Origin of the sequence: Bordetella genomosp. 11, from assembly GCF_002261215.1 — a bacterium.
Taxonomy (GTDB): domain Bacteria; phylum Pseudomonadota; class Gammaproteobacteria; order Burkholderiales; family Burkholderiaceae_B; genus Bordetella_C.
Genome location: NZ_NEVS01000004.1, coordinates 4,737,523 through 4,795,193, shown reverse-complemented (window position 1 = coordinate 4,795,193; position 57,671 = coordinate 4,737,523). Strand labels below are relative to the sequence as shown.

The following is a 57,671-nucleotide window of genomic DNA, read 5'->3' as shown; positions in this document are numbered from 1 at the left end:
TCACGCCGCGCGCCCCGCCGCCGGCGTCTCGTCCTTTTCCTTCCGGCGCGACCGTGTCGGCCTGGTCGTGCCGCTCGGCCACCCGCTGACCGCGCGCGCATCCCTGCGCCTGGAAGACGCGCTGGATTACGACCTGCTCGGCTATTTTCCACGCCACTCGCTGGACCAGTTCCTGGACTACGTCGGGACGAGCCTGTCGCGTCCGCCCAAGGTCAAACTGCAGGTGGCGAATTTCGAGACGCGTTGCCGCATGATCCGCGAGGGGTTGGGAATCGCCGTCGTGCCCGAAGGCATCGCGCGCAACTACCTGGCCGACATGGGACTGGCGCTGATCCACCTGGAAGACCCCTGGGCCGAGCGGCATTTCCACATTTGCGTACGCGACGCCGCGGACATGCGCCCCCTGGTGGCGGACCTGCTGGCCGCGCTGCGCTTGCCGGATCGGTGATCGGTGGTTTGCCTTTTTTTCAAACCGCGCGGGGGCATGGCGGGCTAGAGTGAAGGCTACAAGAGCGGCGCGCAACCGCGCCGCGATATGCCGGAGACGCCCATGCTGCTCGAATCGCTGTCCGCCTATGGCGCGCGCGACACCCTCGCCAGCCTTCCCGACGAAGTCCTGCACTACGCCAAGCGCGCCGTTCTGGATTGGCTGTCCGCGCTGTATCCCGGAACCCGCATTTCGCCGTGCCGGGAGCTGGTGGCCGCGCATGCGGAGGAACTAGGCGTGGGCCGGTCCAGCCTGCCGGGCAACGGCACCACCGCCTTTCCGGCCACCGCCGCCTGGATCAACGGCAGCGCCTCGCACGCCCCGGAATTCGATGACATCTTCCGTGACGGCGCCTACCACCCCGGATGCCCGGTGATCGCCGCGGCGCTGGCCATGGCCGAACACCAACGCGCCAGCGGGCGCGAACTGCTGAATGCGGTGGTGGTGGGGTATGAGATCTCCACGCGCATCGCCGCCGCGATGCAACCGTCCCACTACCGCTACTTCCACACCACCGGCACGGTCGGATCCCTGGGCGCGGCGGCCGCGGCGGCCGCGCTGGCGGCCCCCGGCAAAAGCGCCGTCATGGGCCACGCCATCGCGACATCGGCCACCATGGCCGCGGCCCTGCAACAGGCTTTTCGTTCCGATGCCATGAGCAAGGCATTGCACGCCGGGCATGCGGCGGAGGTCGGCGTACGGGCCGGGCAGGGCGCCGCGCACGGTGTGACCGGCGTGGCGGACATCCTGGAAGGGGAAGTCGGCTTCGGCGCCGCCCTGGCCACGGACGTCCGCTGGGACAGCGTGCTGGACGGACTGGGCGAGCGCTACAACATCACCCGCATGACGCAGAAGAACCACGGATGCTGCGGCCACACCTTCGCCGCCATCGACGCCGCGCTCGCGCTGCGCGAGAAGGGCGTGCGCCCCGAGCGCGTGCAGGCCATCGAGGTAAAAACCTATCGCGCCGCCCTGGACGTGGCCGGCTATCCCGACCCCTCCAGCGCATTCGAGGCACGCTTCAGCCTGGCGTATGTACTGGCGCACGCGATGCGCCAGGGCTCCGTGCGGCTGGCCGCGTTCGAGCCGCACGCGCTGGCCGACGCCGATACACGCGCCCTGATGCGCAAGGTGACCATCATCGAGGATCCCCAGCTGACCGCCGGCTTCCCGTCGATGCGCGCGGCACGCGTGGCCATCGTGACCGACGACGGCGCGCGCCACGAGCACTTCGCGCCCTATCGCAAGGGCGATCCGGAAGAGCCGCTATCGGATGCGGACCTGAACGACAAGTTCGACGAGCTGGCCGGGCCCGTGCTGGGTGCATCCCGCGCGCGCGAATTGCGCGAGGCCGTCTGGCGCCTGGATACCCGCGACGTCAGCGATCTGGCACTGGCGTCGGATCGCCCCGCCGGCTGAACGCGCCGCCGCCTGTCGCGCCCTGTCGCCGAAGTATTGCCCCGGATCGCCGAGGCACTGGATCACCCAAGCACTGGATCAGCTCATGCCACCGAACGCTTTATCCTCCCTGGGGCAGGCGCTGCTCGCCCCACGCGCCATCGCGCTGGTCGGCGCCTCCGGCGATGCCCGCAAGAACACCGCGCGGCCACTGCGGTTCATGCGCAAGCATGCCTACGCCGGCCGCATCTATCCGATCAACGCCGGCCGCGCCGAGATCATGGGCGAGCGCGCCTATCCGACCCTGGCGGACCTGCCCGAGCCGGTGGACCATGTCTTCGTCATGATCCCGGGCGACCAGGTGCTGCCCGTGCTGGAACAATGTCCCGCCGTGGGCGCGCGCGTGGTCACGATTTATTCCGACGGTTTCGCGGAAGCCGGCCCGCAAGGCATGGCGCGGCAGCAGGCCCTGGTGGCGCGCGCCCATGAATTGGGTGTGCGGCTGCTGGGCCCCAACAGCATAGGCAGCGCCAATCTCCATACGGGCGGAATCATTTCCGTAAACGCCGCCTTCGAGGCGGATGACCTGGTGGCCGGCGACATCAGCATGGTCTCGCAAAGCGGATCCATGATGGGGTCGCTGCTGTCGCGCGCCGCCGCGCGCGGCTTCGGCTTCGCCAGCTCGGTTTCGGTCGGCAACGAAAGCGACATTACCGTGGGCGAAGTCGTCGATGCCCTGGTGGACGATGCGAATACGCGCGTCATCCTGCTGTTCCTCGAAACGCTGCGCCAGTCAGCGGTGCTGGCGGCGGCGCTGCGCCGCGCGCGCGAGGCCGGCAAGCCCGTCGTGGCCTACAAGCTGGGCCGTTCCGAACAAGGCGATGCCCTGTCGCAATCGCATACCGGCGCCATGGCGGGCAACGATGCCGCGGTGGATGCCTTCTTCCGCGCGCACGGCGTGCTTCGGGTACATCACCTGGAGACGCTGTTCGAGATCGTGCCGTTGGCCGCGCGCTATCGCGACGCGCGCGTCGCTTCGGGCAGCCCCGCGCCACGCGTGGCCGTCATCACCACCACCGGTGGCGGTGCCGCCACCGTGGTCGATAACCTCGGCATGCGCGGGCTGGTCGCCGCCGCGCCACCGCCCGCATTCGTCGCTCATATGGCGGGCCGCGGATTGCGCATCCGCGAGACCCCCGTCATCGACCTGACGCTGGCGGCCACCCCCGCCCAATACAAGGACTTGCTGGAACAGCTGCTGATGGCCGACTGGTGCGACGCGGTGCTTAGCGTGATCGGTTCCTCGGCGCAGTTCCATCCCGATTTCGCGGTCAATCCGCTGGTCCAGGCCGATAAGCCGGACACCAAGCCGATGGCGGCGTTCCTGGCGCCGGAAGCGCCCGCATCGCTGGCGCTGCTGCGGCAACACGGTATCGCGGCGTTTCGCACGCCGGAAGCCTGCGCCGATGCACTGGCGGTACTGTTCCAGCGCCGGCCCGCGACCGCGCCGGACGCCGCGCGCCAGCCCTTCGATTGGCCGGCCGGCATCCCCCGCTCGGGCGCCCTCACGGAGTTCGAAGCCGGCCAGGTGTTCCAGGCATTGGGCGTTCCGGTCGCACCGTGCCGCCTCGTGCAGCCCGATACGCCCGCGCACGGCATCGCGTATCCCGTGGTGGCCAAGGTCTCGTCGCGCGACGTGCCTCACAAGACCGATGCGGGCGCCGTGCGCGTGGGTATCGGCGACGATGCGCAACTGCGCGAGGCGGTCGCCGCCATGCTGGCCAACGTGCGCATGCACATGCCGGACGCCGCCATCGATGGCATCCTCGTACAAGCCATGGAAGGCCGGCTGCTGGAGCTGATCCTGGGCTATCGCCTGGACCCGCTGGTGGGGCCGACGGTGGTACTGGGCGCGGGCGGCATTGCCGCCGAACTCAACCCCGACTTCGCGATCCGGCTGGCACCGGTCGGCGAACACGAGGCGCACGCCATGATCGAGGAGGTCCGCGCGACGCGGCTGGTACGCGGCTTTCGCGGCCTGCCGCGCGGCGACTGCGACGCCCTGGCGCGCGCCATCGCGGCGTTCTCGCGACTGGCGCTGGTACGCGACGTGACGGTATCCGAGGCAGAGATCAACCCGCTGTTCGTCCGCGCCGACGGCGTCGTGGCGGTGGACGGCCTGCTGCGCATCGAAGAGGACGCCCGCAAGTAGCGAAGCGTAGGGCAACGGCTTGCGCGGCGCGTATGCGCGAATCCGCAAATGCGCGCGTGACCGATCGGACACATCGAGGCGGGCGCGCCATCCGCGCGCCCGCCGCATCATAAGGACACATAAACATGGACTTCCACCTGACTCCCGAACAACGCGATTTCCAGGACGCCGTGCGCCGCTATGCGGAAAAGGAGCTGCGCGACGGCGCGCGCGAACGTGCGCACTCCAACGACTATCCCTGGGACGTCGCGCGTTCGATGGCCGCGCAGGGTTTGCTTGGCATCACCATCAGCGAAGAGAACGGCGGCGTGGGCGGCTCCTTGATGGATGCCGTCATCGCCATCGAAACCGTGGCTTCCGTCTGCCCGCGCAGCGCGGACGTCGTGCAGGCCGGCAACTTCGGCCCGATCCGCGTCCTGGCCGAATACGGCAACGCCATCCAGCGGGAAAAATACCTGCGCCCGCTGCTTGCCGGCGACATGCTGATCTCGGTCGGCATGACGGAACCGGAGGCCGGCTCGGCCGTCACCGAATTGAAAACCAGCGCCACGCGCGACGGCGAAGGCTGGCGCATCAATGGCTCGAAAATATTCACCACCCACGGTCCGCATGCAAGCGTCATCCTGGCCTACGTCCGCTTCGGTCCCGGCACGCAGGGCATAGGCTCCGTCCTCATCGACACCAAGTCGCCGGGCGTGCGCCTGGGCAAGCGCTCGTCCTTCATGTCGGGCGAGGAATGGGCCGAGATCTTCTTCGACAACGTCTTCGTGCCGAACGATATGGTCGTGCTGGGCGAGGGCGGCTTCAAGAAGCAGATCGCCGGCTTCAACGTCGAACGCATCGGCAACACCGCGCGCTCGCTCGCGCTGGGCCGCTACGCGTATGAAGAGGCGCGCGGCTGGGCCCTGCAGCGCAAGCAGTTCGGCCGCCTGCTGTGCGAATTCCAGGGACTGCAATGGAAATTCGCGGACATGCGCATCAAGCTGGATGCCGGCCAGCTGCTGCTGTACCGTGCCGCCTCCAACGCCGACACCGGCTTCCCTTCGGCGACGGAAACGGCCATCGCCAAGGCCTATTGCAACCAGGCGGGCTTCGACGTGGCCAACGAGGCACTGCAAGTGCTGGGCGGCATGGGTTACAGCCGGGAATCGCTTGTCGAATACTGCGTGCGGCGCTGCCGTGGCTGGATGATCGCGGGCGGCTCGATCGAGATCCTGAAGAACCGCATCGCCGAAGGCGTGTTCGAGCGCGCGTTCCCGCAACGACCCGCCCGCGATTGATTAGGCCAGGGCCTGGGCGATCACGGCATCCAGGGGAGTCGTGGGACGCCCGATCAATCGCGACAGTTCGCGGCCATCGTCGAACAGGACATCGCGCGACGCGGCGGCATCCCAGCTGGCGATTGCCTGGGCGATGGGAGCCGGCACACCCGCGTCGGCCAGGGCTTGCGCATACTCGGCCTGCGGCACGTCCTTGTAGGCCACCGGCTTGCCGGTCTGGCGCGACACCTCGGCGGCGAACTGCGCATGCGTATACGAGGTGTCCGCGGCAAGTTCGTATGTCCTGTTCTCGTGGCCATCGCCGGTCAGCACGGCGGCGGCCGCCGCCGCGTAATCGGCGCGCGCCGCGGCCGAGAACCTGCCGTCTCCGGCGCTGCCCAGAAGCAGGCCGGTGGATAGTGCTCCTGGAATCGCGCCGGTATGGTTCTCGACGTACCAGCCGTTGCGCAGCAGCGTGTAAGCCATCCCGGATGCCTTGATGGCGTGCTCGGTTTCCAGGTGCTCCGGCGCCAGGCTCAGCGGCGATGTGTCGGCGTGCAGCAGGCTCGTATAGACGATGCGCTTGACGCCCGCATGCCGGGCGGCCTCCACCACGTTGCGGTGCTGTGTGACGCGCTGTCCGATTTCATTGGACGAGATCAGCAGCAGGGTATGCACACCCGCCAAGGCGGCCTGCAAGGTCCCGGGTTGGCCGTAATCGGCCTGGCGCGCGGCGATGCCCATATCGCCGGCTTTTTCCGGAGAGCGCGCAAGCGCCAGCAGATCCCCCGCGGGGACGGTACGCAGCAGCTCCCGGACGACCAGCCGGCCCAGTTGGCCGGTGGCGCCGGTAATGGCGATGGTCATGATGGACTCCGTTCGAATTGACGACGGAGCCAATCTACAGGTATTACTTACTTTTCGTAAGTACGCACACGGACGTAAGTATGGACACTCCCACGCCCCGCACCGCCTCTCTTTCCGACCGCCTCGCCCGCGGCGACCTGATGGTCGCGGATTGCCCATCGCGCGAGGTGCTGAAGCACGTCACCAGCCGCTGGGGCGTCCTGGTCCTTATCGCGCTCGAACAACGCATGCACCGCTTCAGCGAACTCCGGCGCGCGATCGGCGGCGTCAGCGAACGCATGCTGGCGCAGACCTTGCAATGGCTGGAAGCGGACGGCCTCGTCGCCCGCAAGGCGTTCGAGGTCGTGCCGCCGCACGTCGAATACCGCCTGACCCCTCTGGGCCGCGAATGCGCGGAAAAAGTCCGCCTGCTCGCCGACTGGATCGAAATCAACCTCCCCCGCATCCAGGAAGCCGCGTCCAGCCAATAGGGAATCCGTGCCGCAACCCCTGAAAAAAGGGGTGAAGCCAACCGGACAAGTCTGAATCACTTAAGAGATGAATCCTTCAATCCCCAACGTCCCGCGCAAAAAACAGATGCGCTCCAACCGGGACGCCGCGGATCCGGCTTCGCCGGTCCGCCAGCGTCGCCCCCTCGAAGGGGGTAGCGCGAAGCGCTTGGGGGTGGGCTTTCCTTCCGGTCCGCCGGCGTCGCCCCCTTGAGGGGGAAGCGCGGCAGCGCTTCGGGGGTGGGCCTAACCCATAAAGGCCTGCACCATCTTCACCCAATACGTTGCGCCCACGGGCAGCAGCGCATCGTTGAAGTCGTAGTTCGGATTGTGCAGGGTGCACGGGCCCATGCCGTGGTACGACTCCAGGCGGTGCTCGCCTTCGCCGTTGCCCAGGAAGATATAGCAGCCGGGCACCTTCTGCAGGAAGAACGAAAAGTCCTCCGCGCCCATGAAGGGCGGCACGGCGCGATTCACGCTGTCCTTGCCGAACGTCGCTTCCGCGACCTGGGCGGCGAACTCCGTTTCCTTTTCCCAGTTCACCAGCGGCGGGTACGCGCGCACGAAGTCCAGTTCGCCGGATCCGCCATAGACCTGCGGCAGCGTCGTGGCGATGCGGCGGATGGCGTCTTCGATCAGGTCCAGCGTTTCCGTCGTGTAGGTGCGTACGGTCCCGCGAATGACGGCTTCGGCGGGAATGACGTTGAACGAATCGCCCGCGTGGATCTGGGTGACGGTCAGCACCGCGGTGTCCAGCGGATTCTTGTTGCGCGACACCACGCTCTGCAATACGCCGACCATTTCGGAGGCGATGACGATGGTATCCACTGTCTTGTGCGGCTGCGCCGCATGGCCGCCCACACCCTTGATGGTGATCGTGAAGCGGTTGCTCGACGCCATGGTCGGACCGGACCGGATGCCGAACTCGTTGGCCGGCATGCCCGGCATATTGTGGATACCGAAGACCGCGTCGCAGGGGAATTTGTCGAACAGCCCGTCCTGCATCATCGCCCGCGCACCGGCATTGCCGTTCTCTTCCGCCGGCTGGAAGATGAATACGACGGTGCCCTTGAAGTCGCGGTGCTTGGAGAGGTATTGCGCGGCGCCCAGCAGCATGGTCGTATGGCCGTCATGGCCGCAGCCGTGCATGCGGCCGGAGATCGTCGACTTATGCGCGAAGCGGTTGTTTTCCGGCATGGGCAGGGCGTCCATATCGGCACGCAGGCCGATGGTCCTGCCTTTGCCGCCGGTGCCGTGCAGCACGCCGACGATGCCGGTCTTGCCGAAGCCGGTATGGACTTCGATGCCCCAGCCGCGCAGTTTCTCCGCGACCAGCGCGGACGTACGGGTTTCCTCGAAAGCCAGTTCCGGATGTGCATGGATATCCCGGCGTATCGCCGTGAGCTCGCCATGCGCGCGCTCGATTTCGTCCAGGGTTTTCATAGTTGCCTTTGAATATATAGCGCGACGTCGTGCGCCGCCTTGGTCAGTGCGGCCTGCATGGCCGGAAACTTCTCGTTCTTTTCGAACGTCCGTTCATTCATGTACTGCCCGCGATGGATCTCGATCTGCAGGCTATGGCGGCGCTGCGCGGGCCTGCCCAGCCGGGCGATCAGCGCAACCCCCTTGAAGGGGTCGTTGCGCGCCACCGTATAACCGCTCTCGCGCAGCGAGTTCTCCACCACATCGACGAATTCCGGTTCGCACGTGGTGCCGTCGCGATCGCCCAGCACGAAGTCGGCCAGGCCGTGTTCGCTCTCGATCTGCAGCACCTCGTAGGAATCCGAGGGCATGGAGTGCAGGTTCAGGTGCCATACCGCGCCGAACTGCTTGTATGCGGCTTCGATGTCGCGATTCAGGACCGCGTGATAGGGCTGGTGATAGGCCTCGATGCGGTGGCGCACCTCTTCGACCGTCAGCTTGCGATCATAGATGGGACGGCCGCCCGCCTTGCTCCAGATCAGCCCGTGGCCGATGCGGCTTTTCTCCGATGGGTTGATGGCCCCGGGCCAGGGGCCGGCCAACAGGTGCGGATCGATATCGTCGGGTTCGCGATTGGGATCGATATAGGTGCGCGGAAACTCGGCCAGGATCAGTGTTCCGCCGACATCGGGAATGCCGCGCCACAGTTCGTCCACATGGGTATCCTCGCCGGTGCGCAGGACATCGGGCTCGATGGCATAGCGAAAATCCGCCGGGTAGGTCACCCCGCTGTGCGGCGAATCGCAGATCAGCGGCAGCGGCGCCGCGCGCGGCGCGATGCGGGTGCAAGGCGCGAAGGACGTGTCGGTGCTTCGCATGGTTTTCAACCTGTCGCCGCGACGGAACTCGCATGGAAGGTGACCGGGCGCGGCGCGGCGTCGGCCTGGTCGTTCAGATGGCAGGCGCTCAACTGGCCCGGCGCGATTTCGCGCAGCAGCGGGCGTTCCTGCCGGCAGCGGTCCATTGCGTGCGGGCAGCGTGGATGGAAGGCGCAGCCCGGGGGCGGTGCCAGCGGCGACGGTAGTTCCCCCTGGATGGGACGGAAATCGCGGCGGTGCGGGTCCAGCGTGGGCAGTTCCTTGAGCAGCGCCTGCGTATACGGATGATTGGCGCGTTCGAAAACCTGTTCGGTCGACGCAAGCTCGACGATGCGTCCCAGGTACATGATGGCGACGCGATCCGATATATGGCTGACCACGCCCAGGTTGTGGCTGATGAACAGATAGGTCAGGTCCAGCTCGCGACGCAGATGCGCGAACAGGTTCAGCACTTGTGCCTGGATGGAAACGTCCAGCGCGGCCACGGCCTCGTCGCATACGATCACCCTGGGCTTCAGGCCCAGGGCGCGCGCGATGCCGATACGCTGGCGCTGGCCGCCGGAAAACTGATGGGGATAGCGCTCCGAGTACGCCGGGTCCAGCCCCACCTGGCGCATCAATTCCGCCACGTATTCCTTGCGATTGCGACGGCTGACCAGCCCATGCACCATGGGCGCCTCGCCGATGATTTCCTCCACGCGCATGCGCGGATTGAGCGACGCATAGGGATCCTGGAAGATCATCTGGACGCCCAATTCGTAGGCGCGCCGCTGCTTGTCCTCCATGGATGCCACCGGCTTGCCGTCATAGGCAATGCTGCCCGCCGTCGGCGGCAGGATGCCGCTGATCATCCGGCCCAGCGTCGATTTTCCGCAGCCGGATTCGCCGACCACGCCGATGACTTCGCCGGGCATCACGTCCAGGTCGACGCCGGCGACCGCATGGACCACCGTCTTGCGCAGGCCGGCACCGAACAGATTGGCGATGCGTCCGGCCAGGTCGACGGGTTGCACGAAGCGCATTTCGGCGCCGCGCAGGGAAAGTATCGGAGTCGTTTGGCCCTTCATCGCGCCCCCGCTTCGCCGGCATGCCAGCAACGCGCCCAATGCCCGGGACGCCATTCGACCGACTCGGGCTCGCGCAGACAGGCATCCGTCGCGCGCGAACAGCGCGTGCGGAAAGCGCAGCCCTGCGGCAGTTTCAACAAGGAAGGCGTCATGCCGGGTATCGAGGCCAGATCGTGGCCCCGCGTTTCCGGCGTCGGAATCGACATCATCAGGCCCAGGGTATAAGGATGCAGCGGATGTCCGATGACGTCAGCCGTCGTGCCGGTTTCGACGACACGGCCCGCGTACATCACCGCGATCCGATCGGCCAGGCCCGACACCACGGCCAGGTCATGGGTGATCCACAGCAGCGCGGTGCCAGTTTCGCGGCATAGCTTCTGCACTTCATACAGGATCTGGCCCTGGATCGTCACATCCAGGGCCGTGGTGGGTTCGTCGGCAATGATCACGCGCGGCGCGTTCAGCAGCGCAATGGCGATCGCCACACGCTGGCGCATGCCGCCGGACAGTTGGTGCGGATACGCGCGCAGCCGTTCGTCGGGCGACGGGATGCCCACCATCGCCAGGACGTCGCGGGCGCGTTTGCGGGCCGCCGTCTTGTCCATCTTGCGGTGCGCCTGAATGGCCTCGATCATCTGCGTGTCCACGCGCAGGACCGGATTCAGCGTCATCATCGGATCCTGGAAGATCATCGCGATGTCGTTGCCGCGCAGCGCGCGCATCCGCGCCGCCGACGCGCCGCGCAATTCCGCGCCATCGAAGCGGATGGAGCCGTCCACCACACGGCCCGGTTCATCGATCAGCCCGATCAGGGAAAAACCCGTGATGCTCTTGCCGGAACCCGATTCTCCCACCAGGCCCAGGATTTCACCCTGCGCCAGCCGCAGGTCCACGCCGTCCACGGCTTTCACCACACCGGCGCGCGTGAAGAAATGCGTGCGCAATCCGGCCACTTCCAGCACCGGTGCCGTCACGTCCCCTACGCCGGTGGAGGCGTTCATCGTCGTCGTCATCGAGGCCCCCATTACGTCGCGTTGCGCGGATTCAGCACATCGCGCAAATGGTCGCCCACCAGGTTGATGGAGACGATCGCGATGGCCAGGGCCACACCGGGAAAGAACGATATCCAGTAGCGTCCGGACATCAGGAATTCAAAGCCGTTGGAAATCAGCATGCCCAGCGACGGCTCGGTCACCGGCACGCCCACGCCCAGGAAAGACAGCGTCGCCTCCAGCGCGATGGCATGGGCCAGGTCGATGGTGGCGACCACGATCAACGGCGGCATGCAATTGGGCAGCAAGTGGCGGCGCAGGATGCGCCACGAGCCCAGCGACATGCAGCGTGCCGCCTCGACATACTCTTTGCCGCGCTCCACCAGCGCCGCGCCCCGCGCCGTGCGCGCGAAGTAGGCCCACTGCACGACGATCAGCGCGATGATCACCTTGTCCACGCCCGCTCCCAGGATGGACAGCAGGATCAACGCCACCAGTATGGAAGGAAAGGACAACTGGATGTCGGCGATGCGCATCAGCAGCGCGTCGACGCGGCCGCCGAAATACGCCGCCACCAGCCCCACCGTGGCGCCGATGACGAAGGCGAAGAACACCGAAATACAGCCCACCATCATGCTGGTGCGCAAGCCGTACAGGATGGCCGACAGCATGTCGCGCGCCTGCCCGTCGGTGCCCAGCCAGTACGTCATATCGCCGGCGGCGTTCTGGCTGAAGGGCGGCAGCTTGGAATCCATGATGTCCAGATTGCCGATGTCATAGGGATTCTGCGGCGCGATCCAGGGCGCCAGCAGCACGGCCAGTATCAGCAGGACCAGGACGACCAGGCCCATGGTGGCGAGCTTGCTGGCGAAAAAGTCCTCGAAAAAGCGGCGCCACGGGCCCGCTTCCTTCACGGCGGTGGCGACCGGCTCGGCGGCGGCCGGCGTGGAAGTGGTTGTCGTCATCGTCGTCCGTCCAATCGTACGCGGGGGTCCAGAACGGTGTAGATGATGTCCACCACCAGGTTCAGCATGACCAGGAAAAACACGATAAGCAGCAAATACGCGACCACCACGGGGCGGTCCAGGTTGATGATGGAATCGATCAGGAGCTTGCCCATGCCGGGCCACGAGAACACCGATTCCGTCACTACCGCGAAAGCGACCACCTGGCCGAATTCCAGTCCGGCCACCGTCACGATGGGAATCAGAATGTTCTTCAACAGATGCACCCGCAGCACGCGCGATTCCGACAGGCCCTTGGCGCGCGCGAACTTGATGTAGTCCATGGGCAGCGCTTCGCGCGTGGCAGCGCGCGTGATCCGGATGATGGTCGCGCACTTGGCCAGGGCAATCGTCGCGGCGGGCAGGATCAGATGGGCCCAGCCGCCCGGCGTCAGCGCGCTCAGGCGCAAACCGCCCAGCGATACCGTCGGGCCGCGCCCGCTGGCGGGCAGCCATCCCAGGCTTACCGCGAAGATCATGATCAGCATCAGCCCCACCCAGAAATTGGGCAGGGAAAAACCCAGCACGGACCCGGTCATGATGACCCGCGATCCGGCCGCCTTGGGCTTCAGGCCGGCGCGGATACCCAGCGGAATGCCGATCAGCAGCGACAGCAGCATTGCCACCACCGCCAGTTCCATCGTCGCCGGCATGCGATCCAGGATCAGCCGCATGGCCGGTTCGCCGGTCAGGAAGCTATTGCCGAAGTCGCCGTGGATCGCCTTGCCGATGAAGATCAGGTACTGGTGCCACAGGGGCTGGTCCAGTCCCAGGGATTGCCGGATGGCTGCGCGTTCGATTTCGGTGGCGTCCGGACTGGCCATCATGGAAACCGGATCGCCGACCAGGTAGATACCGCCGAAGACCAGTGCCGACATGACGAGCATGACTACGACGGTCTGCAGCAACCTGCGGATAATGGTGGCTAACAATCAACTCTCCTGTCGCTGCGCGACGCCTCCCCGCGGGAGGGCGGCGCGCCCGCCAGGGGGCGCGCCGAGGGTACTACCCCTGCTACTGCTTCAGCGTAACGTCCTGTGCTTCCGTCATCTGGTCGGAACGGCCCGCATAGCGGATGTCCTTCTTCATCGCCCATACGGATAGCTCGAAATGGATGGGCAGGATGCCGTAGTCGGCGATCAGTAGATCGGCGGCCTTGGACAGCAGTTCCGCGCGCTTGGCATCGTCCATGGTCGTGGCGGCCTGCATGTACAGCTTGTCCATCTCCGGATTCGAATACCGGCCGCGGTTGGTCGTGCCCAATCCCTTGGAGGGATCCGACGTCACCGCCAGCGAGCCCAAGGCGTTGGACATTTCGCCGCTGGTCACCGACCAGCCTGCCAGGTAGGCGCTGTACTTGTACGAATCCCGGTTCTTGAAGAACACCGGCGGGGCCGAGGCCTCCACGGCGGTCTTCACGCCGATGCGGCTCCACATCGACGCGATCGCCTGCGCCACCTTGGAGTCGTTGATATACCGGCCGGAGGGCGCGCCCAGCGTAATAGCGAAACCCTGGGCATAGCCGGCATCGGCCAGCAGCTTCTTGGCCTTGGCCACATCGGCCTTGGGCGCCTCCGCATAAGTCTTGGACGCGCCCATCATGGGATAGGGCAGCAGGTTGCCGGCCGGCTTGGACACGCCGCCCATGACGCGGTCCTCGATGGCCTTGCGGTCGATGGCCAGCGACAGCGCTTCGCGCACGCGCTTGTCCTTCAGCGGATTCTTGGCCAGCGGCTTGCCGTCGGCATCCGTGATGCCCGGGCTGACATCGCTGAACTGGTCCATGGCCACGTACATGACGCGCACCGAAGGCGTCTGCTGGATGTAGAGATTCTTGTTGGCCTTCAGCTTGGGCAGGTCGTCGGTCGGAGGATCCTCGATCATGTCGACGTCGCCCGCCAGCAAGGCCGCGACGCGGCTGGCGGCGTTGGTCATGGGCTTGTAGATAACCTTGTCCCAGACGGGCTTCTTGCCCCAGTAATTGTCGTTACGCGCCAGCACCAGCTCGGCGCCGCGCTTCCACGATACGAATTTGTAGGGACCGGTGCCGACCAGGCCGTCGCCGGCGTTCAGCTCGGTCGTCGTCTTGCCTTCGGGCGCCGCGCCCGAAGCGGCCTTCTTCGACATGATGGGCAACTGACCCAAATTGGGCAGCAGCAGCGGCGACGGGCCCTTGGTCGTGATCCGCACCGTCAGGGGATCGACGGCTTCGGTCTTCGCCACGTCCTTCAGATAAAGCGTGAACGGCGAGGGGCTGTTGGGCACTTTGGGCACGCGATCGAACGTGAAGACCACGTCGTCGGCCGTAAACGGCGTGCCGTCGGAGAACTTCACATTGGGCCGCAGCTTGAACGTCCACACATTGCCGTCGACGGTCCAGGACTCGGCCAGCGCGGGCCGTGGCTTGAGCTGGTCGTCCGCGGCCACCAGCGGATCGAAAATGGTTAACGCAATCTGCGTATTCGGGGTCAGGGAATGATATTGGGGATCGAGCGAGCTGGGCTCGGTCTTCAGACCGACCACCAGGTCCCTGGCCACGGCATTGCCGTGCGCGCCGAAAGCGATCGCCATGGCGGTAAAACCGCCAGCGACGACTCGGGTAAACCAGCTAGACATAAATAGCTCCTGAGCGAGTAGCACTTGAACTCCACGGCGCAACATACCCAGCAAAGATGCCTCGCGCAACGGTTATATTCCCTTATTGCCTAGTCGATCCGCTTATATGTCCCCCTTAGTGCCCGTACCTATCGCGGCGATCGCCACAGCGCCCGGACGAGGCGGCGTGGGTATCGTGCGCGTTTCCGGTGCATCGCTGTCCATTCTGGTGCGCCGCCTCTTCCAGCGCGAATTGACGCCCCGTCACGCGCACCTGCTGCCATTCGAAACCGAGGAAGGCGAACTGCTGGACGAAGGGATCGTGCTGTACTTCGCGGCGCCGCATTCCTATACCGGCGAAGACGTTCTCGAGCTGCAAGGGCATGGCGGGCCGGCCGTGCTGCGGCGCGTGCTGCAGCGATGCCTGGATGCCGGAAGCGATATGGGTTTACGCATCGCGGAACCGGGCGAATTCACGCAGCGCGCCTTCCTGAATGGACGGATCGATCTGGCGCAGGCCGAAGCCGTCGCCGACCTGATCGAGGCCACGTCGGAAGCCGCGGCGCGCGGCGCCATGGCATCGCTATCCGGCGTCTTCTCGCAGAAGGTGAACGCGCTGGCCGACCGCATCGTGCATCTGCGCATGCTGGTCGAGGCCACGCTGGATTTCCCGGAAGAAGAAATCGATTTCCTGGAAAAGTACCAGGCCAGGCCGATGCTGGAAGCCTTGTCCGGCGAGCTGCGCGGCATCATCGCGCAAACCCGCCAGGGTGTGATCCTGCGCGAAGGCCTGCACGTGGTGCTGGCCGGCAGGCCCAACGTCGGCAAATCCAGTTTATTGAATGCGCTGGCGGGCGAGGACATCGCCATCGTCACGCCCATCGCCGGCACCACGCGCGACAAAGTGGTGCAGGAAATCCATCTGGACGGCGTCCCGCTTCATATCGTCGATACGGCCGGCCTGCGGGAAACGGACGACCCGGTCGAGCGCATCGGCATCGCGCGCACGTGGAAGGAAATCGAGCGGGCCGATGTTATTTTGCATCTGCAGGATGCCACCGCCGCCGGCGAAGAAACCCTGGACGCCGGCATCGCCGCCCGGCTGCCACCCAACACGCCGGTCCTGAAAGTCATCAACAAGATCGACCTGGTGGATAACAGCGTGGCGGACGCACCGCCGCCTACGGATGATTCCAATGACGCCGTGCTGCGCATCTCCGCGCGCACGGGGGCAGGGCTGGATGCGCTGCGCAAGGCGCTGCTGGATATCGCCGGCTGGAACCCAGGCGCGGAATCTCCCTGGCTGGCCCGCGAACGCCACCTGCGCGCCCTGCAACAGGCCGAAGAACACCTGGCCGTCGCCACCGCGCATGCCGCGCAGGACGACCGTGTATTGGATCTGTTCGCCGAAGAACTCAGGCTCGCGCATGAAAGCCTGTCGTCGATCACCGGCGAGTTCACCAGCGACGATTTGCTGGGGGAAATTTTCTCTCGCTTCTGCATCGGCAAATAAGGCACCGCCGCCCGCTGCGTCACCCAGGCAGGTCGCCGCCTTGCGATGCCCCATCATCGATGGCGTGGACCTCGTCGACATCCGGCATGCGCAACACGACGCCGGTCCTCAGGTCGTTCATATTCCCCCGGCTGAAGGCGTCCGCATTGGCTTTGGCGATAGCGACCAATTTCTGATGCTGTGTGGCTCCGGGAATCTGCAAGCGCTTGGCGATCTGCCCCAGCGTATCGCCGAAGTACACCAGTTCCCGATCGCCCGCCTGCAGATCACGCTGCTCTTCGAAGCTTTGCCGGATCGTCATGCCTTCTGTGCCTTTACGCTGCTGCCCGGAGGGATCGATATGCGCGCCGCAAGTCCTGCGCGCCGCTTCGGGATCGATCGCGCGTATCGTTGCGCCGTCCGGCAGTTCGACCTCGCTTCCCCGCTTCAGCAGGTTCATGTCGTTGCGCTCGAATGCATGCGGATTGGCTTGCCATAACGCCACCGCGATCTGGCAGATGTCCGCCCCTGTCGCCTGGCGGTACCGTTGGGCGATACCGAATGTCGTGTCGCTTGCCGCTACCTTGATAAGCATGCGCCCGCACGACCCCGCGGCCCCGGGATGGGCCTCGGTAAAGTCGGCGGGGCATTGCATGGCGGATTGCCGTGCGGAGGAAACGGCAGTCGTTGGATGAAAGGGACTCAGCGACGCTGAGTCCGGGCGAGGCCTTTGCATGGCTACGGTTCCATAGAGTCCGGGAATAATGCGCAGGCTCAGTACCGCCTCCGTGTCCCGGGGTTTCCGGTATTCGTCCGCGAATTGGAAACCTCACTGCAAGGCCCGCACCGCCCCCGGCGTATGGCCAACCACGCGTTTGAATGCGCGGCTGAATGCCGCTTGGGAGCCATAACCCAATTCGTACGCCGCCCCTTCGATCGACTTGCGCCCATCGCGGATCCACTGCGCCGCCAACCGCATGCGCAATTCCGTCAGGTAGCGCAGCGGCGTCATGCCGGTAACGGCCAGGAAACGCTCGGCGAACACCGACCGCGAGCTGCCCATCTGCGCCGCCAGTTCCGCCACCGTCCAGTCGCGGCCCGGATCGCGATGCATCGCGACGATGGCTCGACCCAGGCGCGGATCGCGCAACGCCTGCACCCAACCGGTGGCGTCGCCGCAGCCGCATTCCGCCCAGCCGCGCACGATGAAAGCCGACACCACATCCGCCAGCCGCGCCAGGATCCCGGCGTAGCCGGCCCGCTCCTCGCGCGATTCGCGCGCCATCGCCTCAAGCATGGGCAGGATTTCCGGATACCGCCCCAGCAGCGTATCGACCCGCATTACCTCCGGCATCCATGACACCAGCGGATGCATGCCCCCCAGGTCGAATTCCATGCAGCCGCTGAAAATCAGCGTGTCCTGCGCATGGTCGCAGGCATCGCCCGCCGCCACCACCGCGCAGACGGTTTCGCACAGCTTCAGCGTGTCGAAGGTAGCGATATCGCGCGTCGCCAGGTCCGGCTCGGACAGCAACTCGTGCGGGCGGCCATGAGGCAACAGCACCGCATCGCCTGGCTGCAGTCGGTGCGGGCTACCGCCCGCGATGCGCAGGAATACCGACCCGCGCGCGACGAAGTGGAACTGAGCACGCCCGGCCGCGGCCGCGAAGCCGATGCCGAAGGGCGGCGAGAACTGGATGCGCCTGTACTGGATGCCATACAGGCGCATGCCCAGCAACAGTTCGCTGACCAGGTCGCCAGGAATCCTCGGAGTGGTTTCTCCGCCGAGTACTTCGGACTTTTGATCAAACATTTCGGATTCAATGGGATGGATCGTCCGGAAACTCTAGCTTATTCTGGCGCACATTGAAAGTTTCCCCAGAGAGCGGAATGCAGACGAGCGAAGCAAGCACCACACCCCCCGAATCCGGAAGGACCACCCCACCACCCGCCTGGCAGGCGGTGTTTTCGATGTCCCTGGGCGTATTCGGCCTGGTGACGGCGGAGTTCCTGCCCGCCAGCCTGCTGACACCCATGGCGGCGGACCTGAAGGTAACCGAAGGCGTCGCGGGACAGGCCGTCACCGCCACCGCGGCCGTCGCGCTGGTCACCAGCCTGCTGATCGCGACCGCCACGCGGCGCGTCGATCGCCGGCATGTGCTGCTGGCGTTTTCCGTGCTGCTGATCGCGTCCAACCTGCTGGTTGCCTTCGCGCCGCACCTGTCCGCGCTGCTTCTGGGCCGCGTCCTGCTGGGCGTTGCCATCGGCGGGTTCTGGACCATGTCGGCGGCCACCGCCATGCGCCTGGTACCGGAGCCCATGATCCCGCGCGCGTTGTCCATCATGTTCAGCGGCGTGGCGGCGGCGACCATCGTCGCGGCGCCGCTGGGCAGCTACTTGGGCGGCGTCATCGGCTGGCGTAACGTATTCCTGGTCGCCACCGGGCTGGGCGTGCTGGCCTTGGCGTGGCAGTGGCTCACGCTGCCGCGCATGGCGCCCAGCGGCCATACGCGCCTGGGCACACTGGTGGACGTACTCCGGCGTCCCGGCATCGCCCTGGGCATGCTGGCCGTCATTCTGGTCTTCACGGGTCACTTCGCATTTTTCACCTACCTGCGCCCTTTCCTTGAAACCGTGACGGGCGTCGGTGTCAACGGCCTATCGGCGATCCTGCTGGGCTTTGGCGTTGCCAACTTCATCGGCACCTCGGCGGCCGGCTTCATGCTGGAGCGCAACCTGCGCCTTACCCTGGCGCTAATGCCCTTGCTGATGGGTACGCTCGGGCTGGCGCTGGCCGGCGCGGGCTCCGCCCCGTTCGCGGACGCCGTGATGGTGGCGTTGTGGGGCTTCGCCTTCGGGACGGTACCCGTGGGATGGTCGACCTGGATTACCCGCAGGGTGCCGGACGAAGCGGAAAGCGCGGGCGGCCTTATCGTCGCGGCGGTCCAATTGGCCATTACGCTCGGCGCGGCCGCAGGCGGGGCGGTCTTCGACATGCGCGGCGCGCTCGGCGTCTTTACCGGCAGCGGATTGGCGCTATTGCTGGCGACCTTGCTGGTGCTGTGGGGATTGCGGGGGCGGCCCGCCACCGCGGCGGCCTGATCGCCTCAATCGTGATAGGTCACGAACTCTTCCACGCCGATACGCGGCGGCCGGAAGCGGTTCGCCACACAGTCCGGATCTTCGTACCCCAACGACAGGCCGCAGACCAGGGTCTGGTCGGGCCCGATACCGAGCAAAGGCTTGACGATATCCGGGTAATTCGCCAGCGCGGCCTGCGGACAGCTATGCAGTCCGCGCCCGCGCGCCGCCACCATGATGTTCTGCAGGAACATGCCGAAATCCAGCCAGCTGCCTTTTTCCAGGTCGTTGTCGATGCAGAAGATAAAGGCGACGGGCGCACCGAAGAACGCGTAGTTGCGTCCATGCTGCCGCGCCGATCCTTCCCGGTCGCCCTTGGCGATGCCGACGGTCGAGTAAAGCCCCCATCCCGTCTGCCGCCGCCGTTCGATATACGGGCTGCGCCATTTCGTCGGGTAGTACGCATATTCGCGCGTTTCCGGCTGGCGGTTCGCATGCGCGTCGAGCAAGGCGGCGGACAAGGTGTCGCGGGTCCGGCCTGTGATCACATGCACCTTCCATGGCTGGATATTGCTGCCGCTGGGGGCGTACGAGGCAACCGTCAGGATTTCCCGGATCGTCGCCATGGGCACGGGAGTCGGCAGAAACCCGCGCACGCTGCGGCGCGAGCGGATAGCTTCATCGACGATCTCATGCGGTGCATTCATTGCGCAGGCTCTCCGGAAAAACATATCCGGACCAAGCTAACACCGAATCCGCGAATCCGCCACGGCGGCGCATCGCGGTAGTGTCGCGACGCGGTTCCGTGTCAGGCAAGCGTGCCGACGGGCTTGCGAAACCACCTGCCCGAGGCAACCGACCAGACGATGACCGATCCATAGGCCGCCATGGCGATGGCCCCCAGGGCATAGAACAGCGTCAAGGAATGGAAGAGCGCGAGCAGCGCCCCGCCGACGCCTACATACAGCGCCAGGCGCAGCGCACCGGCCGTCAACGGCCACTTCAGTTTTCCGGCGCCCTGCGAGGCGAAGTACAGGGAAAAGCCCAGGGCAAAGAAGCCGTAGAAGGGGCCGACTATCCGCAGATAGGCGGCTCCCGCTTCCAGCATATGCGTGTCGCTGCCGAACAGTCGCAGCCACGCGTACGGGAACACCGCCGCGAGTACGCCCACCGCCTCCGCCAGCACAAAAGCCATCGCCCCGCCTACCAGGCCGATACGCAAGGCCCTATCGTTCTGGCCGGCACCGATGTTCGACCCCACCATCGCAACCATGGGCGCGCCCAGGCCGAAAGCCAGCGGCATCAGTAGATATTCCAGGCGCGCGGCGGTCGCGTAGCCGGCCAGCGCGGCGGTCCCGCCATAGGCGCCGACCAGCGCGCCTGTGACGGCGATGATGGTATTCGTCAACAGCGGATTCAGACAGGCATAGCCGCCCACGGTCAGGATGCCGCGCATCATTGCCCACTGCAGGCTGCCGCGCACCAGCCGCGCCGCATTGCGTCCGTTCAGGCAGTAGGCGCCCAGCACCAGCGTCCCGCCGATGTAGTAGAGCAGCAAGGCCCACGCGCCGCCCACAACCCCCAGCGGCGGCAAGGGTCCAAGCCCGAATATCAGGCATGGCGAAAGCGGGATCAGAAGTACGGCGCCACCGCAGATGACCGCGCCCGGAACCAGCATATTGCCCGTTCCGCGGATCACGCTGGCCAGCGCGTTCATCGTCCACATCAGTGGCAGGCCGGCGAATACCACGTGGCCGTAGGCAGTGGCGGCATCCAGCGCGGGCCCCTCCGCACCGAGCAATCCAAAAAGCGTCCGGCCGAAAATCAGGACCAGCACCGTGAAGACGGCGCCAATGCCGGCGTTCAATGCCACCGCATGGCGCACCAGGTGATTGGCATCCTCGCTGCGACCCGCACCCAGCGCGCGGGCGATCGCGGAGGAAATGCCGCCGCCCATGGCGCCCTGCGACATGTTCTGCATCAACATCAGGACCGGTACGACCACGGCCACCCCGGCCAGCACATCGGTGCCGAGCTTGGCCAGGAACCAGGTTTCGATCAAGCCGGTGGAGGATTGCGCCAGCATCATCAACATGTTGGGCCAGCTCAGGCGGATGAGCGTCGCCGCCACCGGCGCGTGCAGCATGGCGTGCAATCTGGAGTTCGCGGCCGGGATAGTGGCGCTGGAGGCGAGCGATGTCATGGTATGGAATGGAGCGACGGCAGCCGCGCATGTATTGGCATATGCAAGTATCTCGGCAATTTACTTGCATGTGCAAATAACGTCAATGCGGAAAGGCAGAATAGAATGATGGCGAGCAGGCATCGGCCGGGCAACGGGCCGGCCACTGCCGCCTGACCTCAACGGCCATGCATAAATCAGACTTGAAAGATCCGGGCGTATGTAACGGCGCCGCCTTGCGCAAGGCAACGCGGCGCGTCACGCAGCTCTATGACAGCGTGCTGGCTCCCAGCGGACTGAAGGTATCCCAGCGGTCCATCCTGCTGCACGTCGACCGGGCCGGTACGCCGACCATGACGGAACTTGCCCATGCGATGGTGCTGGATCGTTCCGCGCTGGCGCATAACCTTAAGCCACTGGAACGGGACGGTTATTTGGTGCAGGTCCGCGATCCGCACGACGGTCGAAGCCGTCGGGTACAACTCACGCCCGAAGGCTGCCAGAAGTTGGCAGAGGCCACCCGCTTATGGCGCCAGGCCCAAAGCCGCTTCGAACGCGCCTACGGGGCTGAACGCGCCGCGGCGCTGCGGCTGGCATTGGCCGATATTTTTTCGGACGAGTTCGCCGACGCCTTTCACCGGGCCTGACCGGGTCAGGCCAAGTCGGCCGACCCGCCATCGGCGAGCATCGTTTGCCCTGCGTCGTCCGACCCGCCACCATCGGCGAGCATCGTTTGCCCTGTGTCGTCCGACCCGCCGCCATCGGCGAGCATTGTTTGCCCGGTGTCGTCCGATCCGCCACCATCCGCGAGCATCGTTTGGCCCGCCTTGTCCGATCCACCACCGGTGGCGACCGAGACGCTCCCAGCGTCGTCGAAACGGGTGTGGGTCGCCACGGCGAGATGACCAGCCAGGTCGACTCCGGTCGCGCGCGGCCCGGTTGTCCACAGGCTGCCCACTGACTGTGCATACACACCTTGATAAGGATTGCTGTCGGCCTTCCCAGCGGATAGGGAAGCGGCATGCGCCACGCCGCCCGTCAGGGCCAGCGCGGCGACCAGTGCTGTCGTTGCGATTCTCATAACGCTCTCCAAAGAACAAAAGCACACCAGCCTTGCGGCTTGTGCTGTCTTGGGCGTTATTGTTGCGCTGCGAGAACCTAGGGTAAACCCTTGTACATGGAAACTAAATTCCATTTCAGCGGGCAATTCTTCCGCCGCCCTCTAGAGGGCCTGCTCGATGGGGATGGGCGGGCGTCTCCGCCTTGGTGGGTACGCCGGTATGTCCCTAATAACCGCTTGATATTCGGCGCTTCACCCCTGTGGACATCCTCTAGGCAAGGTACGTGTGCACACCATGTGGACGAGATGGGCACAAGCACCGCCATCTTTGCCTGCCCGGAAAGTTGCTCATGTATTTCCGCATGGCGAAACAGAACTCCTGCACAGCCGGAAATCGCGGCAACGCGTTGACGCAGCAGGGTTTTCCACCAGTTGTGCAGTTATCCACAGACACCCATTACCATTAGTCTCTATATATAGAAGAGAAGATATAAAAACATCTTTTCTCCCCCACGCAGCCACCGCCGTTCACGAAGAACGGGACTTGCCGCACTGTGCAATCGCTTTGCCGTCGTTCGGACAACCTTCGAACTCCGTGGACCGCCCGCCCGTCACTCTGGAAGGCCCGCCTTGCGTCGCATCCGGTCTTGGCAGGTCCAGATGACTCGTCCTCCAGAAATCGGCGCTGGCGCGCCTGCAACCGGTCAGGCGACCGGCAAGTAAATGGGCGACTCGCGCATCCATGGCACTCCGTGCAGACCGAGTCATCCACCGGCATGCTGTAGCCCCGGGGTGTAGGCCGGATCCCGTTGCCGGCAGTCGAGCCGCATCCAAGGGCTGAATACCGCCAAACACCTGTGTAAACGGGCCGACTGCTGTCGTCGTACGCGGTGCCGCCACGTCCGTATGCCCGCCACGGCCGCCTGTATGCGAAGGAGGCTGTGCATAACTACTGCTACGCCGCCCTGTGCAAACCTTGTGGACGGCGCGAGAACAAACGGCGCTCTGGATCGAGGACGAAAAGTTGTCCAGTTTTATGTTCACGCGCACACATGGCTATCGCACATGACGAAGTTGGCGTAACCATCTGACTCTGTTGGAGAATCCGAAGTTGTTCAGTTATCCACAGACACCCATTACCACCATTCTTTTTATATACAGAGAAAGATATAAAACACTAAGCAGCACCCCACCGGCCCCCGCACCGCAGGGCTGATCACCCTGCTTCGCTCCGATGAAGGCCCATCATGGAACGCCGCATCCGACCATGCCGAAGGTTCGGCAATCGCAGCCAAGGCCCTTGCGTAGCTCGAGGCGGACGGCAAAAAAAAAGGGCAGCCCATGGCTGCCCTGGCGATTCGGCGCGCTTGTGCGGGCTATACGGCGCTCAGGCGATCCAAGGCCTCGTCCAATGTGCCGTCACGTTTGGCGAAGCAAAAGCGAATGAGCTTATGGTTGGATTCCGGCGCATCGGGGGTTTGGTAGAAGGCGGATATCGGTATGACGGCGACGCCGTGGTGGGTAGTCAGCCATCGGGCAAAGTCGGCCTCGGGCTGTTGCGATATCGCGCTGTAGTCCGCCATCATGAAAAATGTGCCGGGACTGGGCAGGGGACGGAAGCGGGTGTTGGCAAGTCCGGCGCGCAGGCGGTCGCGTTTTGCCTGATAGAATGCGGGCAGCTCCAGGTAGGGCGCGGGATTTTTCATGTACTCGGCATAGGCGTATTGCATCGGCGACGGCACGGTAAAGACCATGAACTGATGGACTTTGCGCAATTCGGCGGTCAGGTGGCGCGGCGCGCAGCAATATCCCAACTTCCAGCCGGTCGTGTGGTACGTCTTGCCGAAAGAGGAAATGACGAACGCGTGTTCGGCCAATAGGGGACGGCGCGATAGGCTGGCGTGTTCGCGGCCGTCGAAAACGATATGTTCGTAGACCTCGTCCGACACCAGCAGTATCCCCGTATCCCGCACGATGGATTCCAGCGCGTCCAGATCTGACTCCTCCAGGATCGCCCCGGTTGGGTTGTGCGGGAAGTTCAACATCAGCAACCGCGTCCTGGCCGTGATCGCGTCGCGGACGCGCTGCCAATCAATGCGGTAGTAAGGGTCGTCGGACGTCGGAGCACGCAAAGCTACCGGTACCGCGGTACCGCCGGCTAATCGGATGCCGGGCAGGTAGGAGTCGTAACACGGCTCGATCACGACGACCTCGTCGCCGGTATTCACGGCTGCCAGGATGGTCGCCATCAAGGCTTCCGTCGCGCCGCTGGTGACCGTGATCTCTGTTTCCGGATCGTAGGCGTGCCCGTAGAGCGTCAGCGTCTTTTGCGCGATGGCTTCCCGCAGCGGCGCGACGCCGGGCATATAGGGGTATTGGTTGTGGCCGTCGGCCATTGCCTTCGAGACCAGGTCGAGCAGCGCGGGATCGGGATTGAAGTCCGGAAAGCCCTGGCCCAGATTGATTGCCTTGTGCTCGATGGCCAGGCGGCTCATCACGGTAAAGATTGTGGTCCCGACGTCGGGCAGCTTGGAGCGGATCATGGTCGCGTAGTGAATTGACGGTGGAGAAGACCGGAAAGGGAGAAGGTTTGGAAGTATCCCACCATCCCCCGCGCGGTGGCCACGTACCGTGTCGTGTGGGCGACGCCGACGGTCATAGGGATAGTGTCGTCCGCTCCGCGTCGAACGTTGTCGGTCCCTGGATATGGCTTTCAGCAGATGACCGGCGCTAAGGAACTTGTGAGCCAAGTTAAAAAAAAACGACATAGGGGTAAACAACTATTTGTCCCCATCAATGCGGCTGAGTATGCTCGTTCCGCCGTTGTATTCAAGTTGAGTGTCTGTCTCGTTCCGATTGAGACCTTCCTCGCCGGCCTGGGGCATATGCATGGCTGGACTTGGTCATAACACGTTCGCGTCAGCGTCCTTGAATCACATCTGCGCACAGCATTGTGTTTTTATAGGACGTTACACAAATGGTTCAGAAGGGCAAAGTTAAGTGGTTCAACGCCGATAAAGGTTATGGGTTCATTACCCCTGACGCCGGCGGTGTCGACGTCTTCGCGCATTTCTCCGCAATCCAGGGACGCGGCTATCGCAGCTTGAACGAAGGCCAGGATGTGGAGTTCGAAGTCAAGGATGGCCCCAAAGGTCCTCAAGCCGCTGACATCCGTCCGCTATAAGTATCAACCCATCGATATTCCGCCTTGCGCGGCGCCGGCAGTCCCGGCCTTTATCGCCCCAGCAGCCGTCGCAAGCTTCTGGGGCGTTGTGTTTTCCGCAGTGGATAAACCTGTGGAGAACCGGGGAATATCTTGCTCGCCCACCTTCCGCGCCGCGCGATTCCCGGCCTTTATGGCTCCGCTGGCGTCGAGGCCCCGCGAGTTATGCACAGATTTGTAGATTCTTGGGTCGCGGCACGGACAGGGAAAGATTCCTCGCTTTAGGGGGCGCCTGGGTACTTTTTATATACGGCGGGTAGATCCGCGCCGCTATCCCCCCTCTTTTTTGTAAATTTGCCATCCAGTGGAGATGCAGATGCGCTCCGGGCCACCAGGCGCATGTCGGGGCGACTGTGGTTGTTCACAAAAATATCCCCAGTGGCCGGTCTCGGTTTCGAGTGTCCATGTCGCCTGTGGGTACTCCTGTGGATAGGTTGCTGCGGCGGGGCGCTCTCCTTGCGATGGGAGCGCTTGATCGGCGTCCGCTGGCGGTGCCGGTCGAGGTGGTTTGCCTTCGGCTCACGGGGGGTATTGGCCGTCGCACGAGCGGTCGGCTTTTCCCTGAACCGGACATTCGAGTCGGTGTGGGTCGTAAGGTCAACGTACTGCCCACGGTCTAGGACATAAGCCGTGTTGCTGTTCCACGTGGAACACCCTTAATTCTTCATACTTTGGTAGCGACTCTTGGTAGCGGTGTATTGCATCCGTTTCCCTAGCGCTTGGCTTACCGTGATTGGGTAAGTTCCTGGGAGGGATGAGTGTTATGGCGGGATGCTGGACACCATCCCTGTGCGGTCTTGTATTGACTTGAAGGCAAACGCCAGTCTACTCGCCGCACGTCTTGGCCCGGCATCTTCCACCGAGGAGTTGGTTGGGCCCAGGTGCGAGTGCTTGAACTCGCCGCGTGTCTAGTGCCTGAAGGAGAGCGCAGGTCAGGCCGGGGATCGGTCCTTGGCAGAGCCCTATAGTGTTCCTCCGCGGAGTGGGAAGTTAGAAGCGCTCTTACTGGCTGCCCCTACAGAGCATATCCGCTGGTATTCACCATGACGAGCGCGCGGTGAGGGCCAGCAATTTTCGGCTATGCCTGCTTTGGGTGGAGCGCATACGCTGTTGCTCCTCCATTGTCCGGACAACGGGGGGCATGCCAGTGGGGAGTCGCTGTCGTGGCCATGTTGTAGAGATGAAATGGCGGATAAGGCGTGCAGGCGCAATGGAATGGAAATCGAAATCTCTCGGGGAGAGTTTCATATGCGTTCGACACCGAGATCCGCGGCAGCGTAGAGGGCCGTAGGGTAGGGCAGAACGACTCTTGGCCATCGTTGGTTGGAAGTTTTTGGCAGGCAGCCTTCGGCCGCAGCATACCGACGGCGACTGGGGACCGGCTAGGTCTGTACTGGAAATGTTCCACGTGGAACATTCCAGCATCTGTCGTCTATTTTCTTCGCGAGCGAACGAATCAGCAGTCACAGCATGCTGGGGCCGGTTGCGAGAAACGCTCGGTAGTGGTCGGACACTGTCTGCGGCGGGAGATGCGAGGATTTGGTTCACGGACGAGTGGCCTATCGCTCGCTGAATCCGATATGGAAGGTAGGGTGGCTTCCAGGTAGAGAAGTAGAGTGGGGCGACCGATCTCGTTGTATGGCGCAGGCTTACACCAGCCCCGCATGAGGCCGCTCAGTCCGTGCTGCCTTATCCTGCCTGCGGCTTTAGGCCCCTACAGTCGCCCCTGGTCGCTCCGCATAACCATCCTCGGCCGGACCATATCGGAATGCATCCCGATCTACCGGGTTCACCGCCGCGTCACTCGCCAACGAAGTCCGTCGGGGGGGCCACTCCAGTGGCGATAGCTTGGGATGATGCGATTAGCCTTCGCTCATAGTTGTTTGGTTGTCGTTAGGCCCTTTAGGCCCCGCGACCGGTATCCGCTTTCGGTGTGTCGAATTGGATTCACCAGATAAGCACCATCAACCAGCCGCTTCGGAACACGGCGCTAGCCCCATAAGGGCGATGGAGGACTGGAATTTACAGGCAACTGCGGTCTACGGCTGGGTGCGGATACCGATGTCCAGCTTGGCGTAGCTGTACTCCTTGGGAAGTGCATAGCCTCTAGGGAGCATCGTCAAACCTCATCCGCGTAGATATGTCGGCTGGAAGCAATGGTCTCTTAACCACACACATACGAGCATGCTAATTAGAGACACGGCGGTGTGCGCCTAACCCAGACCGGCTCGCGATAAGCATCCATTCGGCGATCAACGGCGAGGGACGGGACGTTGGCCTGATCGAGGACACTCCTCAAAAAGTGGGATTGCACGCGCAGCGATGTTTCACGTGGAACATCGCTGCCCTTTTTCGATGGACTGTGACCACTGTTTCACGTGAAACACTGCTGATGGGCGGAGCCTCTATAATTGCCACTTAAAGGCTCTTTCAACCCACGAATCATGGATTATCCCCGCGAATTCGACGTCATTGTGGTGGGCGGCGGCCACGCCGGCACCGAGGCGGCCCTGGCGTCTGCCCGCACCGGCGCGAAGACATTGCTCCTGACCCACAACATCGAAACGTTGGGCCAGATGTCGTGCAACCCTTCTATTGGTGGGATAGGGAAGGGCCACCTGGTGAAAGAGATAGACGCCCTGGGTGGGGCGATGGCCTTGGCCACGGATGAAGCGGGAATCCAATTTCGTATCTTGAACGGTTCCAAAGGCCCGGCGGTTCGTGCGACTCGCGCCCAAGCGGACCGTGTTCTCTACCGCAAGGCGATTCGTTCCAGACTGGAGAACCAACCCAACCTTTGGTTGTTCCAGCAAGCGGTCGACGACCTGATGGTCGAAGGCGACCGGGTCACCGGCGCAGTCACACAGATTGGCTTGAAGTTTCGCGCCCGTACGGTCGTCCTGACTGCCGGGACGTTCCTTAACGGTCTTATCCACGTGGGGCTGCAGAACTACACCGCCGGCCGGGCGGGCGATCCCCCCGCGACGACGCTGGGCCAGCGACTCAAAGAGTTGAAGCTACCCCAGGGGCGGCTGAAGACCGGCACGCCGCCCCGCATAGACGGCCGTACCATCGACTACAGCGTGCTGGAAGAGCAGCCGGGCGATCTCGATCCTGTGCCGGTGTTTTCTTTCATGGGCAACGCTGCCATGCACCCGCGGCAGCTGCCTTGCTGGATCACGCATACCAACGCCCGCACGCATGACATCATCCGGGGTGGCCTGGATCGGTCTCCCATGTACAGCGGCGTTATCGAAGGCATCGGTCCTCGTTACTGCCCGTCCATCGAGGACAAGATCCATCGTTTCGCCGACAAAGCGTCCCACCAGGTATTCCTGGAGCCGGAAGGTCTCGACACGCACGAGGTTTATCCCAATGGGGTATCGACCAGCTTGCCGTTCGACGTCCAGCTGGACCTGATTCATTCGCTACCCGGCCTGGAACATGCACATATCCTGCGACCCGGCTATGCGATCGAGTATGACTATTTCGATCCACGCGGTTTGAAGTCGACGCTGGAAACCCGTGCCATCGCGGGTTTGTATTTCGCCGGCCAGATCAACGGCACCACCGGCTACGAAGAGGCAGCCGCTCAAGGCCTGCTGGCCGGCCTGAATGCGGGCCTGGCATCGCAAGGCAGGGATGGCTGGACCCCGCGCCGTGACGAGGCCTACCTGGGCGTTCTGGTCGATGACCTGATCACCCGCGGTGTCACGGAACCGTACCGCATGTTCACCTCGCGCGCCGAATATCGCCTCAGCCTGCGGGAAGACAATGCGGATATTCGCTTGACTGAAATCGGACGCAAGCTGGGATTGGTGGACGACGTCCGTTGGGCGGCCTTCGAGCGCAAGCGCGAGTCGGTAGAAAGTGAGATCCAGCGCCTTCGGTCGACCTGGGTAACGCCTCGGAATCTGCCCGCGGAAGTGGCGGAAGATTTGCTGGGCCAACAGATCGAGCGTGAGTACTCACTATCAGATCTGTTGAAAAGGCCGAACGTCACCTATCGCGCGCTGATGGAAACGGCCTTGCCCGATGGCAGCTTGTTGGCCGGACCGGGGCTGGCGGCGAGCGACGCCGCCCAGCAGGTCGAGATCCAGGTGAAATACGCGGGTTATATCGCGCGCCAACAGGACGAAGTGCAGAAGCACATGGCCCATGAAGCGCAGCGCCTCCCCGACGACCTGGACTACGACGCGGTGCTGAGCCTATCCTTCGAAGTTCGGCAGAAGCTCAAGGCGCACCGTCCGGAAACGATCGGCCAGGCCGCGCGAATTTCCGGTGTGACGCCCGCCGCCATTTCCCTGCTGCTCATACACCTGAAGCGCCTGCATTACGGCTCGCGCAAACGTGCCGCATGACGCGCGCGCCGGCCCCTGTACAAGGCGCCGACGACGTCAGGCTCAAACAGGCCTGCGTCGCGTTGGGCCTGTCCGCGACGGATGAGCAGCTGAGCAAACTGCTGGGATACCTGCAGCTGCTGCAGCGCTGGAACCGCACCTACAACCTGACGGCGATACGCGACCCGGGTCAGATGCTGGTACAGCACATCTTCGACAGCCTGGCCGTCGTAGGGCCGCTGGACGGCGTCATGCCGGCCGACGGAAAACTATTCGACATCGGTGCCGGCGCCGGGCTGCCAGGCGTCATCCTGGCGATCATGCGTCCCGGTTGGAAGATCGTTTGCATCGACGCGGTCGAAAAGAAAACCGCATTCATCCGGCAGGCCGCCGGCGCATTGGCCTTGCCGAATCTGTCCGTCCTGCATGAACGGGTGGAAAAGCTGCCTCCCGGTGCCTGCGATGTGGTCACTTCCCGCGCCTTTGCCTCGCTGGACGACTTCGCCCGGCTGGCGGGACAGCACGTTGCCCCTGGTGGTACGCTGCTGGCCCTGAAAGGAAAAGTCCCGGACGACGAGATCGCGCGGTTGCACGCCGCCGGAGAATGGCGTGTCGTCCGCATCGATCCTGTCACTGTCCCCGAACTCGACGCGCAACGATGCCTGATCTGGATGCGCCGCGACGGCGCGCGTAGCCAAGGAAATCATGAATCAAACTGAGTCCACCAAAACCGCCCGGGTTTTCTGCATCGCGAACCAGAAGGGCGGCGTCGGCAAGACGACCACGGCCATCAATCTTGCAGCCGGCCTGGCCACGCACGACAAGCGCGTATTGCTGGTGGACCTGGATCCGCAAGGCAACGCCACCATGGGCAGCGGCATCGACAAGGCCGGCCTGAAGTCCAATCTGTACGAGGTGCTGATCGGCGATACCACGATCGCGCAAGCCCGCGTCCGTTCCGATGTGGGCGGCTATGACGTACTGCCCGCCAACCGCGAATTGGCCGGTGCCGAGATCGATCTGGTGCAGATGGAGGAACGCGAACGCCAACTGAAGAATGCGCTGGATACCGTTGCGCAGGAATACGACTTCATCCTCATCGACTGTCCGCCCACGCTTTCCCTGCTTACCTTGAACGGCCTGGCCGCCGCCCATGGCGTCATCATCCCGATGCAGTGCGAATATTTTGCGCTGGAAGGGCTGTCCGACCTGGTGAACACTATCAAGCGCGTGCATCGCAACATCAATCCGCAACTACGCGTAATTGGTCTGCTGCGCGTGATGTTCGATCCGCGCATGACGCTGCAGCAGCAGGTCTCCGCCCAGCTGGAGGCGCATTTTGGCGACAAGGTCTTCGAGACGGTGGTGCCGCGCAACGTCAGGCTGGCGGAAGCGCCCAGCTACGGTATGCCTGGCGTCGTATACGACCGCGCATCGCGCGGTGCGCAGGCATATATTTCCTTCGGCGCCGAAATGATCGAGCGCGTCAAGGCGCTGGTGGATTGAATACCGTGCGCGAACCCGCCATGGCTTTTGCTACCGAGCACGATGGGAATGTCGCCCATTGCGTCGATACGCTGGCGCTGCGCTGCGAGGAAGCGGCATTGAACGCCACGGTGGTGCGCGAGCAGATGCTCTACGACGGCTGGCTCATCCGCTGGGCGCCGGCGGCTGCCAAGCGGGCCCGCAGCATCAATGTCATCGCGCCGCCGCATCGCGACCTCGACGAAAAACTCGACTTCTGCAAAACGGTGTACGCGCGGGCGAACCTTCCGTTGATATTCCGCCTGACTTCCACGGGGCCGGATCACGGACTGGATGGGCAGCTGCAAACGCGCGGATTCCTACACTACGGTGAGACGCGCGTCATGGCGATGTCCATGCGAACGAGTCCGGTCGCACCGGTTCAAGCCACGCTACGATACGAGCAAACGGATCCGGGCAGCTTCGCGGATGTGACGGGCGTGCTGCGCGCTTACGCAACCGGCCATGTGGTTGAGCACCGGCATCGGCTCTCCTCCATCGCGGTTCCGTGCATCAGGCTGATCGGGCGCGACGACGCGGGCCGGCATGTTGCCGCCGGCATGGCGGTCGTGGATGGCGACGTGGCGGGCATCTTCGATGTGGTCGTCGACGAAAATCTCCGCCGCCGCGGATACGCGCGCCAGATCATGGGGCGCCTGCTGCACGCCGCGCATGAAGCCGGGGCGCGCAGCGCGTATCTGCAGGTCGAGTATGCCAATACGGCCGCGCGGCAGCTTTATGCATCGCTGGGTTTCTCCGACCGGTACATGTATTGGTACCGCACGCATCAACACGAATGAGCGGCCACGCAGGCACGCTGGGAATATTTCTTATGGCCACCAAGAAACCGAAGGGACTCGGACGCGGACTCGACGCCTTGCTGGGCGCCGATATGCCCGCTATCGAAACGCTGGGTAAATCCGCGCCGAAAGCGGAAGGACCGCCGAACGTCCTGCCGGTGTCCATCATGCGTGCCGGCAAATACCAGCCGCGCACGCGCATGGACGAAGGCGCTTTGAACGAGTTGGCGGAATCGATACGCACACAGGGCATCATGCAGCCCATCCTGGTGCGTCCGCTTGCCGACGGTGCTGCCGGCCAGTATGAAATCATCGCGGGTGAGCGGCGCTTTCGCGCGGCACAACTGGCCGGGCTGAAAGAAGTCCCCGTGCTGGTGCGCGAAGTGCCGGACGAAAACGCGGCCGTGATGGCCTTGATCGAAAACATCCAGCGCGAGGATCTGAATCCGCTGGAAGAGGCCCATGGCGTGCGGCGCTTGCTCGACGAATTCGGCCTGACGCACGAGCAGGCGGCGCAGGCCATCGGGCGGTCGCGTTCCGCAACCAGCAATCTCCTGCGGTTGTTGAACCTGGCGCCCGCGGTCCAGACCATGCTGCTGGCCGGCGACATCGACATGGGGCACGCGCGCGCACTGTTGGCCGTCGATGGCGCCACCCAGATACAGCTGGCCAACCAGGTCATCGCCAAGCGCCTTTCCGTGCGCGATGCGGAGAAACTGGTCGCCAAGGCGGCGAAAGAAACCGACGCCGCGCCGCGCAAGAAGAATGTGGCGAATTCGCGCGACGTTGCCCGCCTGGAAGAGGCCATGTCCGACCTGCTCGGCACGCGCGTCAGCCTGAAGATCGGCGCGCGCGAGCGCGGACAAATCATCATCGACTTCCATGGCTGGGACCATCTCAATGCCTTGCTCGAAAAGCAGGGCTTTTCCGGCGTCCTCGACAATGCCTGAGACCGGCCGCCGTCCCGCCATCGCGGTGCTGGCGACCGGGGGTACGATCGCGGGCGCGCAATCGCCGGAGCGCGGTGTCGGGTATGTCTCCGGTGTCTTCGACATCGGCCAATTGCTTGCCGCCGTGCCGGCGCTTTCGGGCATCGCCGAATTGCATCCCGAACAGATCGCCAACGTGGGTAGCCAGGACATGCGGCATGACGTCTGGCATGCCCTGGCCACGCGCATACGCGCCCTGGGTCGCGACGCCGGTATCGATGGCATCGTGGTGACGCATGGCACCGATACACTGGAGGAAACCGCGTATTTCCTCGATCTGGTTGTCCCTGCCGGCAAGCCGCTGGTCCTGACCGGCGGCATGCGCCCTGCCACCGCGCTGGGCGCGGATGGGCCGGCGAACCTGTACGCCGCCGTGACGCTGGCCGGACATCCGCACGCATATGGACGCGGCGCCCTGGTGTTGATGAACGAAGATATCCACGAGGCGCGCGGCGTGCAGAAAATCGCGGCCACCGGCTTGGCCGCGTTCGCTTCGCCCGGGCGCGGTACCGCCGGCGTCATGCAGGCCGGCGGGCCGGCATTTCACCGGGCCATCGCGCCCGTCGCGCCAGGGTATGCACCGTGGCGCGATGCTCCCCTGCCGGATCCTGCGCAATGGCCTCGCGTAGGCATCGTCTACGCCCACGCCGATATGCAGGCGGACGTCATCGAATTCATGGCATCGCGCTACCAAGGGCTGGTACTGGCCGGCGTTGGCGACGGCAATGCCACCGCCGCCGCCATGCGTGCGCTGGGCGAGGCCGCGGCGCGCGGGGTCGCCGTGGTGCGCGCCTCGCGTACCGGGCGCGGCCGGGTCGGGCGCAATGGGGAAGTCGACGACGACGGTCTCGGGTTCATCGCCGCCGGAGACCTGAATCCGCAGAAAGCGCGCGTGCTGCTGATGTTGGCGCTGATGTCCAGGCCGGATCCCGCGACCCTGCGGAACTGGTTCGAGGCCGCCTGATGCAGCGTCACGCCAGCACGACGCTGCCCACGGCGCCGGCGAGCAGGTCGTAGCCTTCCTTCGCTTCGGATTTGCGGTTCGTCACAAATACGGCCACGCGGTCGGCCGCGCAATAGGACGCACGGGTGTTAAGCCCGATTTTCGCGTCGTCCGCGATCACGATGATGCTGCGTGCATTGGCTGCCATTGCCCGCCCCAGTTCCGCGCGGGCCAGATCCGTATGCGTTGCTCCGTGCCGGGCGTCGATGCCTGTGGGGAAAAGCAGGGCGGCGTCGGCGGTGTAACGATGAATTTCGGCGATCGTACGGTCGCCCTGGGTGGCCGCCAAAGGCGCCACCACCGCGCCGCCCAGCACGATCGCGTGATTGCCGTGCGCGACGTGATCCTCGCTGCTCGATACCCGCGTGGCGGCCTCGAAGGAGTTGGTGATCAGCGTAAGACCGTGCAGCGAACTCAATGCATCCGCCATGTATCCGGCCATGAACCCGGCCTCCATATAGAGCGTCTGTCCGTTGGACAACCTGCCCGCCACGGCGCGCGCCATCGCGCGCAGATGGCGTCCGTCTACCGGCGGCTGGACGAAAGCCGCCGGCGCGGGGTCCGGCAGCACGGCGCCGCCATGCGAGCGGCGCAGTTCGCCCAGCGCTTCCAGCGCGATCAGGTCGCGGCGGACCGTCTCGCGCGAGACGCCGAGCTCGTCGACGATGCGATCCGCCGACACGCTGCGCAAGGCTTCGAGCATTTTCCTGATCCGCTGGTACCGCTCTTCCTGCCACATGAGACCGTCCGCCGTTGAGCCGCGGCTATGTTTGCAAACTTGCGGCAAGGTGTCTAGACTCGGTTGCGGGACGCGCCCGGGCCTAGCCGCCCGCCGACGCTTAAGGGTTTTGACTCAACGCAAGGGTGGTCGAACCATGCAAGCAGAAGGGGTAAGAACGGCGGACGATGCCGCACGGCTGGTGCAGGCCAGCGCTTTGACTCACATCAAGGTCGGTCTGTCGGATATCGATGGCGTCATGCTCGGCAAGTACTTGCGCAAAGAGAAATTCCTCTCCGCGCTGGAATCGGGCCTGGCGTTCTGCGACGTGGTGTTCGGCTGGGACGTGGACGACCAGCTTTACGACAATGGCCGCTACACGGGCTGGCACACCGCGTATCCGGATGCACAGATGCGGATCGATCCGGCAAGTTGCCGCAGGCTGCCCCTGGAAAAAGGCCCTGCCGGGCAGGACATGCTGCTCTTCCTGGCGGACTTCACCGGGCCCGCGGCGGAAGTCTGTCCGCGCCAGCTGCTGCACCGGGTCCTGAGCCGAGCCGAAGACATGGGCTTCGACGCCTATGCCGCCCTGGAATACGAGTTCTTCATGTTCCGCGAAACGCCGCAGTCCGCGCGCGACAAAGGCTATCGCGATCTGCAGACATGGACGCCGGGCAATTTCGGCTATTCGATGTTGCGCAGCACCGTCAATGGAGACTTCTATCGCCAGCTTCTCGATATGTGCGAGCGCATGGACATGTCGATAGAAGGGCTGCATACCGAAACCGGACCGGGCGTGCTGGAGGCCGCCATTGCGGTGGACCGCGCCGCGCAGGCGGCGGACAAGGGATTTCTTTTCAAGACGTTCACCAAGGCGCTGGCGCAGCAGAACGGGTTGATGGCGACGTTCATGGCCAAGTGGTCGCATCATCATTCCGGCCAAAGCGGCCACATTCATATTTCGCTGCGTGATCGCGGCACCGGCAAATCCGCGTTCTACGACGCCGGCCAGCCGGACGGCATGAGCGCCACGCAGACCGCGTTCGTTGCCGGCCTGCAGCGCTATCTTCCCGAGTTCATGGCGTTGTATGCGCCCACCATCAATAGCTATTCGCGGCTGGTTCCCGGTTTCTGGGCCCCGCTCGATGCGACGTGGGGCATAGAGAACCGCACCACGGCCTTGCGTGTGATTCGCGGCTCGGACAAGTCGCAACGCGTCGAAGTCCGCATCGGCGCCGCCGATGCCAACCCGTATCTGGCCCTGGCCGCCGCACTGGCTTGCGGCCTGTCCGGTATCGAGCAACGGTTGCAGGCCGCCCCGCCAGTGACGGGCAATGCCTACACACAGGAGTTTCCGGAAGAAATGAAACTGCCGACCACCTTGTGGGAGGCAGCGCAGCGCCTGAAGCAATCGGAGGTGGCGCGGGCCAGCTTCGGCGACGCCTTCGTCGATCACTATGCCGCCACGCGCGAATGGGAAGAACGCATGTTCCGCCGGCACGTCACCGACTGGGAGCTCGCGCGTTACTTCGAGATCATCTAGGGACGTCAATATCGCGACGCGCCGCGCGTGCCGCGGCACATGCGCATGTTTCATGGAGTTGTCCAGGTATGGCCAGCGAACTCATCACCATCAGTCCGATCGACGGCCGCGAAGTGGTATGCCGGCCTTACGCCACCGAAAGCCATATACGTCAGACCCTGCAGTCCGCGCAGTCCGCGCAGCGCTCATGGAAGGAGACGGATCTTGCCGAACGCGCTCGCCTGCTGTCGGCCGCGGTGGACCGTGTGGTCGATGCCAAGCCGGATTTCGCGCAGGCGATCACCCTGCAGATGGGGCGCCCGATACGGCACGCGCCATCGGAGATCGACGGCTTCGCGGAACGGGCCCGGCATATGATCGCGATTGCCCCGGAAGCGCTGCGGCCGCTGGCCGCCGTCCCCGGCAGCGATCGCGAGCGCTTCATCCGGCGCGAGCCGCTGGGTGTCACCCTGACGGTCGCGCCCTGGAACTACCCCTTGCTGACAGCCGTCAACAGCATCGTGCCCGCGCTCATGGCCGGTAACGCGGTAGTGTTGAAGCACTCGGACCAGACGCCCTTGTGCGCCGAGCTGATGCACCAGGCTTTTGCTCGCGCGGGCCTGCCGCATGGGCTTTTCTCTTTCCTTCATGCGGATCACGCCACCACGCAGAAGCTGGTGCGCGCGCCGGAGATCCGCTTCGTATCGTTCACCGGCTCGGTGCGTGGCGGACGCGCGGTGGAAGAAAGCGCCAGCGGCCGTTTCATCGGTGTCGGGCTGGAGCTGGGCGGCAACGATGCGGCCTATGTGCGCGGCGACGCCGATCTCGAGCCGGCCGTCGAAGCCTTGGTCGATGGAGCCTTCTTCAATGCGGGGCAATCGTGCTGCGGCATACAGCGCATCTATGTCGCGCGGCGCCTTTACGACGATTTCGTCGAACAGGCGGCTGCGCTGACCCGCCGCTATGTGCTCGGCGATCCGCGTGAGCGGGAAACCTCCCTGGGTCCGGTCGTGCGCCGCGCGGCCGCCGCATCGGTGCGCGAGGTGATCGCCGAAGCCATCGACCGCGGCGCCCGCAACGTTGTCGACCCCGCCTATTTCCCGGCCGCGCGCGAAGACTCCGCCTATGTGGCGCCGGCCGTCCTGACGCACGTGGACCACGCCATGCGGGTCATGCGCGAAGAATGCTTCGGTCCGGTCGTCGGCATCATGCCGGTCGAAGACGACGACGAGGCGATAACGCTGGTGAACGATAGCGACTACGGCCTGACCGCGGCGATATTCACGCGGGACCGCGCCGCCGCGCTCGATTTGGGTGGGCGTATCCAGGCGGGCACTATCTTCATGAATCGGTGCGACTATCTCGACCCTGGCCTGGCATGGACGGGCGTCAAGGACAGCGGCCGCGGTGTTTCCTTGTCCCGCCTCGGCTACGAGCAGCTGACGCAACCCAAATCCTTCCATTTGCGCGTCGCCTGACGCGTTTGCATGAACCTCGCGGCCCGGCATGCCGGATGCCGCGCGGCAGCAGAGGTGATCCATGGACCTGCCCCACGTGAACTGGAACTACCCGACGTCGATCAAGGTCGGCCCGGGCCGCATCGCTGAACTGCCTGCGCTATGCGTGGGCCTGGGTATGCGCAAGCCGCTGATCGTGACCGATCCCGGCATCGCGGCGCTGCCCATGCTGGAGCGCGCCGTGGCCGCATGCCGCGATGCGGGCCTGGCCAGCGGTGTTTTCCATGACATCAAAGGCAACCCGACCGGACGCAATGTAGAGGCCGGCGTCCAGGACTTCCGGCGTGGCGGCCACGATGGCGTGGTCGCGTTCGGCGGCGGTTCCGCGCTGGATGCGGGCAAGGCCATTGCCTTGATGGCCGGACAGGACCGGTCGCTGTGGGACTTCGAGGACGCGGACGACAATTACCAGCGGGTCAACACGGCCGGCATGGCGCCCGTCGTCGCGGTGCCCACCACCGCCGGCACCGGGTCGGAAGTAGGGCGGGTCGCCGTCATTACCGACGAAGATGCCCGCCTGAAGCGGCTGATTTTCCATCCGCGCATGATGCCCGGAGCCGTCATCCTGGACGCCGGCCTGACGATAGGGTTGCCCGCCAAGGTGACGGCGGCCACCGGTATGGACGCGCTGTCGCATTGCCTGGAGGCCTATTGCTCGCCGTTCTTCCACCCCATGGCCGCCGGCATTGCGCTCGAGGGCATGCGCCTGATCCATCATCATCTGCCGCGCGCGGTCGCGGATGGAGAAGACCTGGCCGCGCGTCACCATATGCTGGTGGCGTCCTGCATGGGGGCGACGGCCTTCCAGCGCGGCCTGGGAGCCATGCACGCCCTGTCGCACCCCCTGGGCGCTTTGTACGACGCGCATCATGGCACGCTGAACGCCATCCTGATGCCTTATGTGGTCCAGGCCAATGCTCGTGCCATACGCGCGCCGCTGGCGGCGCTGGCGCGCTATCTGGCGCTACCCGCGGCGTCCGCGGAAGGGGTGCAGGCCTGGATCCTCGAACTGCGCTCGCGCATAGGCATTCCCCACACCCTTGCCGAGATCGGCCTGGACGACCGGGATGCCGACCGGGTAGGGCGCATGGCGCAAGCGGATCCCTCTGCCGCGAGCAACCCCATCGCCTTCGATGCCGCCCAGTACGCGGCGATTTTCCGCGCGGCGGTGGCCGGCCATCTGGACGACCGCGCGGTGCCGGCGCGGGACTGACCGCCGGCCCTGGGACGCACACCGCCTGGCGGACCGGTCACGGCTGGCGGCATCGGCCGGGCCTGGCGGGGCGGATTCCGGCATGACGTTTCGGCGTGACGTTCCGGCCGCAAGGCCGGGACGGCGCATGGCCCGATTCTTGCGGCGCGTCGATTTGACACCGACGGCGAAAGTCACCATAATTTCAAGTTCTCCGCTGGAGGGGTGCCCGAGTGGTTAAAGGGGGCAGACTGTAAATCTGTTGGCCTTGCGCCTACATTGGTTCGAATCCAATCCCCTCCACCAGAGACCGCGCGTCATCCGCGCGCGACGATGTACTACCTATCCGTACATGCCAAGAATCCAGGCGAAGTCGGCCTGGATTTGCAGTGTCTGGGGGGTACGTCGTTGTGCGAAGGCTGTCGGGATACATCCGCGCGAGTCTGGTGTGCAGCGGTGAGCAGGTTGGGAAACGGTACGCCGCGGGTGTAGCTCAATGGTAGAGCAGAAGCCTTCCAAGCTTACGACGAGGGTTCGATTCCCTTCACCCGCTCCAGGTTTTTACGGTGCGCGGACGATGATGTCGATCGCGCATCTGCAGGGCGGCCAGCAAGCGGTCTCAAACCGGTTGCTGGCGGTACAGGCAGTAGAACAGTTTTGATTGCCCATGTGGCTCAGTGGTAGAGCACTCCCTTGGTAAGGGAGAGGTCACGCGTTCGATCCGCGTCATGGGCACCACGCATTTGTCTTCACTTCAGTCAGATCCGCACATCCAGTCAGGAGTCAGCCATGGCAAAAGGCAAGTTTGAACGTACCAAGCCGCACGTGAACGTGGGTACGATCGGTCACGTGGACCACGGCAAAACGACGTTGACGGCGGCGATCACGACGGTGCTGTCGAACAAGTTCGGCGGCGAGGCGAAGGCGTACGACCAGATCGACGCGGCGCCGGAAGAGAAGGCGCGCGGGATCACGATCAACACGGCGCACGTGGAATACGAGACGCAGACGCGTCACTACGCGCACGTTGACTGCCCGGGCCACGCGGACTATGTGAAGAACATGATCACGGGCGCGGCGCAGATGGACGGCGCGATCCTGGTGGTGTCGGCCGCTGACGGCCCGATGCCGCAGACGCGCGAGCACATTCTGCTGAGCCGCCAGGTGGGCGTGCCGTACATCATCGTGTTCCTGAACAAGGCGGACATGGTCGATGACGCGGAGCTGCTCGAGCTGGTGGAAATGGAAGTTCGCGAGCTGCTGAGCAAGTACGATTTTCCTGGCGACGACACGCCGATCGTGAAGGGTTCGGCCAAGCTGGCGCTGGAAGGCGACAAGGGCGAGCTGGGCGAGCAGGCGATCCTGAAGCTGGCCGAGGCGCTGGACACGTACATCCCGACGCCGGAGCGCGCGATTGACGGTACGTTCCTGATGCCGGTGGAAGACGTGTTCTCGATCTCGGGTCGTGGCACGGTGGTGACCGGCCGTATCGAGCGCGGAGTGATCAAGGTTGGCGAGGAAATCGAAATCGTCGGCATCAAGCCGACGCTGAAGACGACCTGCACGGGCGTGGAAATGTTCCGCAAGCTGCTGGACCAGGGCCAGGCGGGCGACAACGTGGGGATTCTGCTGCGCGGTACCAAGCGCGAGGAAGTCGAGCGCGGTCAGGTGCTGGCCAAGCCGGGTTCGATCACGCCGCACACGGATTTCGACGCCGAGGTGTACATCCTGTCCAAGGAAGAGGGTGGCCGTCATACGCCGTTCTTCCAGGGTTATCGTCCCCAGTTCTACTTCCGTACGACGGACGTGACGGGCACGATCGAGCTGCCCAAGGACAAGGAAATGGTTCTGCCGGGTGACAACGTGTCGATCAAGGTGGCGCTGCTGGCACCGATCGCCATGGAAGAAGGCCTGCGCTTCGCGATCCGCGAAGGCGGCCGTACCGTGGGCGCCGGCGTCGTCGCCAAGATCCTCAAGTAATTCCGACGCCACGAGGCGACCCAAGGGAAACTCTCTCGGGTCGCCAGAATTCGCTGGACAGGTCGGTAAAAAAAGTAGTACTATGGATGGTTCCGCAAGGTTCCATCCTTCGTTTTTGGTGTTGTAGCCGGAAGGTGTTGTCGCCGGAACGCGTGATCGGGTTCGATCGAACCGGCAAGTCCAAAAACGACTTTCCGGGTCTGCCCGGGGAACGCGAAGCGGGGAAAGCGAAGGTAAGGGTCTCTGGCTGGCTGTGTTCGACCATCGTTGTGCGGTGGTTCTGCGCATCAGCGCGTGACTAGAGGGGTATAGCTCAATTGGCAGAGCGTCGGTCTCCAAAACCGAAGGTTGTAGGTTCGATTCCTACTGCCCCTGCCAACTCGCCATCCTCTCCCCAGCCTGCCGGAAATCATCGCGAGCTGCGCATATACGGCGGGCTTGCTGCGCAAAATGTCTAATACCAGCGTCGAAACCGTTACCACTACCGCCGATCGGGTGAAGCTTGCCTTGGCGGTGGTCGTCATCATTGCTGGGATCGTTGGATTCTCGGTGTTGAGCACGCAGCCCATGCCGGCTCGCATCGGCGTATTCGTCGGCGGCCTGGTGCTGGCGGCCATCATCGCCTGGTTCAGCGAACCGGGGCGTCGCACCCTCAGTTTCGCCAACGAGTCCTACAACGAAGTCAAGCGTGTCTCTTGGCCCACGCGCAAGGAAACGACCCAGATGACGGGTATCGTTTTCGCCTTCGTGGCCATCATGGGCATCTTCATGTGGGTACTCGACAAAGGCATCGAGTGGATCATTTACGGCCTGCTGCTGGGCTGGAAATAAGGGACGGCACATGAGCAAACGGTGGTACGTCGTCCATGTTTATTCCGGCATGGAAAAAAGTGTGCACAAGGCGCTGCTCGAACGCATCGAGCGGGCCGGCCTGCAAACTTCCTTCGGGCGCATTTTGGTGCCGTCGGAAGAAGTCGTCGAAGTGAAAGGCGGCCAGAAGTCGATTTCCGAGCGTCGGATTTTCCCGGGCTACGTCCTGGTTGAAATGGATCTGACCGACGAGACCTGGCACCTGGTCAAGAATACCAACCGCGTCACCGGCTTTTTGGGTGGCTCGGGCAACCGGCCCACACCGATCTCCGAGAAAGAAGTCGAAAAGATTCTTTCCCAGATGGTCGAAGGCGTCGAAAAACCGCGTCCCAAGGTCTTGTTCGAAGTGGGCGAGATGGTGCGCGTCAAGGAAGGGCCGTTTGCGGACTTCAACGGCAACGTCGAAGAAGTCAATTACGAAAAGAGCAAGGTGCGTGTGTCCGTCACCATTTTTGGCCGCGCGACGCCCGTCGAACTCGATTTCAGCCAGGTCGAAAAGACCTGATCAGTGTAGTTTCAACCCCTCAATCCCCCGGGGAGCTCGCGCCAGGCGCGGGCGTTTGAACCCGCAAGGAGCAAAGCATGGCGAAGAAGATCGTCGGCTTTATCAAGCTGCAAGTGCCGGCTGGTAAGGCAAACCCCTCTCCCCCGATCGGTCCGGCGCTGGGTCAGCGCGGCCTGAACATCATGGAATTCTGCAAGGCGTTCAACGCCAAGACTCAGGGCATGGAGCCCGGTCTGCCGATTCCGGTGGTGATCACCGCCTTCGCGGACAAGAGCTTCACCTTCATCATGAAGACCCCGCCCGCGACGGTCCTCATCAAGAAGGCGGCCGGCGTGCAGAAGGGTTCGCCCAAGCCCCATACCGACAAGGTCGGCAAGCTGACGCGTGCCCAGGCGGAAGAAATCGCCAAGACCAAGGAACCCGACCTGACGGCGGGCGACCTGGAAGCCGCGGTGCGCACCATCGCCGGCAGCGCCCGCAGCATGGGCATTACCGTTGAGGGGATCTGATCATGGCAAAACTGTCCAAGCGTACCGCCGCCCTGCGGGAAAAGATCGACCGTACCAAGCTGTACCCGGTCAATGAAGCGTTGAGCCTCATCAAGGAAACCGCCACGGCGAAGTTCGACGAGTCCGTCGACGTGGCTGTCCAGCTGGGCATCGATCCCAAGAAGTCCGACCAACTGGTCCGTGGCTCCGTGGTTCTGCCCGCCGGTACCGGCAAGTCCGTTCGTGTCGCCGTGTTCGCCCAGGGTGACAAGGCCGAGGCCGCCAAGGCCGCCGGTGCCGATATCGTCGGCCTGGAAGACCTGGCCGAACGCATCAAGGCCGGCCAGATGGATTTCGACGTCGTGATCGCGTCGCCCGACACCATGCGTGTCGTCGGCGCCCTGGGCCAGATCCTGGGTCCGCGCGGCCTGATGCCGAACCCCAAGGTGGGCACGGTCACGCCGGACGTCGTCACGGCGGTGAAGAATGCCAAGGCCGGTCAGGTTCAGTACCGTACCGACAAGGCGGGTATCGTTCACGCTACCATCGGTCGCGCCTCGTTTGGCGTGGAACAGCTGCAAACCAACCTGGCCGCGCTGGTCGACGCGCTGAACAAGGCACGTCCGGCCGCCGCCAAGGGCGTGTACCTGCGCAAGCTTGCCGTCTCGTCCACGATGGGCGGCGGTGCTCGCGTCGAACTCGCCTCGCTGACGGCGCCGGCGGCCTGATCGCCGATCGCCAACCGCCGTATGGCGGGCAATACAGAACTTTGGGCTGCGTCCGGATCCGTCCGGACGTTGCTGTCAAAGACCGCTGGAGCAAGTCGCCACGCAACGGCGCCCTTCCTAAGAAGGCCGCCAACGCCAGCGCCGAGCTTAATCCCGAAGCCCGTATGGTTCGGATCCAGCGTAGACGGCGTCCCATGGAAGATTTCTTTATAAGAACTCGACCAGGTCGCCGCATTCGGTTGACGTTCCGGGCTTCCGCCCGAAACGTCTTTTGATGGAGTGTTCAAACCGTGAGTCTCAATCGCCAAGAGAAAGCGGTGGTAATCGAGGAAGTCTCGGCGCAAGTCGCCAAGGCCCAGTCGATTGTTATCGCCGAGTACCGTGGTCTGGACGTCGCCTCTGTCACCGTACTGCGCAAGACTGCGCGTCAATCGGGCGTGTACCTGCGTGTTCTGAAGAACACGCTGGCTCGTCGCGCTGTGAACGGCACGGCTTTCGAGTCGTTGTCCAAGCAGCTGACCGGTCCGCTGATCTACGGTATCAGCGCTGATCCGGTCGCGCCGGCCAAGGTCCTTTCCGACTTCGCCAAAAGCAACGACAAGCTGGTCATCAAGGGGGGCTCGCTGCCCAACAACCTGTTGAACCAAGAAGGCGTCAAGGCCCTGGCCACGCTGCCTTCGCGCGACGAGTTGCTGTCGAAGTTGATGGGCACCATGCAAGCCCCGATTGCGCAATTTGCACGTACGCTCAACGAAGTTCCGACCAAGTTCGCCCGCGGCCTCGCTGCCGTGCGCGACCAGAAGGCAGCGGCCTGAGGCTGCGACTTTCCGGAAATCGTTGTACGACGAAGCGACACCGAACCTGGCATTACCAAAATCTGGAGTTCTTGAAAAATGGCACTTAGCAAAGCTGAAATCCTTGACGCCATCGCTGGCATGACCGTGCTCGAACTGTCCGAGCTGATCAAGGATATGGAAGAGAAGTTTGGCGTGTCGGCTGCTGCCGCCGCCGTGGCCGTGGCCGCCCCGGCCGCTGGTGGTGGCGCTGCCGCCGCCGCTGAAGAACAAACCGAGTTCACCGTTGTGCTGACCGAAGCCGGCGCGAACAAGGTTAGCGTCATCAAGGCCGTGCGCGAACTGACGGGCCTGGGTCTGAAGGAAGCGAAGGACCTGGTCGACGGCGCGCCGAAGCCCGTGAAGGAAGCGGTTGCCAAGGCTGATGCCGAAGCCGCCAAGAAGAAGCTGGAAGAAGCTGGCGCCAAGGTCGAAGTCAAGTAAGACCTTCTGCCAGTTGCCCGGGGACAGCGCAATTTGCCGTCCCCGGGCTTTTGCGTTTCCAGGAAACCCTTGTTGGCAGTGGGGTTCAGCGGGATTTCCTGGAGTCGTATCAGCGTCGTATCACCCCGGGCCGTGGTTGACGGCCCAAGTAACCTCGAGTCGGAGTGCTCATGCCTTACTCGTACACCGAAAAAAAGCGCATCCGCAAAAGCTTCGCCAAGCGTGAGGACGTTCAAGACGTTCCTTTCCTGCTGGCGACCCAGCTTCAATCCTACCTAACTTTTCTGCAGGCGGATACGCCCCCGTCGCAGCGAGCCAACGATGGCCTACAGGCGGCATTCTCGTCTATCTTCCCCATCGTCAGCCACAACGGAATGGCGCGTCTGGAGTTCGTCAGCTACGTGCTCGGCGAGCCGGTGTTCGATGTCAAGGAATGTCAACAGCGTGGCCTGACCTACGCGTCGCCCTTGCGCGCGAAGGTTCGCCTCGTCCTGCTCGATCGCGAGGTCAGCAAGCCGACCGTGAAGGAAGTCAAGGAACAGGAAGTCTACATGGGCGAAATTCCGCTCATGACGGGCACCGGTTCGTTCGTCATCAACGGTACCGAGCGCGTGATCGTTTCGCAGCTGCACCGTTCGCCCGGCGTGTTCTTCGAACACGACCGCGGCAAGACGCACAGCTCCGGCAAGCTGCTGTTCTCGGCCCGCGTGATTCCCTATCGCGGCTCGTGGCTGGACTTCGAATTCGATCCGAAGGACGTGCTGTTCTTCCGCGTGGACCGTCGGCGCAAGATGCCCGTCACCATCCTGCTGAAGGCCATCGGCATGACGCCGGAAAGCATCCTGGCCGAATTCTTCGACTTCGACCGCTTCGAACTGAAGAGCGAAGGGGCGATGATGGAATTCATCCCCGAGCGCTGGAAGGGCGAAATGGCGCGCTTCGACATTTCCGATCGCGCCGGCAAGGTCATTGTCGAAAAGGACAAGCGCATCAACGCCAAGCACCTGCGCGATCTGGCCGCGGGCGGCATCGAGCGCATTTCCGTGCCGGAGGAATTCCTGTACGGCCGCGTGCTGGCCAAGAACATCGTCGATGCCGATACGGGCGAGGTCGTCGCGCACGCCAATGACGAGATCACCGAAAGCGTGCTGAGCGCGCTGCGCGCCGCCAATATCGGCGAATTCGACACGCTCTACACCAACGATCTGGATCGTGGTCCGTACATCTCGCAGACCCTGCGTACCGACGAGACCGCCGACCAGATGGCGGCGCGCGTGGCCATCTATCGCATGATGCGCCCCGGCGAACCGCCCACCGAGGAAGCCGTCGAGGCCCTGTTCCAGCGTCTGTTCTACAGCGAGGAAACGTACGACCTGTCGCGCGTGGGCCGCATGAAGGTCAACAGCCGCCTGGGTCGCGGCGACGACATCACCGGCCCGATGACGCTTACCAACGAGGACATCCTCGCCACCATCAAGGTGCTGGTGGAGCTGCGTAACGGCCGTGGCCTGATCGACGACATCGATCACCTGGGCAATCGCCGCGTGCGTTGCGTGGGCGAACTGGCGGAAAACCAGTTCCGTGCCGGCCTGGTGCGCGTCGAACGCGCCGTCAAGGAACGTCTCGGCCAGGCCGAAACCGAAAACCTGATGCCGCACGACCTGATCAACTCCAAGCCGATCTCCGCGGCCATCAAGGAGTTCTTCGGTTCGAGCCAGCTGTCGCAGTTCATGGACCAGACCAACCCGCTGTCGGAAATCACGCACAAGCGTCGTGTCTCCGCACTGGGACCGGGCGGCCTGACGCGCGAACGCGCTGGCTTCGAAGTGCGTGACGTGCATCCCACGCACTATGGACGTGTCTGCCCGATCGAAACGCCGGAAGGCCCGAACATCGGCCTGATCAACTCCATGGCGCTGTATGCCCGCCTGAACGAATACGGCTTCCTGGAAACGCCGTATCGCAAGGTCATCGACGGCAAGGTAAGCGACCAGATCGACTACCTCTCGGCCATCGAGGAAAGCCACTACGTGATCGCGCAGGCGAACGCGGCGCTGGACGAGGAAGGCCGTTTCGTCGACGACCTGGTTGCCTGCCGTGAAGCGGGCGAAACGATGCTGACCGCGCCGGGCAACGTGCACTACATGGACGTTGCGCCGTCGCAGATCGTGTCGGTCGCCGCATCGTTGATTCCCTTCCTGGAACACGACGACGCGAACCGCGCGCTGATGGGCGCCAACATGCAGCGCCAGGCCGTGCCTTGCCTGCGTCCCGAAAAGCCGCTGGTCGGCACGGGCATCGAGCGCACCGTGGCGGTCGACTCCGGCACCACCGTGCAGGCGCTGCGTGGCGGCGTGGTGGATCACGTCGATGCGGATCGCATCGTGATTCGCGTCAATGACGACGAAAACGTCGCCGGCGAAGTCGGCGTGGATATCTACAACCTGATCAAGTACACCCGTTCGAACCAGAACACGAACATCAACCAGCGTCCCATCGTCGCCCGTGGCGATAAGGTCGCCAAGGGCGACGTGCTGGCCGACGGCGCATCGACGGACCTGGGCGAGCTCGCCCTGGGCCAGAACATGCTGATCGCGTTCATGCCCTGGAACGGCTACAACTTCGAAGACTCGATCCTGATCTCCGAGAAGGTCGTGGCCGATGATCGCTACACCTCGATCCACATCGAGGAATTGACGGTGGTCGCCCGCGATACGAAGCTGGGACCCGAGGAAATCACGCGCGACATCAGCAACCTCGCGGAAACGCAGCTGAACCGCCTGGACGATTCCGGCATCACCTACATCGGTGCCGAAGTCGGTCCCGACGACGTGCTGGTCGGCAAGGTCACGCCCAAGGGCGAGACCCAGCTGACGCCGGAAGAAAAGCTGCTGCGCGCCATCTTCGGCGAGAAGGCGTCGGACGTGAAGGACACCTCGCTGCGCGTGCCGTCCGGCATGACCGGCACGGTGATCGACGTGCAGGTCTTCACGCGTGAAGGCATCGTGCGCGACAAGCGCGCCCAGTCCATCATCGACGATGAACTGCGCCGTTATCGCCAGGACCTGAACGACCAGCTGCGCATCGTCGAGAACGACCAGTTCGATCGTATCGAGAAGATGCTGGTCAACAAGACGGTCAACGGCGGTCCGCGCAAGCTGGCCAAGGGCGCGACCATCACCAAGGCCTACCTGTCCGACCTGGACCGCTGGCAGTGGTTCGATATCCGCCTGGCCGACGAACAGCACGCCCTGGTGCTCGAACAGGCCAAGGAATCGCTGGAGCAGAAGCGCCACCAGTTCGACCTGGCCTTCGAGGAAAAGCGCAAGAAGTTGACGCAGGGCGACGAACTCCCGCCCGGCGTGCTGAAGATGATCAAGGTGTACCTGGCCGTCAAGCGTCGCCTGCAGCCTGGCGACAAGATGGCCGGCCGTCACGGCAACAAGGGCGTGGTCTCGCGTATCACCCCGGTCGAGGACATGCCGCACATGGCCGACGGTACGCCGGTGGACATCGTGCTGAACCCGCTGGGCGTGCCTTCGCGGATGAACGTCGGGCAGGTGCTCGAAGTCCATCTGGGCTGGGCCGCCAAGGGCGTGGGCCAGCGCATCGGCGAAATGCTGCGCGATGAGCGCACCGCACAAGCCAAGTCGCTGCGCGCCTACCTGGAGAAGGTCTACAACACGACCGGCACGGGTGCTCGCGTGGCCGACCTGACGGACGACGAAGTCGTCGAGATGGCGCGCAACCTCAAGGAAGGCGTGCCGTTCGCGACCCCGGTGTTCGACGGTGCGACGGAAGAGGAAATCAGCAAGATGCTGGAGTTGGCCTACCCCGACGAGGTGGCCAAACGCATGCAGCTGACCGATATCCGGACGCAGGCGTGGCTGTTCGATGGCCGCACGGGCGAGAAATTCGAGCGCCCCGTCACCGTCGGCTACATGCATTACCTGAAGCTGCATCACCTTGTCGACGACAAGATGCACGCGCGTTCGACCGGTCCGTACTCGCTCGTTACCCAGCAACCGCTGGGCGGCAAGGCGCAGTTCGGCGGCCAGCGTTTCGGGGAAATGGAAGTGTGGGCGCTCGAAGCCTACGGCGCTTCCTACACCCTGCAGGAAATGCTCACGGTCAAGTCCGACGACATCACCGGCCGTACCAAGGTTTACGAGAACATCGTCAAGGGCGATCACGTCATCGACGCCGGTATGCCGGAGTCCTTCAACGTGCTGGTGAAGGAAATCCGCTCGCTGGCCCTGGACATGGATTTGGAGCGTAACTAATGAAAGCGCTACTCGACCTTTTCAAGCAAGTCTCGCAAGACGAACAGTTCGATGCGATCCGCATCGGCATCGCCTCGCCGGAAAAAATCCGTTCGTGGTCCTACGGCGAAGTCCGCAAGCCCGAAACCATCAACTACCGCACGTTCAAGCCGGAACGCGACGGCCTGTTCTGCTCGAAGATCTTCGGGCCGATCAAGGACTACGAGTGCCTGTGCGGCAAGTACAAGCGCCTGAAGCACCGTGGCGTGATCTGCGAAAAGTGCGGCGTCGAAGTCACCGTCGCCAAGGTGCGCCGCGAGCGCATGGGCCATATCGAACTGGCCAGCCCCGTCGCGCACATCTGGTTCCTGAAGAGCCTGCCGTCGCGCCTGGGCATGGTGCTGGACATGACGCTGCGCGATATCGAGCGCGTCCTGTACTTCGAAGCCTGGTGCGTGATCGAACCCGGCATGACGCCGCTCAAGCGCGGCCAGATCATGTCGGACGACGATTTCCTGGCCAAGACCGAGGAATACGGCGATGACTTCCGCGCGCTGATGGGCGCGGAGGCCGTGCGCGAACTGCTGCGCACCATCGACATCGACCGCGAAGTGGAAACGCTGCGCGGCGAGCTCAAGGCCACCGGTTCGGAAGCCAAGATCAAGAAGATCTCCAAGCGCCTGAAGGTGCTGGAAGGTTTCCAGAAGTCGGGTATCAAGCCCGAGTGGATGGTCATGGAAGTGCTGCCGGTGCTGCCGCCGGACCTGCGTCCGCTGGTGCCGCTGGACGGCGGCCGCTTCGCGACCTCCGACCTGAACGACCTGTACCGCCGCGTCATCAACCGGAACAACCGCCTGAAGCGCCTGCTGGAACTGAAGGCGCCGGAAATCATCCTGCGCAACGAAAAGCGCATGCTGCAGGAAGCCGTCGACTCGCTGCTCGACAACGGCCGCCGCGGCAAGGCCATGACCGGCGCCAACAAGCGCCAGCTCAAGTCCCTGGCCGACATGATCAAGGGCAAGAGCGGTCGTTTCCGCCAGAACCTGCTGGGCAAGCGGGTGGACTACTCCGGCCGTTCGGTCATCGTGGTGGGTCCGCAGCTCAAGCTGCATCAGTGCGGCCTGCCCAAGCTGATGGCGCTGGAACTGTTCAAGCCGTTCATCTTCAACCGCCTCGAAATGATGGGTCTGGCCACGACCATCAAGGCGGCGAAGAAGCTCGTCGAAAGCCAGGAACCGGTGGTGTGGGACATCCTCGAAGAGGTGATCCGCGAACATCCGGTCATGCTGAACCGCGCGCCGACGCTGCACCGCCTGGGCATCCAGGCCTTCGAGCCGGTGCTGATCGAAGGCAAGGCGATCCAGCTGCATCCGCTGGTCTGCGCGGCGTTCAACGCCGACTTCGACGGCGACCAGATGGCCGTGCACGTTCCGCTGTCGCTGGAAGCGCAGCTGGAAGCCCGCACCCTGATGCTGGCGTCGAACAATGTCCTGTTCCCCGCCAACGGCGAACCGTCCATCGTGCCGTCCCAGGATATCGTGCTGGGTCTGTACTACACGACGCGCGAGCGCATCAACGGCCGCGGCGAAGGCATTTTCTTCACCGATGTGGCCGAAGTCCAGCGCGCCTATGACAACGGCGAAGTCGAACTGCAAAGCCGCATTACCGTGCGCCTGAAGGAGTTCGACAAGGACGAGCAGGGCGAATGGCAACCCGTCGTGCGTCGCTACGAGACCACCGTGGGCCGTGCGCTGCTGTCGGAAATCCTGCCGCGCGGCCTGCCCTTCACGGTCCTGAACAAGGCCCTGAAGAAGAAGGAAATCTCGCGCCTGATCAACCAGTCGTTCCGTCGTTGCGGCCTGCGCGACACGGTGATCTTCGCCGACAAGCTGATGCAGTCGGGCTTCCGCCTGGCCACGCGTGGCGGTATTTCGATCGCCATGAACGACATGCTGATCCCTTCGGCCAAGGAAGCGATCCTGGGCGAAGCCAGCAAGGAAGTGAAGGAAATCGACAAGCAGTACTCGTCGGGTCTGGTCACGTCCCAGGAACGCTACAACAACGTGGTGGACATCTGGGGCAAGGCCGGCGACAAGGTCGGCAAGGCGATGATGGAGCAACTGGCGACCGAACCCGTGACCAACCGTCACGGCGAGGAAGTGCGCCAGGAATCCTTCAACTCCATCTACATGATGGCCGACTCGGGCGCCCGCGGTTCGGCCGCCCAGATTCGCCAGCTGGCGGGCATGCGCGGCCTGATGGCCAAGCCGGACGGCTCGATCATCGAAACGCCCATTACCGCCAACTTCCGCGAAGGCCTGAACGTACTGCAGTACTTCATCTCGACGCACGGCGCGCGTAAAGGCCTGGCCGATACCGCGTTGAAGACGGCGAACTCGGGTTACCTGACCCGCCGTCTGGTCGACGTGACGCAGGATCTGGTCATCATCGAAAACGACTGCGGCACCTCGCAGGGTTACTCGATGAAGGCGCTGGTCGAGGGCGGTGAAGTCATCGAACCGCTGCGCGACCGTATCCTGGGCCGCGTGGCCGCCGTGGACATCGTCAATCCCGATACGCAGGAAACCGCGATCGAGGCCGGCACGCTGCTGGACGAAGACCTGGTCGACCTGATCGACCGCATCGGCGTGGACGAAGTCAAGGTCCGCACGCCGCTGACCTGCGAAACGCGTCATGGGCTGTGCGCGCACTGCTACGGTCGCGACCTGGGCCGCGGGTACATGGTCAACGTCGGCGAGGCTGTCGGTGTGATCGCCGCGCAGTCCATCGGCGAACCGGGTACCCAGCTGACGATGCGTACCTTCCACATCGGGGGCGCGGCATCGCGTTCGGCTCTGGCCAGCGCCGTGGAAACGAAGTCCAACGGTACGGTCGGTTTCGCCAGCACGATGCGCTACGTCACCAACGCCAAGGGCGAGCGTGTGGCGATCTCCCGGTCGGGCGAAATCGTTATCCATGACGATAACGGCCGCGAGCGCGAACGTCACAAGATCCCGTACGGCGCGACCGTGCTGGTCGGCGATGGCGAGGCCATCAAGGCCGGCGCTCGCCTGGCGAGCTGGGATCCGCTGACCCGTCCGATCGTGTCGGAATACGCCGGCCAGGTGCGCTTCGAGAACATCGAGGAAGGCGTTACCGTCGCCAAGCAGGTGGACGAAGTCACCGGCCTGTCGACGCTGGTCGTGATCACGCCCAAGACCCGTGGCGGCAAGATCGTCATGCGTCCGCAGATCAAGCTGGTCAACGAGTCCGGCGAAGAGGTCAAGATCGCCGGTACCGACCATTCGGTGAACATTTCGTTCCCGGTCGGCGCGCTCATCACGGTGCGCGATGGCCAGCAGGTGACGGTGGGCGAGGTCCTGGCGCGTATTCCGCAGGAATCGCAGAAGACCCGCGACATCACCGGCGGTCTGCCTCGCGTGGCCGAACTGTTCGAAGCCCGTTCCCCCAAGGATGCCGGCATGCTGGCCGACGTCACGGGTACGGTCTCGTTCGGCAAGGACACCAAGGGCAAGCAGCGCCTGGTCATCACCGACCTGGAAGGCGTCAGCCACGAATTCCTCATCCCGAAGGAAAAGCAGGTCCTGGTGCACGACGGCCAGGTGGTGAACAAGGGCGAAATGATCGTCGACGGTCCGGCGGACCCGCACGATATCCTGCGCCTGCAGGGCATCGAGAAGCTGGCCACCTACATCGTGGACGAAGTGCAGGACGTGTATCGTCTGCAAGGCGTGAAGATCAACGACAAGCACATCGAGGTGATCGTTCGCCAGATGCTGCGTCGCGTGAACATCGTCGATGCGGGGGATACGGAGTTCATCCCGGGTGAACAGGTCGAGCGTTCGGAACTACTGAACGAAAACGATCGCGTGGTGGCCGAGGACAAGCGTCCGGCGACCTACGACAACGTCCTGCTGGGTATCACGAAGGCCTCGCTGTCGACGGATTCCTTCATCTCGGCTGCTTCCTTCCAGGAGACCACGCGTGTCCTGACCGAAGCCGCCATCATGGGCAAGCGCGACGAACTGCGCGGCCTGAAGGAAAACGTCATCGTCGGCCGTCTGATCCCTGCCGGTACCGGTCTGGCGTATCACATTGCCCGCAAGGACAAGGAAGCGATGGAAGCGGCCGAACGCGAAGCCGCGCGCCAACTGGCGAATCCTTTCGAGGAATCGCCGGTCACGATCGGCTCGGACAGCGAAAGCGACACGACGCCGGAAGGCGACCACGATCCGATTGGCGAATAAGGGCTCGTCCCAGCATCGCCGCGGTAGCACAGCACCCCAGGAATCGTCCGGTTCCTGGGGTGTTTTTTTTGGCGTCGGGAGTACGCGCCGGACCGGCGCTTATCGCGTCTGGCGGAAGGAACCGTGCAGTGGCCGGAAATCGGGCGCGATGCGGCTCTTGTAGATCAGCGATACGGCGTCGTCGCCCCGGTGTGGCGCGAGATTCGCCGTGACGGAGACTTCGTAGTCGCCGTTGGTGCGCGCCGTCACGTCGAAGGACATGCGTGTCAGCGCCTCGGGCGACGGCGGCGCATCGCGGCCGGCGTCGGGATCGCCGGTGGCCGCCTGGCGGCGCAGGTCCAGCTGCACGCGCGCGAAAAGCCGCGCCAGTATCGGTGTGGCCTGCATGCCGACCCGTCCCATCGTCCGCGAAAACAGCTGCGCCGCCGGCTTGTGCGCCACGCGCGTGCCCGCCTCGCCATCGCCGCGCCTGCGACGCTCCTGCTCGATGATCTGCAGTACGGCCTTGCGCCGAGGGGCGGGCAGGAAGGGTAGATGGCGTTCGAAGATCCGCAGGGTGGCGTCCGACATGCCGGCGACGTACCGGTGCACGTCCAGGCCGTCCGTGCCGACCAGGGCCTTGGCAAGCAAGGCCGCGACCAGGGCATCCCGCTGCGTGCGGGTCAGCGGAGTATCGCCATTCATGGTGGAAACGCCTTGCGCGAGCATGTCGCAGATCGTTCGCAAGGTCTGCGAGGCCGCGCCGGCCTCGGCGCTGCCCTGTTTCAGCAACAGCCGGGCGCGCAGGATCAGGCGCGAGCGCATGCACTGGTCCAATGCATTCTTCAGGATACGCGCGCAGGTTCTGACGCCGCCATCGTAGGCCGAAATCGTCAGCCGCCCGTGCGTGGCCGGGATGGACGCCGTATCGAATACGGTACGCAGGGGCGTCGACGCCAGCGAGGCCGCGGCATTCTCCAGCTCGTCGTTGTTCCGGCTTTCCGCCAGGTCGCTGAGGAACCGGATAGGACTCTCGCCACGCCGTTCGCGGCTGCTTACCACCGCCGCGAGATCGCGCAAGGGGCCGTCCACGTCTTCCGGCGAGATACCTTCGCGCGCCAGCGTGCGCAGGACCACGTTGAAAGGTTGTTCGCGGGCGGCGATTTCCCGGTCGACGGCGTCGCAGCAGCGATCGATGATCCGGCGGCTGCAGGGGCCGGGCGATATCTTGTCCGGTCCCGCCATCGCCACTCGCGGCAGATACTCGCGCAGCAGCAGAAGCTCGGTGAATGCATAGACCGCCAGCGGCGGGCTGTACGGGACGCTTGCCTGTTCCGTGTAGCGGCCGGGGCCGGCGTGGCCGGAATCGGCAGTGGCCACACGGCCGCCGGCGGCGACGTAGGCCGCCTCGGTGGCCAGCGTCTCGGCCAGCGCGAAGGCCATGCGGGGCCCATGCGGTTCGGCGCCGCCCAACAGCGTCTTGAGCAGGCACTGGTAGGCGCTATCCAGGTTCACGCGCGCCTGGCGCAGCGGGCTGCCCGCCCGTGGGAGCGAACGATGCATCGCGGCGCGCAGCAGTCGCCGCACGCCGCCCAGCACGCTTTTCGCCTGCGTCCCGGTCAAGGCGGCAGTGCGATGCCCGGGTTCGGGCTGGGCAGTGAACCGTTTGTCGCCTACCGTACCGATGGCGGCGGGCTGGCGTGGCCCGGGGGTACCGGCGCCACGACTTTTAGTGGGGACGTCTGTCATCGTCGGGATGCGCCGCGGCGCCATGCCGCCCGCATCCAGCCGGCGATACGCGTCGCCAGGATCGGCGGAATTGCTGGGAACAGGCCGAGTCTATGTGCCCCGGTAGTCCGAGTCTGTCGGCGCGGTGCCCGATCGCGTCGACAGCCGCATACCCGTGGCGTCGGAATATTCCGCGGGCGCATCGTCGCGATGGTCGCCGGGAATCGGGTCCGTCTATCGGTTCACAGGTCGGTGGTACGGGGTATGACGACAGCCTGGCCGTGAACGGCCCCGCGGTCGTCGCGCAATTCCCATAGCGTGGCCTGCTCGATCATGAACCGCCTGCCGGACTTCGTGATGCGCACGCCGCGATAGCCGGTTTCGAAGCCCGCGCGACGCACGCGTTCGAGGAAACGCGCGCGTTCTTCCCGATTGGGCGCCTCGGCCGACAGGCGCGACGGGAGTTCCAGGATCTCGTCCCAGCTGTATTCGAAGCGACGCTGCGCCGCCCGGTTGCCGTAGATAAAACATGGATCGGCATCGGTGTTATGCGCCAGGACGGCGAAAGGCGCGTCCTCGTACAACCATCGCGCGCCGTCTCGCGCCGTCATGGGGCGGGGCAGGAGGGGTTGCCCCAGCAGTCGCTCGTAGCTGTCGGCCAGCAGCTGGAAAAAGGCCGGGTCTTCATACCGGTGCAAAGCCACTACATGTTCCTTGTGTCAGCCGCCTCGCGCGGCTTTCGCGCGACGAAAAGCCGGGCCCCACAGCGGGTGGCCGATCTCGGCGGCACTGAGTTCGAAACCGGGATCGAGATTCAGGATCCGCGTGAAATCATCCTCGCATAGCACGCGATAGCCTGTCACGCAGTAGCTGAAGGCTTGCAGCTTCAGGGATTCCACGCGCATGTCGGTGGGGGCCGTCGCCAACGCGTCGGACGTCGCCACGGTGCGGATGACGTCGCCGTAGGCGCCCGACTGATAGCTCTGGCGTACCCGGGCCAGTGCGTCTACCGCAGCCTGGCTGGGCGCCGCGGGCGGGGAAGGGGCGGTCGTGGGGGCGGAACATGCGGCGAGCGCTGCCGCCAGGCCCAGCACGGCAAAACGAGCGGTGGTGTACATGTGGACAGCCTGGTTCGGGTTGGGCCCTGGCAGGGGCCGAGCGGGATGTTTAAAGCGCGACATATTGTGTCTTGCCTACTGGAGAAAGAACAAGCCCTCCGGGGGATGAGTCTCCGCCTTGATTGACGCGGCCAGCAGTCCGGCCGCGAACGGCTCGCCGCCACTCTACCGAACGCCGCAGCGGGGTGTAAGCGGCACATCGGTAAAAGATGATAACGAATGTTAGTGAAACATCGCGGACATTCGCCGCCTCTAGCATCTTCTCTCCCGGCCGTGCGACCGCACTTTACGGGGACATTGAGTCCTGCCGGCGCCGCGCCGGCCACTTGGGAGTACGAATGGACCGTATCGTCTCGGCGCACACGCCTTTGCCGCCCGACACCCTGCTGTTCCGTGCAATGAACGGGTCGGAGGGCATATCGATGCTGTTCGAATTCGAGGTCGAACTGCTTGCGGAATCGTACGCGCTGGATCTTCGGCAATTGCTCGGCCGCCCATTGTCGCTGCGGATCGCCGGCGGCGTGGGCGTGCCGCGGTACCTGAGCGGACACATCACGCGTTGCACGCTGGTCGGCCGCGAGAACGCCATGTCCCGCATGTACATTTATCGCGCCACGGTCAGGCCCTGGCTGTGGTACCTGACGCAAAGCTCGGACAACAAGATCTTCCAGAACAAGAGCGCGCCCGACATCATCAGGGAAGTACTGGCCGATTACGCCTTCCCGGTCGAATGGCGGCTGTCCGGCACCTATCGCAAATGGGAATACAGCGTGCAGTACCAGGAGACCGATTTCGACTTCATCAGCCGCCTGATGGAGCACGAGGGCATCTACTACTGGTTCAGGCACGAACAGGATAAGCACACGCTCGTGCTGACCGACGACATTACGCAGCACGATGCCTGCCCCGGCTGCGATACCTTGCCGTACTACGGCCCGGACCGCGTCGCGGTCCCGCGCGAGGAATACGTCAATGCATGGGAACCGGCCGAGCAGATTACGCCCAGCGGCTTCGCCACCACCGATTTCGACTTCAGGCATCCGGGCACCAGCATGGACGCGCGCCGCGCGAACCCGGCGCCATATGACGACGGCAAGCTCGAAATCTACGAATGGCTGGGCGGCTATACCGACCCGGAACAGGGCGAGCATTACAC

At 64.1% G+C, this 57,671-nt stretch carries 46 protein-coding genes and 4 tRNA genes (2 of these 50 only partly in view); 32 read left to right on the top strand and 18 right to left on the bottom strand.

Annotated elements, in window-relative coordinates:
- From CAL28_RS29325 to CAL28_RS29310, 4 genes are all read left to right on the top strand, one after another.
- Positions 1-448, top strand: partial view of a LysR family transcriptional regulator gene (locus CAL28_RS29325; protein WP_094844458.1) — the 3' portion only. 446 nt of this gene lie to the left of the window's left edge; 448 of the gene's 894 nt are visible here — the last part of the coding sequence; its start codon lies beyond the left edge, outside the window; the stop codon is at positions 446-448.
- A gap of 102 nt (positions 449-550) precedes the next feature.
- Entirely contained in the window at positions 551-1,906 is a 1,356-nt protein-coding gene (locus tag CAL28_RS29320; RefSeq protein ID WP_094844457.1) for an MmgE/PrpD family protein, read from the top strand.
- Between the two features lie 85 nt (positions 1,907-1,991).
- A complete protein-coding gene (locus CAL28_RS29315) occupies positions 1,992-4,097 on the top strand; it encodes an acetate--CoA ligase family protein (RefSeq protein WP_094844456.1) in 2,106 nt (701 codons plus the stop codon).
- A 125-nt stretch (positions 4,098-4,222) separates the two neighbouring features.
- Entirely contained in the window at positions 4,223-5,377 is a 1,155-nt protein-coding gene (locus tag CAL28_RS29310) for an acyl-CoA dehydrogenase family protein (RefSeq protein ID WP_094844455.1), read from the top strand.
- Here CAL28_RS29310 and CAL28_RS29305 read toward each other — a convergent pair whose 3' ends face one another.
- Positions 5,378-6,223, bottom strand: coding sequence for an SDR family oxidoreductase (locus CAL28_RS29305; protein ID WP_094844454.1), 846 nt, complete (start codon positions 6,221-6,223; stop codon positions 5,378-5,380).
- Positions 6,224-6,303: 80 nt separating this feature from the next.
- Between CAL28_RS29305 and CAL28_RS29300 the strand changes: the two genes are divergently transcribed.
- The gene (locus tag CAL28_RS29300) at positions 6,304-6,693 is read left to right on the top strand and encodes a winged helix-turn-helix transcriptional regulator (protein WP_094844453.1); all 390 of its coding nucleotides are present in this window, start codon (positions 6,304-6,306) and stop codon (positions 6,691-6,693) included.
- 264 nt (positions 6,694-6,957) lie between these two features.
- Here the strand turns inward: CAL28_RS29300 and CAL28_RS29295 are convergent, their stop codons facing one another.
- The 7 genes from CAL28_RS29295 to CAL28_RS29265 all read right to left on the bottom strand — a co-directional run bounded on the left by CAL28_RS29295 (position 6,958) and on the right by CAL28_RS29265 (position 14,690).
- The gene (locus CAL28_RS29295; protein ID WP_094844452.1) at positions 6,958-8,154 is read right to left on the bottom strand and encodes a M20 aminoacylase family protein; all 1,197 of its coding nucleotides are present in this window, start codon (positions 8,152-8,154) and stop codon (positions 6,958-6,960) included.
- The gene (locus CAL28_RS29290) at positions 8,151-9,011 is read right to left on the bottom strand and encodes an N-formylglutamate amidohydrolase (protein ID WP_094844451.1); all 861 of its coding nucleotides are present in this window, start codon (positions 9,009-9,011) and stop codon (positions 8,151-8,153) included. The genes CAL28_RS29295 and CAL28_RS29290 overlap by 4 nt, the downstream gene beginning before the upstream one ends.
- Before the next feature lie 5 nt (positions 9,012-9,016).
- Complete coding sequence (locus CAL28_RS29285; RefSeq protein ID WP_094844450.1) at positions 9,017-10,078, bottom strand: ABC transporter ATP-binding protein; 1,062 nt, start codon at positions 10,076-10,078, stop codon at positions 9,017-9,019.
- Entirely contained in the window at positions 10,075-11,079 is a 1,005-nt protein-coding gene (locus tag CAL28_RS29280) for an ABC transporter ATP-binding protein (protein WP_440588426.1), read from the bottom strand. The genes CAL28_RS29285 and CAL28_RS29280 overlap by 4 nt, the downstream gene beginning before the upstream one ends.
- Positions 11,080-11,102: 23 nt before the next feature.
- Entirely contained in the window at positions 11,103-12,035 is a 933-nt protein-coding gene (locus CAL28_RS29275) for an ABC transporter permease (RefSeq protein WP_094844448.1), read from the bottom strand.
- Positions 12,032-13,006, bottom strand: coding sequence for an ABC transporter permease (locus CAL28_RS29270; RefSeq protein WP_094844447.1), 975 nt, complete (start codon positions 13,004-13,006; stop codon positions 12,032-12,034). The genes CAL28_RS29275 and CAL28_RS29270 overlap by 4 nt, the downstream gene beginning before the upstream one ends.
- A gap of 82 nt (positions 13,007-13,088) precedes the next feature.
- Positions 13,089-14,690 carry an ABC transporter substrate-binding protein gene (locus tag CAL28_RS29265; protein WP_094844446.1) on the bottom strand — a complete coding sequence of 534 codons (1,602 nt, stop codon included), beginning with the start codon at positions 14,688-14,690 and terminating at the stop codon, positions 13,089-13,091.
- A gap of 106 nt (positions 14,691-14,796) precedes the next feature.
- Here CAL28_RS29265 and mnmE point away from each other — a divergent pair, with 106 nt between their 5' ends.
- Positions 14,797-16,182, top strand: coding sequence for a tRNA uridine-5-carboxymethylaminomethyl(34) synthesis GTPase MnmE (gene mnmE / locus CAL28_RS29260; RefSeq protein ID WP_094844445.1), 1,386 nt, complete (start codon positions 14,797-14,799; stop codon positions 16,180-16,182).
- Between the two features lie 19 nt (positions 16,183-16,201).
- On the opposite strand, the gene CAL28_RS29255 is transcribed toward mnmE, so the two are convergent.
- Both CAL28_RS29255 and CAL28_RS29250 read right to left on the bottom strand, forming a co-directional pair.
- Positions 16,202-16,816, bottom strand: a complete 615-nt coding sequence (locus tag CAL28_RS29255) for a FimV/HubP family polar landmark protein (RefSeq protein ID WP_217906605.1) — start codon at positions 16,814-16,816, stop codon at positions 16,202-16,204.
- Positions 16,817-16,990: 174 nt separating this feature from the next.
- On the bottom strand, positions 16,991-17,974 hold the full coding sequence (locus CAL28_RS29250; RefSeq protein ID WP_094844443.1) for an AraC family transcriptional regulator: 984 nt from the start codon (positions 17,972-17,974) through the stop codon (positions 16,991-16,993).
- A 77-nt stretch (positions 17,975-18,051) separates the two neighbouring features.
- Here CAL28_RS29250 and CAL28_RS29245 point away from each other — a divergent pair, with 77 nt between their 5' ends.
- A complete protein-coding gene (locus CAL28_RS29245) occupies positions 18,052-19,263 on the top strand; it encodes an MFS transporter (RefSeq protein ID WP_094844442.1) in 1,212 nt (403 codons plus the stop codon).
- Positions 19,264-19,268: 5 nt separating this feature from the next.
- Here the strand turns inward: CAL28_RS29245 and CAL28_RS29240 are convergent, their stop codons facing one another.
- Both CAL28_RS29240 and CAL28_RS29235 read right to left on the bottom strand, forming a co-directional pair.
- On the bottom strand, positions 19,269-19,949 hold the full coding sequence (locus CAL28_RS29240; RefSeq protein ID WP_094844441.1) for a nitroreductase: 681 nt from the start codon (positions 19,947-19,949) through the stop codon (positions 19,269-19,271).
- A gap of 101 nt (positions 19,950-20,050) precedes the next feature.
- Positions 20,051-21,445, bottom strand: a complete 1,395-nt coding sequence (locus CAL28_RS29235; protein WP_254926267.1) for an MATE family efflux transporter — start codon at positions 21,443-21,445, stop codon at positions 20,051-20,053.
- Between the two features lie 167 nt (positions 21,446-21,612).
- On the opposite strand from CAL28_RS29235, the gene CAL28_RS29230 reads away from it, so the two are divergent.
- Positions 21,613-22,071: a MarR family winged helix-turn-helix transcriptional regulator gene (locus CAL28_RS29230; protein ID WP_094844439.1), complete on the top strand. Its 459-nt coding sequence runs from the start codon at positions 21,613-21,615 to the stop codon at positions 22,069-22,071.
- Positions 22,072-22,076: 5 nt separating this feature from the next.
- Here CAL28_RS29230 and CAL28_RS29225 read toward each other — a convergent pair whose 3' ends face one another.
- Together CAL28_RS29225 and CAL28_RS29220 are read right to left on the bottom strand one after the other, a co-directional pair.
- Positions 22,077-22,505, bottom strand: a complete 429-nt coding sequence (locus tag CAL28_RS29225; protein ID WP_094844438.1) for a hypothetical protein — start codon at positions 22,503-22,505, stop codon at positions 22,077-22,079.
- Positions 22,506-23,860: 1,355 nt separating this feature from the next.
- Positions 23,861-25,027 (bottom strand): pyridoxal phosphate-dependent aminotransferase, encoded by a 1,167-nt coding sequence (locus CAL28_RS29220; protein ID WP_094844437.1) that lies wholly within the window; start codon positions 25,025-25,027, stop codon positions 23,861-23,863.
- A 434-nt stretch (positions 25,028-25,461) separates the two neighbouring features.
- On the opposite strand from CAL28_RS29220, the gene CAL28_RS29215 reads away from it, so the two are divergent.
- The 7 genes from CAL28_RS29215 (at position 25,462) to CAL28_RS29185 (ending at position 34,324) form a co-directional block, all read left to right on the top strand.
- Positions 25,462-25,668 (top strand): cold-shock protein, encoded by a 207-nt coding sequence (locus CAL28_RS29215; protein ID WP_066357490.1) that lies wholly within the window; start codon positions 25,462-25,464, stop codon positions 25,666-25,668.
- A gap of 2,483 nt (positions 25,669-28,151) precedes the next feature.
- Positions 28,152-30,068, top strand: coding sequence for a tRNA uridine-5-carboxymethylaminomethyl(34) synthesis enzyme MnmG (gene mnmG, locus CAL28_RS29210; RefSeq protein ID WP_094844436.1), 1,917 nt, complete (start codon positions 28,152-28,154; stop codon positions 30,066-30,068).
- Positions 30,065-30,766, top strand: coding sequence for a 16S rRNA (guanine(527)-N(7))-methyltransferase RsmG (rsmG, locus tag CAL28_RS29205; protein ID WP_094844435.1), 702 nt, complete (start codon positions 30,065-30,067; stop codon positions 30,764-30,766). Before mnmG ends, rsmG begins: the two co-directional genes overlap by 4 nt.
- Positions 30,753-31,553 (top strand): ParA family protein, encoded by an 801-nt coding sequence (locus CAL28_RS29200; RefSeq protein ID WP_094844434.1) that lies wholly within the window; start codon positions 30,753-30,755, stop codon positions 31,551-31,553. Before rsmG ends, CAL28_RS29200 begins: the two co-directional genes overlap by 14 nt.
- Before the next feature lie 20 nt (positions 31,554-31,573).
- Positions 31,574-32,371 carry a GNAT family N-acetyltransferase gene (locus CAL28_RS29195; protein ID WP_094844925.1) on the top strand — a complete coding sequence of 266 codons (798 nt, stop codon included), beginning with the start codon at positions 31,574-31,576 and terminating at the stop codon, positions 32,369-32,371.
- Between the two features lie 32 nt (positions 32,372-32,403).
- Positions 32,404-33,321, top strand: coding sequence for a ParB/RepB/Spo0J family partition protein (locus tag CAL28_RS29190; RefSeq protein ID WP_094844433.1), 918 nt, complete (start codon positions 32,404-32,406; stop codon positions 33,319-33,321).
- The gene (locus CAL28_RS29185) at positions 33,314-34,324 is read left to right on the top strand and encodes an asparaginase (RefSeq protein ID WP_094844432.1); all 1,011 of its coding nucleotides are present in this window, start codon (positions 33,314-33,316) and stop codon (positions 34,322-34,324) included. The genes CAL28_RS29190 and CAL28_RS29185 overlap by 8 nt, the downstream gene beginning before the upstream one ends.
- 7 nt (positions 34,325-34,331) lie before the next feature.
- Here the strand turns inward: CAL28_RS29185 and CAL28_RS29180 are convergent, their stop codons facing one another.
- Positions 34,332-35,102 (bottom strand): DeoR/GlpR family DNA-binding transcription regulator, encoded by a 771-nt coding sequence (locus CAL28_RS29180; protein ID WP_094844431.1) that lies wholly within the window; start codon positions 35,100-35,102, stop codon positions 34,332-34,334.
- Positions 35,103-35,238: 136 nt separating this feature from the next.
- On the opposite strand from CAL28_RS29180, the gene CAL28_RS29175 reads away from it, so the two are divergent.
- From CAL28_RS29175 to rpoC, 16 genes are all read left to right on the top strand, one after another.
- Complete coding sequence (locus tag CAL28_RS29175) at positions 35,239-36,624, top strand: glutamine synthetase family protein (RefSeq protein WP_094844430.1); 1,386 nt, start codon at positions 35,239-35,241, stop codon at positions 36,622-36,624.
- Positions 36,625-36,692: 68 nt separating this feature from the next.
- Positions 36,693-38,081 carry an aldehyde dehydrogenase family protein gene (locus CAL28_RS29170; RefSeq protein ID WP_094844429.1) on the top strand — a complete coding sequence of 463 codons (1,389 nt, stop codon included), beginning with the start codon at positions 36,693-36,695 and terminating at the stop codon, positions 38,079-38,081.
- A 61-nt stretch (positions 38,082-38,142) separates the two neighbouring features.
- Positions 38,143-39,333 carry an iron-containing alcohol dehydrogenase gene (locus CAL28_RS29165; RefSeq protein ID WP_094844428.1) on the top strand — a complete coding sequence of 397 codons (1,191 nt, stop codon included), beginning with the start codon at positions 38,143-38,145 and terminating at the stop codon, positions 39,331-39,333.
- 198 nt (positions 39,334-39,531) lie between these two features.
- Positions 39,532-39,618, top strand: a tRNA-Tyr gene (locus CAL28_RS29160).
- A gap of 176 nt (positions 39,619-39,794) precedes the next feature.
- Positions 39,795-39,868, top strand: a tRNA-Gly gene (locus CAL28_RS29155).
- A gap of 107 nt (positions 39,869-39,975) precedes the next feature.
- Positions 39,976-40,050: transfer RNA gene (locus tag CAL28_RS29150), tRNA-Thr, on the top strand.
- Positions 40,051-40,101: 51 nt separating this feature from the next.
- Positions 40,102-41,292 carry an elongation factor Tu gene (gene tuf, locus CAL28_RS29145; RefSeq protein ID WP_094844413.1) on the top strand — a complete coding sequence of 397 codons (1,191 nt, stop codon included), beginning with the start codon at positions 40,102-40,104 and terminating at the stop codon, positions 41,290-41,292.
- Positions 41,293-41,594: 302 nt separating this feature from the next.
- Positions 41,595-41,670: transfer RNA gene (locus CAL28_RS29140), tRNA-Trp, on the top strand.
- A gap of 72 nt (positions 41,671-41,742) precedes the next feature.
- Positions 41,743-42,123: a preprotein translocase subunit SecE gene (secE, locus tag CAL28_RS29135; protein ID WP_094844924.1), complete on the top strand. Its 381-nt coding sequence runs from the start codon at positions 41,743-41,745 to the stop codon at positions 42,121-42,123.
- A 10-nt stretch (positions 42,124-42,133) separates the two neighbouring features.
- Complete coding sequence (gene nusG / locus CAL28_RS29130; protein WP_094844427.1) at positions 42,134-42,667, top strand: transcription termination/antitermination protein NusG; 534 nt, start codon at positions 42,134-42,136, stop codon at positions 42,665-42,667.
- A gap of 77 nt (positions 42,668-42,744) precedes the next feature.
- Positions 42,745-43,176: a 50S ribosomal protein L11 gene (rplK, locus tag CAL28_RS29125; RefSeq protein ID WP_066357453.1), complete on the top strand. Its 432-nt coding sequence runs from the start codon at positions 42,745-42,747 to the stop codon at positions 43,174-43,176.
- Positions 43,177-43,178: 2 nt separating this feature from the next.
- Positions 43,179-43,883, top strand: a complete 705-nt coding sequence (rplA, locus tag CAL28_RS29120) for a 50S ribosomal protein L1 (protein ID WP_094844426.1) — start codon at positions 43,179-43,181, stop codon at positions 43,881-43,883.
- Positions 43,884-44,173: 290 nt separating this feature from the next.
- Positions 44,174-44,698, top strand: a complete 525-nt coding sequence (gene rplJ, locus CAL28_RS29115; protein WP_066641820.1) for a 50S ribosomal protein L10 — start codon at positions 44,174-44,176, stop codon at positions 44,696-44,698.
- 78 nt (positions 44,699-44,776) lie between these two features.
- Entirely contained in the window at positions 44,777-45,160 is a 384-nt protein-coding gene (rplL, locus tag CAL28_RS29110; RefSeq protein WP_066641819.1) for a 50S ribosomal protein L7/L12, read from the top strand.
- 170 nt (positions 45,161-45,330) lie between these two features.
- Positions 45,331-49,443: a DNA-directed RNA polymerase subunit beta gene (gene rpoB, locus CAL28_RS29105; RefSeq protein WP_094844425.1), complete on the top strand. Its 4,113-nt coding sequence runs from the start codon at positions 45,331-45,333 to the stop codon at positions 49,441-49,443.
- The gene (gene rpoC, locus CAL28_RS29100; protein WP_094844424.1) at positions 49,443-53,690 is read left to right on the top strand and encodes a DNA-directed RNA polymerase subunit beta'; all 4,248 of its coding nucleotides are present in this window, start codon (positions 49,443-49,445) and stop codon (positions 53,688-53,690) included. Before rpoB ends, rpoC begins: the two co-directional genes overlap by 1 nt.
- 99 nt (positions 53,691-53,789) lie before the next feature.
- Here rpoC and CAL28_RS29095 read toward each other — a convergent pair whose 3' ends face one another.
- The 3 genes from CAL28_RS29095 to CAL28_RS29085 form a co-directional block, all read right to left on the bottom strand.
- Positions 53,790-55,418 carry a hypothetical protein gene (locus CAL28_RS29095; protein WP_141218265.1) on the bottom strand — a complete coding sequence of 543 codons (1,629 nt, stop codon included), beginning with the start codon at positions 55,416-55,418 and terminating at the stop codon, positions 53,790-53,792.
- 221 nt (positions 55,419-55,639) lie between these two features.
- Entirely contained in the window at positions 55,640-56,095 is a 456-nt protein-coding gene (locus CAL28_RS29090) for an MEKHLA domain-containing protein (protein ID WP_094844923.1), read from the bottom strand.
- A gap of 21 nt (positions 56,096-56,116) precedes the next feature.
- Positions 56,117-56,515 carry a TssQ family T6SS-associated lipoprotein gene (locus CAL28_RS29085; RefSeq protein ID WP_094844422.1) on the bottom strand — a complete coding sequence of 133 codons (399 nt, stop codon included), beginning with the start codon at positions 56,513-56,515 and terminating at the stop codon, positions 56,117-56,119.
- A gap of 338 nt (positions 56,516-56,853) precedes the next feature.
- On the opposite strand from CAL28_RS29085, the gene CAL28_RS29080 reads away from it, so the two are divergent.
- Positions 56,854-57,671: the beginning of a type VI secretion system Vgr family protein gene (locus CAL28_RS29080; RefSeq protein WP_094844421.1), read on the top strand. It continues 1,552 nt past the right edge of the window; 818 of the gene's 2,370 nt are visible here — the first part of the coding sequence; it begins with the start codon at positions 56,854-56,856; the stop codon falls past the right edge of the window.

Bases quoted from the DNA above. Each gene is read 5' to 3' on its own strand.
- CAL28_RS29320 (WP_094844457.1), top strand. From the start codon at position 551: ATGCTGCTCGAATCGCTGTCCGCCTATGGCGCGCGCGACACCCTCGCC.
- CAL28_RS29315 (WP_094844456.1), top strand. From the start codon at position 1,992: ATGCCACCGAACGCTTTATCCTCCCTGGGGCAGGCGCTGCTCGCCCCA.
- CAL28_RS29310 (WP_094844455.1), top strand. From the start codon at position 4,223: ATGGACTTCCACCTGACTCCCGAACAACGCGATTTCCAGGACGCCGTG.
- CAL28_RS29305 (WP_094844454.1), bottom strand. From the start codon at position 6,223: ATGACCATCGCCATTACCGGCGCCACCGGCCAACTGGGCCGGCTGGTC.
- CAL28_RS29300 (WP_094844453.1), top strand. From the start codon at position 6,304: ATGGACACTCCCACGCCCCGCACCGCCTCTCTTTCCGACCGCCTCGCC.
- CAL28_RS29295 (WP_094844452.1), bottom strand. From the start codon at position 8,154: ATGAAAACCCTGGACGAAATCGAGCGCGCGCATGGCGAGCTCACGGCG.
- CAL28_RS29290 (WP_094844451.1), bottom strand. From the start codon at position 9,011: ATGCGAAGCACCGACACGTCCTTCGCGCCTTGCACCCGCATCGCGCCG.
- CAL28_RS29285 (WP_094844450.1), bottom strand. From the start codon at position 10,078: ATGAAGGGCCAAACGACTCCGATACTTTCCCTGCGCGGCGCCGAAATG.
- CAL28_RS29280 (WP_440588426.1), bottom strand. From the start codon at position 11,079: ATGAACGCCTCCACCGGCGTAGGGGACGTGACGGCACCGGTGCTGGAA.
- CAL28_RS29275 (WP_094844448.1), bottom strand. From the start codon at position 12,035: ATGACGACAACCACTTCCACGCCGGCCGCCGCCGAGCCGGTCGCCACC.
- CAL28_RS29265 (WP_094844446.1), bottom strand. From the start codon at position 14,690: ATGTCTAGCTGGTTTACCCGAGTCGTCGCTGGCGGTTTTACCGCCATG.
- mnmE (WP_094844445.1), top strand. From the start codon at position 14,797: ATGTCCCCCTTAGTGCCCGTACCTATCGCGGCGATCGCCACAGCGCCC.
- CAL28_RS29255 (WP_217906605.1), bottom strand. From the start codon at position 16,816: ATGCAATGCCCCGCCGACTTTACCGAGGCCCATCCCGGGGCCGCGGGG.
- CAL28_RS29250 (WP_094844443.1), bottom strand. From the start codon at position 17,974: ATGTTTGATCAAAAGTCCGAAGTACTCGGCGGAGAAACCACTCCGAGG.
- CAL28_RS29245 (WP_094844442.1), top strand. From the start codon at position 18,052: ATGCAGACGAGCGAAGCAAGCACCACACCCCCCGAATCCGGAAGGACC.
- CAL28_RS29240 (WP_094844441.1), bottom strand. From the start codon at position 19,949: ATGAATGCACCGCATGAGATCGTCGATGAAGCTATCCGCTCGCGCCGC.
- CAL28_RS29235 (WP_254926267.1), bottom strand. From the start codon at position 21,445: ATGACATCGCTCGCCTCCAGCGCCACTATCCCGGCCGCGAACTCCAGA.
- CAL28_RS29230 (WP_094844439.1), top strand. From the start codon at position 21,613: ATGCATAAATCAGACTTGAAAGATCCGGGCGTATGTAACGGCGCCGCC.
- CAL28_RS29225 (WP_094844438.1), bottom strand. From the start codon at position 22,505: ATGAGAATCGCAACGACAGCACTGGTCGCCGCGCTGGCCCTGACGGGC.
- CAL28_RS29220 (WP_094844437.1), bottom strand. From the start codon at position 25,027: ATGATCCGCTCCAAGCTGCCCGACGTCGGGACCACAATCTTTACCGTG.
- CAL28_RS29215 (WP_066357490.1), top strand. From the start codon at position 25,462: ATGGTTCAGAAGGGCAAAGTTAAGTGGTTCAACGCCGATAAAGGTTAT.
- mnmG (WP_094844436.1), top strand. From the start codon at position 28,152: ATGGATTATCCCCGCGAATTCGACGTCATTGTGGTGGGCGGCGGCCAC.
- rsmG (WP_094844435.1), top strand. From the start codon at position 30,065: ATGACGCGCGCGCCGGCCCCTGTACAAGGCGCCGACGACGTCAGGCTC.
- CAL28_RS29200 (WP_094844434.1), top strand. From the start codon at position 30,753: ATGAATCAAACTGAGTCCACCAAAACCGCCCGGGTTTTCTGCATCGCG.
- CAL28_RS29195 (WP_094844925.1), top strand. From the start codon at position 31,574: ATGGCTTTTGCTACCGAGCACGATGGGAATGTCGCCCATTGCGTCGAT.
- CAL28_RS29190 (WP_094844433.1), top strand. From the start codon at position 32,404: ATGGCCACCAAGAAACCGAAGGGACTCGGACGCGGACTCGACGCCTTG.
- CAL28_RS29185 (WP_094844432.1), top strand. From the start codon at position 33,314: ATGCCTGAGACCGGCCGCCGTCCCGCCATCGCGGTGCTGGCGACCGGG.
- CAL28_RS29180 (WP_094844431.1), bottom strand. From the start codon at position 35,102: ATGTGGCAGGAAGAGCGGTACCAGCGGATCAGGAAAATGCTCGAAGCC.
- CAL28_RS29175 (WP_094844430.1), top strand. From the start codon at position 35,239: ATGCAAGCAGAAGGGGTAAGAACGGCGGACGATGCCGCACGGCTGGTG.
- CAL28_RS29170 (WP_094844429.1), top strand. From the start codon at position 36,693: ATGGCCAGCGAACTCATCACCATCAGTCCGATCGACGGCCGCGAAGTG.
- CAL28_RS29165 (WP_094844428.1), top strand. From the start codon at position 38,143: ATGGACCTGCCCCACGTGAACTGGAACTACCCGACGTCGATCAAGGTC.
- tuf (WP_094844413.1), top strand. From the start codon at position 40,102: ATGGCAAAAGGCAAGTTTGAACGTACCAAGCCGCACGTGAACGTGGGT.
- secE (WP_094844924.1), top strand. From the start codon at position 41,743: ATGTCTAATACCAGCGTCGAAACCGTTACCACTACCGCCGATCGGGTG.
- nusG (WP_094844427.1), top strand. From the start codon at position 42,134: ATGAGCAAACGGTGGTACGTCGTCCATGTTTATTCCGGCATGGAAAAA.
- rplK (WP_066357453.1), top strand. From the start codon at position 42,745: ATGGCGAAGAAGATCGTCGGCTTTATCAAGCTGCAAGTGCCGGCTGGT.
- rplA (WP_094844426.1), top strand. From the start codon at position 43,179: ATGGCAAAACTGTCCAAGCGTACCGCCGCCCTGCGGGAAAAGATCGAC.
- rplL (WP_066641819.1), top strand. From the start codon at position 44,777: ATGGCACTTAGCAAAGCTGAAATCCTTGACGCCATCGCTGGCATGACC.
- rpoB (WP_094844425.1), top strand. From the start codon at position 45,331: ATGCCTTACTCGTACACCGAAAAAAAGCGCATCCGCAAAAGCTTCGCC.
- rpoC (WP_094844424.1), top strand. From the start codon at position 49,443: ATGAAAGCGCTACTCGACCTTTTCAAGCAAGTCTCGCAAGACGAACAG.
- CAL28_RS29095 (WP_141218265.1), bottom strand. From the start codon at position 55,418: ATGACAGACGTCCCCACTAAAAGTCGTGGCGCCGGTACCCCCGGGCCA.
- CAL28_RS29085 (WP_094844422.1), bottom strand. From the start codon at position 56,515: ATGTACACCACCGCTCGTTTTGCCGTGCTGGGCCTGGCGGCAGCGCTC.